This window comes from Comamonas halotolerans (genome assembly GCF_030162935.1).
GTDB classification, from domain to species: Bacteria; Pseudomonadota; Gammaproteobacteria; order Burkholderiales; family Burkholderiaceae_C; genus Comamonas; species Comamonas halotolerans.
In genome coordinates this window covers 281,079-334,620 of record NZ_JASAUZ010000023.1, presented here as the reverse complement: position 1 = coordinate 334,620, position 53,542 = coordinate 281,079, and the positions used below count along the sequence as shown (strand labels likewise).

Below are 53,542 nucleotides of genomic sequence, written 5' to 3'. Positions count from 1 at the left end.
CAAGACTTTGCGTGGACTGTCTTCATCGTCAGGCGTCTCGATCAGCTGCAGCTCGACGGTGGGCGAGAAATAGCCCATGGTGCCCAGCAGGCTACGGATGTTGCCATCTGCTGCGCCCAACAGGCGGCTGAGTTCGCTGCGACGCAGATCCGGCAATTGGCGGTAGCGTTGCAGTTCCATGTGCTGCTCAAGGAGCTCGCGCACGTCTTTGGGCGCTTGCACTTCAAGCGCGAAACTGGGTGGGCCACTTGCGGTATCACCATTTTTGTCTTTGGACAGCAGGCTGCATCCGCTGAGCAGCAAGGCAGAAGTCAACAAAAACGCCGACTGCAAGGCCGGCGTCTTTGCGAGTAGGGGCTTTAGCATGGATTTATTTTGACAGCAGCCTCATGGTTTCTTCCAAACCTTTCAAAGTGAGGGGATACATCCGGCCGCCCATGAGTTGCCGGATGATGTCGATGCTTTGACGGTATTCCCATACGCCTTGTGGTTCGGGGTTGATCCAGGCATGGTGCGGGAAGGCATTGGTAAGCCTTTGCAACCATTCCGCTCCAGGCTCGTCATTGTTGTATTCCACGCTGCCGCCAGGTTGCAAAATTTCGTAAGGGCTCATGGTTGCATCGCCCACAAAGATCAATTTGTAGTCTTTGTTGTATTTGCGAATGATGTCCCAGGTATCGAACTTTTCCGCAAAGCGGCGGCGGTTGTTCTTCCACATGAAGTCATAGACACAATTGTGAAAGTAATAAAACTCAAGATGCTTGAATTCACTCTTCACCGCTGAAAAAAGCTCTTCAACGCGCTGGATGTGGTCATCCATGGTGCCGCCCACATCCATAAGCAGCAGCACTTTCACGTTGTTGTGCCGCTCCGGGATCATTTTGATGTCCAGCCAGCCTGCATTGGCAGCAGTGCTGCGGATGGTGTCAGGCAGGTCCAGCTCCAGATTGCTGCCCTGGCGTGCAAACTTGCGCAGGCGCCGCAGCGCCACCTTGATGTTGCGGGTACCGAGTTCCTGGGTGTCGTCATAGTCCCGATAGGCACGCTGCTCCCAGACTTTGACTGCGCTGCGGTTTTTGCTTGGCCCTCCAATGCGCACCCCTTGCGGGTTGTAGCCGCCGTGGCCAAACGGGCTGGTACCTCCGGTGCCAATCCATTTGCTGCCGCCTTCGTGGCGGCCTTTTTGTTCTTCCAGGCGCTTTTTCAGCGTCTCCATCAACTCGTCCCAATCCATTTTCTCGATGGCAGCTTTCTGTTCGGGCGTCAGCTCCTTGTCCAGCAGTTTGCGCAGCCATTCTTCAGGCAGCTCTTTCTTGAAGTCAGCCACCATCTCCACGCCTTTGAAATAGGCGGCAAAGGCACGGTCAAACTTGTCATAGTGCTTTTCATCCTTGACGAGGGTGGTGCGGGCCAGAAAATAGAAATCGTCCAGGCTCCAGCCATCCTCGCTGCGAGGACCCACCACGCCCTCCTGCAGCGCTTGCAGCAGCATCAAATACTCTTTGACGGATACGGGCAATTTGGCAGCGCGCAATGTGTAAAAAAAATCAATCAACATGGTGCAAATCTAAGTAATGGCTGCCAGCGCAACAGTAGTCTGTGGCTTGTCTGCGCAGTTGCTCAAACGGTTGTTCAAGCACTTGCTGGTACTGCCTGCTGCAATTTAGTGAGCAGGCGCTCTTTGGCTGCAGGCCACTCTGCAGCCAGCATGCTGTATATGACGGTATCGCGCACAGAGCCATCCCAGCGTTGTGTGTGGTGGCGAATGATGCCGTCCTTGTGCGCGCCCAAGCGTTCAATGGCCTGCTGGCTGCGGGTGTTCAGAATATCCGTGCGCCAGCCTACGACAGCGCAGCGCAGGGTTTCAAATGCGTGTTGCATCAACAGCAGCTTGGCCGCGGTATTGACGTGACTGCGCTGTGCGCTGGCGGCATACCAGGTGTAGCCAATCTCTACACGCTGCGCTCCTGGCACGATGTCATGGTAACTGGACGTGCCCAATACCTTGCCATTGGCATCCATCACCACAAATGGACAGCGCGATCCCTGTGCTTGCATCTCCAGAGCTTTGTCGATGTACGCGGATGTTTCTTCGGGTTTGGGGACCCAGGTGACTCGCAGATTCCACAGCGCACCGTCGGCGGCAGCAGCTTGCAAGCCTGCTGTGTGCTCGGCACTCAAGGGAGCAAGATGCACGCCCCAGCCGTGGAGTTGGGTTGGAATGATGAATGGGCAGGCAGTGGTTTCAGGCATGGCAGCAAAGATTAGTCGAGATCGGCTTCTTCCAGTTTGCCTTTGGCTTGTTGGCGACCACGCCAGATGCGTGCCAGGTGTAGCCCTGCACCACCACCCAGGCCCACCATCAAGATGCCGATCATGCTGGAGCCGCTGTAGCCATCGGCAAAGATATCAATGCCAATAGCCTGTGCCAAGCCATAGCCAGCCAGAGCCCCCAGCATGAAACACACGGCATCTGAGACGCCCTCAAGTAGCATTTTTTGTGCAGAAGCCATGATTACTCTCCCCCAAGTGTTGATGGTCAAGCCTGCAAAGCTAAGGCAAGTGCTTGTTTTGCGCATTGGGGCAAGCCTGCAAGGCGGTGGTCATCATGGTGTCAGTGCATGCGTGGTGTTTTAGCGGTTGCGCTGATTCATGAACACCAGCTTTTCAAACAAGCTCATGTCCTGTTCATTCTTGAGCAGCGCGCCCACCAGCGGTGGAACGGATACCTTTTGGTCAGGCGACTGCAGCGCTTCCAGAGGAATGTCTTCAGCCACCAGCAATTTGAGCCAATCGATGAGCTCGCTGGTCGAGGGCTTTTTCTTGAGGCCGGGCAGATTGCGCACGTCATAGAAGGTTTTCAGTGCTGCGCTGAGCAAGTCGCCTTTGAGTGTGGGGAAGTGCACGGCCACGATCTGGCGCATGGTGTCCGCATCAGGAAACTTGATGTAGTGGAAAAAGCAGCGGCGCAGGAAAGCGTCGGGCAACTCTTTTTCATTGTTGGAGGTGATGAACACCAGCGGCCGGTGCTTGGCGTGTACCATTTCGCGGGTTTCGTAGCAGTAAAACTCCATGCGATCAATTTCTCGCAGCAAGTCGTTGGGAAACTCGATATCGGCTTTGTCGATTTCGTCAATCAGCAGGGCCACGGGGCGATCCGCTGTGAATGCCTGCCACAACACCCCTTTGACGATGTAGTTCTCGATGTTCTTGGTGCGCTCATCCCCCAGCTGGCTGTCGCGCAGGCGAGACACCGCGTCATATTCATACAAGCCTTGCTGTGCCTTGGTGGTGGATTTGATGTGCCACTGCAGCAGCGGCATGTCCAAAGCGGCGGCGACTTCCTCGGCCAGCATGGTTTTACCAGTGCCTGGCTCGCCTTTGACCAGCAAGGGGCGCTGCAATTTGATGGCGGCATTCACTGCCAGCATCAGGTCTTGGGTGGCAACGTAATTGTCGGAACCTTGGAATTTCATGGGCGTGATATCAGCGTAAACATTGATGTAAGTGCTTGACAACTGCTCTGATAATGAACTTTCAAAAACAGATCCCAGCTGAACTTTGCAAAGGATTTTGTGCACAAAATGATCAAAGCATGGACCTCGGTGTTTGCAATGTTTGTCGCTTGTGCGACGTCGTCCGCCTTTGCACAAACGTTGCAAGGTGATCTCAAGGCAGGGGAAGGTAAGGTGGCCATGTGTATTGGCTGCCATGGTATTTCTGGCTATCAGGCCAGTTTCCCGGAAGTGCACAAAGTGCCAATGATCTCTGGGCAGTCTGCCGCATATATCACCGCTGCGCTAGACGCATATCGAAAAGGGGATCGTCGTCACCCCACCATGCGGGCAGTGGCAGAGTCGCTGAGCGATCAGGATATTGCAGACTTGTCCGCTTATTACGACGCTCACAACCCTGCACGCAAGGAGTTGCAGCCCCATGATCCGCCAGCACAAGTTGCTGCGTTGATCGAGAAGGGCGCTTGCTTTAGCTGTCACGGACAAAACTTTGGCAAGCCGATTGATGCAAGCTACCCCAAAGTGGCAGGCCAGCATGCAGACTATTTGTTTGTGGCCCTGAAATCGTACAAAACCATTGAAAACGCCAAAATTGGTCGCAGCAACGGCATCATGGCGCCGATTGCGCAACAGTTCAGCAATCAGGAGTTGAGGCTGCTGGCCAACTACATCAGCAAACTGGATGGCGATTTAAAAACCATTCCGCAGGCGCATTTCCGTTAGGCTGTAAATGATTTAAAAATGGCCCGCATTCGCGGGCTATTTTTTGAGAACTTAATCGCGTGTGGCGCGGCGCTGTACAGCGGCTACATACTGGTTGCCATCAGGAGGGTGACCATTGCGTTGGCTGTCGGCCAGCATCTGACCAAGGCACTCCATCACCTCATGGTGCGCCTTGTGCAGGTCACCGCGGCGCTTGGCCAGCAGTTCCACGGCCTGGCGAATGCCTCGGGGCTGGTCGATGCTGCACTGCTCGCTGATTGACAGGTGCATGGACAGGTGCAAAAACGGGTTGGTGCGATCGGGCTCCAGATCGTAATTGCGCTTGATGGCTGCGTCGACATCATCCAGTTCGGCGAAGTACTCAGGGTGTTCTTCAATCCACAGGCTGGCCAGTGTCTCGATCGCCTCCATGGGGGCGTTCATTTTCATTTTGCTGCGAACGCTGCAAAAAAAGCGGCGCACGTCAGCTTGGGTGGGGTTGAAAAGCATGATGCCCGTCAGCGTAGCATGGCTGTGGCGGCATGGTCTTCATGTTGCCAATCATCCCGTGCAGGAGCAGGCGTAAGATCTGCGCCTTCGGGTGCAGTGCTCTTGGGTTGTGGCAAATGGATTTTCATACTTGGTTGGCGTTTTTCTCCGCGTGCGTGTTCATTGCCATCTCCCCGGGCTCTGGCGCAGTTCTCTCCATGAGTCATGGTCTGGCCTACGGTGTGCGCCAGACCTCGGCCACCATTGGAGGTTTGCAACTGGGTTTGCTGCTCATTCTTTTGATAGCTGGAGGAGGTGTAGGGGCTGTGTTGATTGCCTCGGATATGGCCTTCACTGCAGTGAAGGTGCTGGGAGCGCTCTACCTGATCTATCTGGGGTGGAGTCAGTGGTGCAGTGTGGGCAACGGCCTAGATGTGGGGTATTTGCAGGCATCCCCCATTCCCTGGCAGCAGCGTACATTGGCAGGCTTTTTGACGAATGCCACCAACCCCAAGGGCATCATTTTCATGGTGGCGGTGCTGCCGCAATTCTTGAGTCCGCACCGTCCATTGTGGTTGCAACTGTTGGTGATGTCTGTGACTTGCCTGGCGGTCGATACAGTGGTGATGCATGGCTATGCTGCCAGCGCCAGCGCGTTACGCCGCTGGATGCGCAGCCCCGAAGCCATGCGCTGGCAAAACCGCATCTTTGGTGGTTTGCTGATGTTGGTGGGTTTTGGGTTGTTTTTTGTACAGCGCACCAGCAACCAAGGGTAGTTCACAAGGTGCTGTAAAACGGTTGGCTTTGTCGGCTGTGGTGCTAGGTTTATCGCATGCCCTCAGGGGTAACCCTTGTCGCTCGGCGGACTGGTAATGCGCGACATGCTTTCTAAAGTGCAGGCATGAAAAAAACCTTTCATTCATATGCAGAACTGCGCGCATGCGCAGGCCAGGAGATTGCCGTGACGGACTGGATCACCGTCACGCAGGATCAAATCAATATGTTTGCGGATGCAACGGGGGATCATCAGTGGATCCATGTGGATCCAGTCAAGGCTGCCAAAGGCCCGTTTGGTGCGCCGATTGCGCATGGTTTTTTGTCGCTATCGCTGCTGCCTTTGTTTTTCAGTCAGGCTGTAAAGGTGGAAGGGGCCACCATGGGTGTCAATTACGGGCTTAACAAGGTGCGTTTTCCAGCGCCTGTGCCTGTGAACAGTCGGGTGCGCGCAAGAGTGGGGGTGCAGTCGGTGGAGCCTGTGGGTCCTGATGCGGTGCAGATCACCTGGCTGGTGACCGTGGAGTGTGAAGGTGGTGACAAGCCGGTTTGCGTGGCGGAGTCTCTGTCACGCAGCTATGGCGCACCCATGGGAATCTAAGCCTTCCTTCGGGTCTGGCCCATCCCGGTGCTGGCTGCGCAGGGTGTGGGCCATAGAGGTGGGGGCTTGCACTTGGCATGATGGAATTTGTGAGTGCCACGCACATATTTGCGTGAACTCACAATGCTTGTTTATTAGTCACCGCTAGGAAGCAGGCCTGCGTCGCGTGCGGCTTGCATTTGCGCAATGACGTCAGCGCGGTTGACAGTGGATTGGGTGCTGATTTCATCACGGCGCAGAACCACGGCGTCACCTTGCAAAGTTTGCCCAGCGGCGCGTGCTGCCTGGAAGTCAGCGATCACTTGTGCATGGGTCAAATTGCTGTCGCGGCTAAGCTCATCCGCGCGCAACTGTGTTTGGTCTCCTGCAAATGCAGCAGCAGCGGTAGCGGACAAGGCAATAGCAACACTCATGGTGCGAATGGCAAACATTTTTTTCCCTTTCAGTTATCTAAAAAACCAACGTCCTTAACGACGCATGGTTGATAGATCTCAGGAAAGGGACTTCGGTTCAGTGTTTATTGGTATATACCCTTGAGACACACTGTTGTCATAAATAGGACAGTGGCTGTATGGCGACTGTATGGTTTTTTCAAAAAACACTCAGTGGGCTGCTTGTCCAGATGGCGTCATAAAGCCGTTCTGTCGCCAGGCTTCAAATACAGTCACCGCGACAGCGTTGGAGAGATTCAGACTGCGCTGGCCCTCAAGCATTGGCAGGCGCAGGCGCTGGTCGTTGGGAAAGGACTCACGCAAATCGGCGGCCAGACCACGTGTTTCGCAACCAAAAACGAACCAGTCTCCAGCATGGAACTGCAGGCTGTGCGCTGGCTGGCTGCCATGTGTGGTCATGGCAAACATGCGGCTGCGGTCGGGCTGCATGGTGTCCAGAAAAGCTTGCCAGTTGGCGTGACGGCGTGTGCTGGTGTATTCGTGGTAGTCCAGTCCGGCACGGCGCATGAGGCGGTCTTCCATGGAAAAGCCCAGTGGTTCAATCAGGTGCAACTGGCAGCCGGTATTGGCAGCCAAACGAATGATGTTGCCTGTATTCGGTGGAATCTCAGGCTCAACTAATACGATATGAAACATGGCGGCGTATTGTCCGCTTTTGGGCTTGTCCCTGTCATAACTTACGGTGTACGTGCCATGCACAGTACGCTGACCTCACTGGCGCCTGCCTGGAGCAGACAGTGCGTGGCGACGGATAAGGTGGCGCCTGTCGTCATGACGTCGTCAATCAGCAGCAGTCTGCGGTCTGCAATCGCTGCGCGTTGGGAGGGTGGCACATCAAAGGCTTGGCGTAAGTTGCGCATGCGCTGCGTGCGCGTGAGATCACTCTGGGGTGGCGTGTGGCGTACACGCTGCAGTGCCTGTGGCAAATATTTGCTGGGCTGAAGCTTTTGTGCAAGTTGCGCTGCTGGGTTGTAGCCTCGCTCGCGCAAGCGTGGCCGGGATAAGGGAATCGCCAGTATGGCATCAGCTTGCATCAGCATTTGCTGCACTTTGGGATCTTTTTGCATCCATCGCGCAAAGTGCTGGGCCAAGGCAGCCTGCTGGCCAAACTTCCATTGCGTGATCAGATGGTTCCATGGGTAGCTGTAATCCACCCAGGCGTAGGCGTGCATCCAGACCGGGGCTTGACGCAAGCAAGCGCCGCAGCGTGGCTGCTCGGGACTCAAGCCTGGCAACGACAAAGCGCAGCCTGTGCAGCGCAAAGGCTGCATGTCAAAACGGTGACGGCAGTTGCTGCACAGAATATCAGCACAGGGCCAAGCGCGACAAACCATGCATTGGCTGGGCAGTCGGGGCATTGCCTTCATCCATGAAGAAATCCATATTGGCCAGCGCGGAAGCATGAAGTCAATATACTGCCGCAGCACCTGTCGTCGCCATGCCGTATGGCGGCAGGGTTGTTGAGTGATGCCTTTCATGTCCGAGAATCTTCCTCCCACCATTGATCCCATTGCTGCCGCTCGCTGGCAGCGCGCAGCACCCGCGCAGTCTCCCTGGCTGCATGAAGAGGTGGGGAGGCGCATGGAAGATCGCCTTCAGTGGATTTGCCGCACTCCCAAAAGCTGGTGTGACTGGCAGCCTGTGCGCGGCGGTATGCAAACCCATGCGCTGATTGCCCAGCGCTATCCTCAGGCACAGGCATATGTGGTGGAGACGGAGCCGCGCATGCAGGCTGTGGCCCAGCAGACATGGGGCAAGGCATGGTGGAGTCCATCTCGCTGGACTGGCAACATGACGTTCGTTGAAATTCCAGCGCCCGGCAGCATGGAAATGTTGTGGGCGAACATGTTGCTGCACCATCAGGCGCAGCCCCAGCAGATGCTCAAGGCTTGGCATGAGGCTTTGGCGGTGGATGGCTTTGTCATGTTTTCTTGCCTTGGGCCAGATACGGTCAAAGAGCTGCGTGATCTGTATGCGCGCATGGGCTGGCCTGCAGCGGGGCACAGCTATACCGATATGCACGATTGGGGGGATATGCTGGTTCAGGCTGGTTTTGCCGAGCCCGTGATGGACATGGAGACGATCACGCTGACCTTTGCGACCCCCGAGCGTTTGCTCCAGGAGTTGCGCGAACTGGGTTGCAATCTGCATCCCCAGCGTTTTGCTGGCTTGCGCGGCAAGGCATGGTTGAAGCAATTGCACGCAGCCATGAATGAGTATTTGCGTGTGGACAGCAGCGAAGGCCAGCTTGCCGTGACCTTTGAGCTGGTCTACGGACATGCCTTCAAACCAGCGCCGCGTGTGGCTGTGGAAAGCGAAAGCGCTGTCTCACTGGAGCAAATGCGTAGCATGCTCAAAAAAGGGCGGGAACAGGGTTTGCGATAGCTTCAAACCTGCTTTTGCTGCTTTGATTTAAGACAAAGCAAACTACAATTTTTTCGAACTACTGACAACGAGCACAGACCGATTGGCTAGGTTGTTGTGCAAAGCCAAAGGCCTTCGGGTCTTCAGAGGGAGACGAAATTGGTGTGTCGTTTTGCCTTGATGGCAGGCTTCAGCGCAAAACTTGCGCAGGCCTGCAACGTGCTGGTTTCTATGCGTCCGGTGTGTCTGCGCACATTCGGAACTCAATTCCATCAATTCAAATCAGCGCCACGTCCTACAGCACGTTGTAGTGGTGTCGCTGTTTCCTGCTTGAAATCCCTGTACGCATTTGTTCGCCCGTCTTGCAGACTGCAAGTGTGGCGGCCTGGTGCTGCGTGCCAGGTGCCTTGATTTCCTCGTTTTCTTTGCAAGACTTCGCGCTCTGCTGTCTAGCAGGCGCAACGGAATCCCGGAGGCTCAGACGCAAGTGAGAAGTATGAAAAGCAGCATCTTTCAACTGGTATCTCTGTGTACAGCGGCAACCGCATGGATGGCCAATGCAGCCCACGCCGTGCAGGATTTGCCTGGTGGCCCAGCCGTCAAACAGCTGAACTTGCATCCTCCGGTGACGCGTATTGCGCAGGAGCAGCATTTCTTGCACTGGATGATGCTGTCCATTTGTGTGGTGATTTTTGTAGGCGTGTTTGCGGTGATGTTCTATTCCATCTGGAAGCACCGCAAGTCCCAAGGCGCCAAGGCCGCGAACTTTCATGAGTCTGCAACAGTGGAAGTGATCTGGACGGTCATTCCTTTCATCATCGTGATCCTGATGGCTCTGCCTGCCACCAAAGTGCTGGTGGCGCAAAAAGATACGACCAATGCGGAGCTGACCATCAAGGTCACGGGCTACCAATGGAAGTGGGGCTACGACTATCTCAAAGGACCTGGTGAAGGTCTGAGCTTTTTGTCCACCATCGACAGCAGCCATCGGGCGATGTCAGACAGTGGGGATGTCAGCAACGCACCAAATGATTATTTGTTGCGCGTAGACAATCCACTGGTAGTGCCAGTTGGCAAGAAGGTGCGCATCATCACCACCGCCAATGATGTGATCCACAGTTTCATGGTGCCTGCCTTCGGCATCAAGCAGGATGCCATTCCTGGTTTTGTGCGTGATACCTGGTTCAGGGCCGAAAAGCCCGGAGACTTTTACGGCCAGTGTGCTGAGCTGTGTGGCAAAGAACATGCGTACATGCCCATTCACGTGAAGGTGCTGGATACGGGGGCTTACGCAGCCTGGGTGGAGGAGCAGCAAAAACTGGCAGCTGCCAAAAAGGACGATCCGACCAAGGAGTGGAAACTTGATGAATTGATTGCCCGGGGGGCGAAAGTCTATGCTGCAAACTGCGCCGCATGCCACCAGGCCAATGGCAAGGGCGCAGGAGCCATCAAGCCGCTGGATGGGAGTGCGCTGGTGCAAGGTTCGCTGGCGGAGCCCATGCATGTGGTGCTGGAAGGCCGTGCCAACGGCACCATGCCTTCGTGGAAACAGCTCAACGATGTGGAGCTGGCGGCAGTGCTCACCTATGTCAAGAACAGCTGGAGCAACAAAACAGGTCAGTTGATTCAGCCAGCGCAGTTCACCGAGGCGCGCAATGGCAAGTTTCCGGAAGGTGGAGCGCATGCTGCAGAAGCTGCGCCCGTAACAGCACCTGCAACTGCGCCTGAAGCAGTCCCTTCTGCGCAGACCGCTACGCCTGTTGTGGCCGAGGGGAGTTCGCCGGATGCGGCTGGTGGTGCCATGCCTTTCCAGATTTTCTTTGCCACCGGCCAAAGCGTTTTGGATGACAAAGCACAGGGCATAGCCCAGGAAGCTGCACAGTGGCTGCAGGCCCATGCGGATGTGAAGATTGCGCTATCGGGCTATGTGGATGCCACAGGCAGTGCCGATGTGAATGCAGAGATTGCCAAACAGAGGGCTCAGGCAGTGGCCAAAGCCTTGACGGATGCGGGCATTGCGCCGGAGCGCATTGAGCTGCGAAAGCCCCAGACCATTACCGACAGCAGCGGTGCAGATGAGCAAGCGCGCCGCGTAGATATTGTGGCCGCGCAGTGAGCGCATCGAACAGCAAGCGTTAGGGAGACACGCACATGAGCGCCATTTACCCACCTTCTCACGATACCGCGCAGTCTGGGCATCACGCCCACGAAGATCACCATCATGATCATCACCACGCCACGCCCACAGGCTGGCGGCGCTGGCTTTATGCCACCAACCACAAGGACATTGGCACGCTGTACCTGCTGTTCAGCTTCACCATGTTGATGATTGGTGGCGTGCTGGCACTGTTGATCCGGGCAGAGCTGTTCCAGCCCGGGCTGCAACTGGTGAATCCCGAGCTGTTCAATCAGCTCACCACCATGCACGGCCTGATCATGGTGTTTGGCGCCATCATGCCGGCATTTGTGGGCTTTGCGAACTGGATGCTGCCGCTGCAGATTGGGGCCTCGGATATGGCCTTTGCACGCATGAATAACTTCAGCTTCTGGCTGATGGTGCCAGCCGGGATCATGCTGGTGGCCTCGTTCTTCATGCCCGGTGGCGCGCCTGCGGCTGGCTGGACGCTGTATGCGCCATTGACGCTGCAGATGGGGCCATCCATGGACACCAGCATCTTCGCCATGCACATCATGGGTGCCAGCTCCATCATGGGCTCCATCAACATCATCGTCACGATTTTGAACATGCGCGCGCCCGGCATGACGCTGATGAAGATGCCGATGTTTGCCTGGACGTGGCTGATCACAGCCTATCTGCTGATAGCCGTGATGCCCGTGCTGGCAGGTGCCATCACCATGACGCTGACGGACCGCCACTTCGGCACCAGCTTTTTCAACCCTGCCGGCGGTGGTGATCCGGTGATGTACCAGCACATCTTCTGGTTCTTCGGTCACCCCGAGGTGTACATCATGATCTTGCCAGCGTTCGGCATCATCAGCCAGATCGTGCCTGCTTTCAGCCGCAAGAAGCTGTTTGGCTATGCCTCGATGGTGTATGCCACCAGCTCGATTGCGATCCTGAGCTTCATCGTCTGGGCGCACCACATGTTCACCACAGGCATGCCGGTGACTGGGCAGTTGTTCTTCATGTATTCCACGATGTTGATCTCGGTACCCACTGCGGTGAAGATCTTCAACTGGGTGGCCACCATGTGGCGCGGCTCCATGACCTTTGAGACGCCGATGCTGTTCTCCGTGGGCTTTATCTTTGTGTTCACCATGGGGGGCTTCACAGGGCTGATTCTGTCCATGGCCCCCATCGACATTCAACTCCAGGACACGTATTACGTGGTGGCGCACTTCCACTATGTGCTGGTGGCTGGTTCGCTGTTTTCCATGTTCGCGGCTTATTACTACTGGGCACCCAAATGGACTGGTGTGATGTATTCCGAAACGCGCGGGCGCATCCACTTCTGGGGATCGCTGATCTTTTTCAACATCACCTTCTTTCCGATGCACTTCCTGGGGCTGGCAGGTATGCCTCGCCGTTATGCGGATTACCCCATGCAGTTTGCCGACTTCAATGCGGTAGCTTCGATCGGCGCACTGGGCTTTGGCTTGATGCAGGTGTACTTCTTCCTGGCAGTGGTGCTGCCCGCCATGCGCGGCAAAGGCCCTGCGGCACCGCAAAAGCCTTGGGAGGCTGCGGAGGGTCTGGAGTGGGAAGTGCCCTCGCCAGCGCCGTTCCACACTTTCGAAACCCCTCCCAAACTGGATAGCACAGCCACCCGTGTGATTGGATAAACCATGATTCAAGCGAAACACAGCAACGCCACATCCGAGCACACACAAGCGTGGCATTTGCAACGCCAGCGCAATGTGCGCATGGCCGTGGTGCTGGCGTCCATTGCAGTCACGTTTTTCCTTGGTTTTGTTGGCAAGATGGCGCTGCTCGGTGGCTAAACAGCAGGTCTTGCCATGAGCGCTTACAAACGCCGAGCCAATCTTCAAATGGTCACCAAGTTACTGGTGATCACGGTGGGAATGTTTGCCTTCGGATACGCGCTCATCCCCATCTACAAGCATGTGTGCGAGGCACTGGGCATCAATATCCTCAGCATTTCGGAGCGACAGGTGCCAGGTAATGGCGTGGTGGGCAAACTGCCTGCGAACACCCAGGTGGATGCCAGCCGCACCATCACGGTGGAGTTCGATGCCAATGCGCGCGGGCCATGGGATTTCAAGCCGGAAAAAGTCTCCATGCAGGTACACCCTGGCGAGCTGGCAACGGTGATGTACGAGTTCCAGAACGTGCAGGACCGTGCCATGGCTGCGCAGGCCATCCCCAGCTATGCACCGCGCAATGCCGCTCCGCACTTCACCAAGCTGGAATGCTTTTGCTTCAACCAGTATGAGCTGCAGCCTGGCGAGAAAAAGGAATGGCCGGTGGCGTTTGTGATCGATCCCAAGCTGCCCAAGGATGTGACCACCATCACCTTGAGCTACACCTTCTTCGAAGTGGGTGGCCGCGTGCCTGCTGCGCCGGTAGCGTCCCAGCAAGTGACGCACAAGGAGGGAGAAGCGTCTTGAAGCAGCCTGCACCTCGGCCACCTTCACTCTGGCGCTCCATCCTTGCGATGGGCTGGGCATTGCTGGGGGTGCGCAAAGGCAGTGAATGGCGCAAGGACTCCGCGCAAATCCGACCATTGCAGATCGTAGCGGTCGGTGTTGTGGCTATTTTTGTGTTTGTGTTGCTGTTGATAGCAATCGTGAATTGGGTGGTTTAGCGCGCAGCGCTGAGCCAATACGCAATGGTTGAGATGCGTGATGACAGGAGCTGATATGGGTACACCGCAAACTGCAAGCACACCGTACTACTATGTTCCCGCGGAGTCTGGCTACCCTATCTGGGCGGCTGCCGGACTGTTCTTCGTGGTGCTGGGCGCCGGCATGTGGGTCAACGGCCATCAATGGGGCATGTGGAGTTTTGTTTTTGGATTGTCGTGGTGGCTGCTGGTGTTGTACCGCTGGTTCCGCACCGCAGCCATTGAAAGCGAGCGCGGGCTGCTCGGTCGCAAGATTGATCTGTCTTACCGCTGGAGCATGAGCTGGTTCATCTTTTCGGAGGTGATGTTCTTTGGCGCATTTTTCACTGCCCTGTGGTGGGGGCGGGCGCATTCGGTTCCGGAACTTGGAAGTCTGGAGAACTCCTTGCTCTGGCCCGGTTTCAGTGCTGTATGGCCGAGTGTGCAGCCGGGCGCAACAGCATCACCAGCGGGCACAGTAGAGGTTTTTCAGACCGTCGGGCCTTTTTGGTTGCCTACCATCAATACCGCATTGTTGCTGACATCGGGCGTCACGCTCACCATCGCTCACCATGCGCTGCGTTTGGGGCAACGGGCCAAAACTATTGGCTTTATGTGGGTGACAGTGCTGCTGGGCATTACCTTCCTGTGCGTGCAAGGCTATGAGTACTACCACCTGTATACGGACCTGAACCTTAAGATGTCATCGGGCATTTTTGGTTCCACTTTTTACATGCTCACGGGCTTTCACGGTTTCCACGTGTTTGTCGGCATGCTGATGCTGCTGTTCATCACCTTGCGTTTGCAAAGTGGCCATTTCACAGCACAGCGGCATTTCGGTTTTGAAGGTGCAGCCTGGTACTGGCACTTTGTGGACGTGGTGTGGCTGTTCCTCTATATCTTGGTCTACTGGATGTGAACGGTGGCGGCCAGTCCGCCATCCGCCGCATGGCAATGTCGCCCTGAGAGACTTGCTGAGAGTGGATGGCATTCAATCAGGGCGGGCAGCTAACCTTGGCCAGTACAGATTCCAATACCAAAAAGCGTATTGCAATTCACAGGGCTTCAATGCAGCAAGCTTGGTGCAGCAGGCTTGCCTGGCCATTTCATCGTGCGGAAGTCCATCCCGTTGGCTGTATGTACCCAAGTTTCCAGGCCAGCAACAGGCATACAAACAAGGTCACCGAAAGCAATACGCGTACGGTCAGTGCGCGTGCCATGTTGCGACTGCGCTGCGTGTCGTTGTGGTCGGAGCCTGGTTTGCGCAGCATGAAAACACCAGCGGCTGCCAAGCTTGCCAAAATGGCAAATCCCATGAGTACGATGACAATGTCCATGCTTGCCATTATGAGAGGCTGTGAATGACGCGCAAGAGGGGCAATCTGCGGTGGTGGATCGCCACGGTGATGGGTAGCGTGGGTGTGTGTTTGGGCGTAGCGCTAGGCTGCTGGCAGCTGGATCGTGCAGCGCAGAAAACCGAGCTATTTGAATCCATGCAAGCGCGATCAGCTGCACCGGTGTTGGATGCCGGGGCTGTGCGTGAGAGCCTGTCGCAAGGTGAGGACGTGTGGAGTGCCTTGCTGCATCGCTCCGTGCAGCTGCAAGGCCGCTGGCTGGCAGAGCACACCGTCTATTTGGACAACCGGCAGATGAATGGACGAACCGGTTTTTATGTCTTTACACCGCTGCAATTGTCCCAAGGCGACGTGGTGCTGGTGCAGCGCGGTTGGCTGGCACGCAATTTTCAAGACCGAATGGCTCTGCCTCCTCTGGAAACACCAAGTGGGCCGGTACAAGTGAGTGCACGGCTGGCAGGCGCACCTGGACGCGTGTATGCCTTGGGACGGGATATGGTTGAACAGAATGCCCAGCCAGACATTCGACAAAATCTGGATATGGTCGCTTTCAGCCAACAATCTGGCCTGACGCTGTGGCCTTTGACCGTGGTGCAAACCGATGCCGACAGCGAAGGCTTGTTGCGCAATTGGCCGCAGGTGAATAGCGGTGTTGCCACGCACCACGGTTATGCCTTTCAATGGTTTGCCATTGCAACCGTGCTGGCTGGCATGTTGCTGTGGTTTCAATTTCTAAAGCCCACCCGCAGAAAACAAGAACGCAATGCCACCTGAACCTACCGAATTGCATCCTCTTGGATTGACGGTGCACAACCCGCCCAGCATGCAAACCCTGTCGCAAGGTGTGCACTACAGCGGCCGCCAGCGCAAAGGGCGCTGGAAAATGCTGGCTGTGTTGGTAGTGTGTGCAGCCCCCGTGGTCGCATCCTATCTGACTTACTATGTGATTCGCCCAGAAGGGCGACGTAACTTTGGGGAACTGATTGAACCACAGCAGGCCATGCCTGAGGGCCTGATGGCAAGTACGCTGGATGGTCAGACTGTGCCGCTTTCCAGCCTCAAGGGGCAGTGGTTGCTGCTCAGTACGTCCTCCGCAGCGTGCAATGCGCAATGTGAAGAACACCTGTATTTGCAGCGCCAGCTGAGGGAAGGGCTCGGCCGTGAGAAAGATCGCTTGGACTGGGTATGGCTGATTCAGGATGGGCAGCAACCATCTCCAGCATTGAAAAATGCTTTGCAGACTGCGCAAGTGTTGCAGGTTGACGCGCAGCGTCTGAGTACCTGGCTGCAGCCTGCTGCAGACGCGCAACTCTCGGATCATTTGTATGTGATAGACCCGCAAGGCAACTGGATGATGCGCTTTCCCCCAGGCATGGACAAAGGCAGCGCATCGAAAGTCAAGCGTGATCTGGAGCGCCTGTTACGTGCTTCTGCTTCCTGGGATCAAGCGGGACGCTAAATCTTTCAGTCCGGAATTTATGGAGGTATTTGGCTTTGCGGTTATGGTTAGGGGATTGACGGAGTGAGATTGCCATGCACAGAAGACACGCTTTGCATACCTTGATGCTGGGTGCAACGACCATGACTGCAGCTTCCCTGTTGATGGGCTGCAAACCTCAAAAAATCAGCTTTGAAGGTGTAGACATCACGGGAGCCCTTTACGGAAAGGACTTTCCCCTGCCGGATGCGCAGGGCAAGCTGCGCTCGGTACACGAGTTTGCAGGCAAAGTGGTTGTGATCTTTTTTGGCTATACCCAGTGCCCTGATGTATGCCCTACCACCTTGCAAGAACTGGTGGAAGTGAAAACGCTGCTGGGCGCGCAGGGAGATCGTGTGCAGGGCGTGTTTGTATCGCTGGATCCCGAGCGCGATACCCCTGAAGTTCTGCAAGCTTACGCGCAAGCTTTTGACCCGGACATGGTGGCGCTGACCGGTACGCCCGAGCAAATTGCAGCTGTCGCCAAGGACTTCAAAGTGTTTTACAAAAAGGTTGAAGGCAAGCAGCCCGGCAGTTACACCCTGGACCACTCCGCAGGCATGTATGTCTACGACCCCAAAGGGCAGCTGCGCGTGTACCACCGCTATGGTCAGGGTGCGCAAGCACTGGCCAAGGATGCGAAGTCGCTGCTGGACGAGGCTGCTGCGGCATAACGTGCCATGCGCAGTGCATATACCTGAGGAGCAGCAGTGCCCCGGTATCTCCATTTCTGTTGAGATGATCTGATCTGATGTGCTCGGCGCGCAGGAAAGGCAGAAATAGAAAAGCCACCTATTACGGTGGCTTTTTGCTGTGCCAGTTTGGGTCTTACTGGTTGCTGATTTTCTGCTCTTTGATCAGGCGGCTCAGCTCCTGCGTATCTTTCTGAATGCGGTTGGACAAGCCTTGGGCAGAGGTGCCAACCATTTGCCAGCCTTGCTGGAAAAGTTTTTCGCGCACTTCGGGGGTGCGTGCAATTTCAACCAACATATTAGCCAACTTGGCTTGGATAGCCTCTGGCATGCCCATGGGGGCTGCAAAAGCATTCCACATTTGCAGGTCCAGATTGATGCCAAGTTCGGCCATGCTCGGCACATTGGGGGCCAATGGGCTGCGGCCATTGGAAGTCACGCCGATGAGGCGAATCTTGCCCGTTTGTGCCTGAGACAAGGCAAGGGCAGGGGGCAGCATGGCCATCTGCAATTGGCCGCTGCCCATCGCCATGGCTACCTGAGGGTAGCTGTTGTAGGGTATATGCACGGGGTTGATGCCGCTGCGCGCCTTCAGCAACTCGGTGCCCAGGTGGCCAATGGTGCCTATTCCGGGCGTGCCATAGCTCCACTTGTCACCTGCAGCCTTGGCGGCCGCAAAGAATGCCTTGCTGCCGGCATCCTTGGGAACACCGGCTTGCTCAATTGGGGCAGTCAGTACCAGAGGCGATACGCCCACCAGGGTCAGCGGAGCCAGATCCTTGAGCGGGTCGTAAGGCGCTGCAGGGTTGAGGATTTTGGCAATCGTCATATTGCCGTTGATCATCAAGCCAATGGTGTGATCATCCTTGGCTCGTGCCACTTCAGCTGCGCCAATGTTGCCACCAGCACCTGCTTTGTTTTCCACAATCACGGGCTGTCCCAGCAGCTTGGACAACGGCTCGGAAAAAGTGCGTGCAGTCAGATCTGGGGAGGAGCCTCCGGGAAAGCCCACCACGATGCGGACTGGCTTGGTGGGCCAGTTGGCCGCTGTCGAGGCGGCGAACACAGAAGTGGTAGCAGCTGTGGCAACCAAGGCTGTGGTGGCAGCCAACATCGTGCGACGGGCAATGGATGGGAGGTAAGTCATGATTTCTATGCAGAAAAACTGCGAGATTTTTTTATTAGCCGCAGGAAAAAAGAAAGCCCAGAAATTATCCGGGCTTGCTTGGACATAAATCTGGCATTTTTATACCAGACCATGCAGGAACGTTCTTATGCGAACTCAATCAACGCTTTTTTCATCTTTTTCATGGCTGCCACTTCAATCTGACGAATGCGCTCTGCGCTCACACCATATTCTGCGGCCAGCTCATGCAGCGTCATGCCACCAGATCCATCGTCGTTCACCTTGAGCCAGCGCTCTTCCACGATGCGGCGGCTACGCTCATCCAGCATCTCAAGGGCCTGGGCAATGCCATCGGTAGCCAAGACATCACGCTGCTGGCTTTCGATCATGCTGGTGGGCTCGTGCGAGGCATCCGACAGATAGGCGATGGGGCCAAAAGCGTGCTCACCGTCATCATTAGGGCTGGGGTCCAGCAACACATCACCACCGGACAAGCGCGTTTCCATCTCCATGACTTCTTCGGGCTTGACGTTGAGTTTGGCGGCCATGGCATCGATTTGCTGGGCGGTCAGCGTCTCGCGCAGAGCCAGTTCATCGTCCATCGCAGCATCGGCCTGCATGCCTTGCTTGAGTGAGCGCAGGTTGAAGAACAGTTTGCGCTGGGCCTTGGTGGTGGCCACTTTCACCATGCGCCAGTTCTTCAGAATGTATTCGTGAATCTCTGCCTTGATCCAGTGCATGGCGTAGCTGACCAGGCGCACATTCTGTGCCGGGTCAAAGCGTTTGACAGCCTTCATCAGACCCACATTGCCTTCCTGAATCAGGTCGCCGTGTGGCAGACCATAGCCCAAATACTGGCGCGAGATGGAAACCACCAGGCGCAGGTGAGACATGATCAAACGCCCAGCGGCGTCAAGATCGTTGTGTTCTTTGAGTTTGCGAGCGTAGTCCTGCTCTTCCTCCTGGGTGAGCATGGGCAGACGATTGACCGCTGTGATGTAAGCGTCCAAATTGCCAAGCGGCGGCACCAAGGCCCAAGGATTTGCGGGTGCCAAGGCCGAAGCAGCAAGGGTGCCGGTTTGGGTTGTCATTGCAATCATCCTTTCATCCAATGCTTCATATTAGCACTCTATGTGATGGAGTGCTAAAGCATAAGTTCCCTGAGTCTTTGTCAGGGGATGTAGATCGATAGCATCTTAGGCCGACTACACATCGGTCCCGGCCAGATACCATTACCTCAATGGCTCAGGGCAGTTTATCGTTCTTGTGCGACAAAACTTCAACTGCGGCTGTGCCACCAGCATGTTGCGCATGCTCCGGTGGCAAGAGACCTTACTGGACACCACTATGCACTATGGATTTTGCCTGGAGTGATCCATCCAGAAGCGGTTTTGATTGGCTGAACTGCTGAGCCAGTGCTGGCTACCAGGCTGCTGAAGGCAATTGCTCAAGGCATTGATGCTTGTGCTCTGGCAAGCCTGGCCAGTGCACAGTCTTTTCAGATATGGAGAAAAAAGAAAAATGGAAAGTAGTTGAATAATATATGGAATATTAATATTCCTCTTATTAATAAATTTCAAAACAAATTGTTTGTGAGTGTTTGCTTTCAATGGTTTGATATTCTTTGAGGCAGAGGGTTTCATCAATCTGTCTTGAAAATGAAATCATTACGAAATATTTGATTTCTACACTCAGATGTTCCTGGGGGAAACCCTTGATTCATATCTTGCATATGTTTTAAACGTTTGAGAGTTATTCAATGTTTCACACAAAAATCAAATCTTTAGCAGCCGCAGTACTTATGTCCTGTACGCTGGGCCAAGCCATGGCACAGAATGCTGTTTGCTACAACTGCCCGGTGGAGTGGGCGGATTGGGGTACACAGATTAAAAATATCAAGGCAGATATAGGTATAACTGTTCCGCCAGATAATAAAAACTCGGGTCAATCCTTGGCGCAGTTGGTGGCAGAGAAATCCAGTCCTGTTGCTGATTTCGCCTATTGGGGGGTGACATTTGCTATTCAGGCTCAAAAAGAAGGTGTGGTTACCGGTTATAAGCCAGCACATTGGGATGAAATCCCGGTAGACCTCAAGGCAGAGAATGGCGAATGGTTTGCCACGCACTCTGGTACCTTGGGCTTCATGGTCAATACCAAGGCGCTCAATGGAAAGCCTGTTCCACAGTCTTGGTCCGATTTGCTCAAGCCTGAATACAAGGGCTTGATTGCTTACTTGGATCCTACCTCGGCATTTGTTGGATATGTGGGGGCCGTGGCAGTGAATGAGGCTCTGGGTGGCAGTTTTGACAACTTTGATCCGGCCATCAACTTCTTCAAGCAGTTGAAGGCTAATCAGCCGATTGTTCCCAAGGTCACCTCGTATGCACGTTTGCTGTCTGGTGAGTTTGGCATTTTGCTGGACTATGACTTCAGCGCCTACCGTGCCAAATACAAAGACAAGGGTGATGTGGAGTTTGTGATTCCCAAGGAAGGCACTGTCGCCATGCCGTATGTAGTGAGTCTTGTGAAAAACAGCCCGAACCCGGACAACGGCAAAAAGGTGCTGGACTACATCATGTCTGACAAGGGGCAATCCATGTGGGCGGGTGCGTACTTGCGACCAGTGCGCAATGTGGATGTACCCAAAGAGATTGCAAGCCAATTCCTGCCTGCTACCGAGTACCAGCGTGTCAAAGCGGTGAACTACCAAAAGATGGCAGCGGTGCAGCAGGATTTCTCACGTCGCTACCAGCGCGAAGTGCGCTGACTGGATGTCTCTCAGGTTGTTGCATGACATCTTCTCGGTTTGTTTTGCTTGCCTGCAGTGCGCCGGCAGTGGCTTTCTTCGTCGCATTCTGGGTCATCCCTGCTGTGACGTTGTTGCTGCTGCCAGCACAGCAGGGCATGAGCACCTACTTCGTCTCTTTCACTGACCCGGTGTATCTGCAAGTGCTGTGGCACACGGTCTTGCTTTCATTGGTGGTGACGGCGGCGACCCTGGTCTTGGGTGCTTTGACGGGCGTGGCACTGGCACGTGCGCAATTCGTGGGCAAATCACTGCTCATGTCCCTGCTGACACTGCCGCTGTCTTTTGCGGGCGTGATTATTGGCTTTTACATCATCTTGATGGGTGGAAGACAAGGTATGCTGGCCTGGCTGAGTCAGCAGCTTGGCGCAGAGCCGGTGATATTTGCCTACGGCTTTTTGGGGCTGTTCTTGGGTTATCTGTACTTTTCCTTGCCACGCGCCATTGCCTCCTATACGGCTTCAGCGGAATCCATGGATGCGCACCTGGAAGAAGCGGCCAGATCTTTGGGGGCCTCGCGTTGGCAGGTGGTGCGCGATGTGTGGTGGCCCCAGTTGATGCCAACCACGATGGCCACAGGTGGCATTGTGTTTGCCACTGCGGTGGGAGCTTTTGGCACGGCGTTCACCTTGTCAAGCAATTTTGAGGTGCTGCCCATCACCATCTACAACGAATTCACCAACTACGCCAACTTTGCGCTGGCTGCATCGCTGTCCATCACTTTAGGTCTGGTGACGTGGGTGGTGCTTTGGGGCGCGCGCAAGCTGGCGGGCCCTGCAGCAGGAGGGGTGTGAGATGCGCGGACACCAAAAACTCTCTCTTTTGCAAATGCTGCTGATCGCATTGGTGGCATTGTTCATCGTGACTCCCATCGCTGTCTCGGTCTATGTCGGTTTGATGGGGGACTATGTACAGGGCATATCCAGTGGGTTGACCACCAAGTGGGTGCGAGAGGTGTGGCTGAACTATGGCAATACCGTCGTGAACTCAGTGGTTTTGGCCCTGCTGTGCGTGTTGCTGTGTTTGCTGCTGGGTGTGCCATGTGCATATGCGCTTGCACGCAGCCGCTCTGGATGGGCGCGTCAGTTTGAAGAGGTTCTGACGCTGCCGGTGGCGATTCCGGGTCTGGCCAGTGCGTTGGCGCTGATTCTGGCCTACGGCAGCATCACCGTCTTCCGCCAAAGCTATGGATTCATTCTGGTAGGGCACGTGGTTTTTACGCTGCCATTTCTGGTGCGGATTGTGGCTGCAGCGTTTCGTCGCAGTGAGCTGCTTGCCCTGGAAGAGGCCGCGCGTTCACTGGGAGCGTCCTTCATGCAACGGTTCTTGGGTGTGCTGGTGCCAGCTGTGCTGCCTTCCATCATTGCTGCTGCACTGATGGTATTCACGCTTTCTGTGGGTGAGTTCAATCTCACCTGGATGCTGCACACGCCGATGACGCGCACCTTGCCTGTGGGCTTGGCAGACACCTATGCCTCCATGCGTATCGAGATCGGTTCTGCCTACACCATCATCTTTCTATTGGTGATTCTGCCGGTGCTGTGGGGCTTTCAGATGGCCCAGAAAATGATTGAGAAACACTATGGCCAATAACAACAAGACCAGTATCGAAATTCGCAACTGTGCCAAAACCTATCCTGATGGCACCAAGGGGCTGCAAGCCACCAATTTGCACATCGAACCTGGGGAAGTGCTGGCGCTGCTTGGTCCGTCGGGCTGTGGCAAGACGACGTTGCTGCGCATTATTGCGGGGCTGGAAACGCCGGATGCCGGAAGCTATCTGGGCTTTGACACGCAAGAGGTGACACATTTGCCTATTGAGCGGCGCCAGGTGGGGATGATGTTTCAGCACTATGCGCTGTTTCCGCAAATGTCCGTCTACAGCAATATTGCTTACGGACTGAAAATTCGCAATGTTCCCGAGGCACAGCTGCGTGCCAAGGTCAATGATCTGATTGATCTGGTAAGGCTCAATGGGCTGGAAAAGCGTCGTCCCTCGGAACTCTCTGGCGGACAGCGGCAGCGTGTGGCACTGGCCCGTGCAGTGGCGTGCCAGCCACGTGTGCTGCTTCTGGATGAACCGCTGACCGCACTGGATGCCAAGCTCAAGGAGTCGCTGCGCGATGAGCTGGCGCAGATGCTGCGGCAGTTGCAGATCACCGCCGTGCACGTGACCCACGACCAGCAAGAAGCACTGGCCATTGCAGACCGCATGGCCATCATGCAGTCAGGGCGCATCCTGCAGGTGGGCGATGGCGAAACGCTGTATCGCACGCCACAGCATCCTTTTGTGGCCTCGTTTCTAGGCCGTGTCAATCATGTGCAGCGCACGCCCGAGCAAGCACGCGGCAACACGTTGCAGCTGGGTGATGTGGCGTGGACATGCCCGCCAGCGTGTCAGGGAGTTGACACGCTCTTGGTGCGACCAGAAGACATCGAAGTCTGTGCCCCCGGGGAGAACCAGGCTGCACTGGCCATGGTGCAGCGTCGTCTGTTCCTGGGAGATCGTGTGCAGCTGACGGTGCAGCTGGCTGCGCATGGCACACCGTGGCTGGTGGATGTTGCACGTGACCATCGTGCGCAAGTGGGTGATGCGATTGGTGTGTTCATCGCGCCGCATCGCTGGATGCCCTTGCATGTGTGATGCAGCCAATACCACCAATGGGCGCCAGCGCCCGGCCTGACCTGAAAGAAGTGACAGATATGCTCGTGCAACTGAGTGACTTGCACATCCGTGCTCCGGGTGTGCTGACCTACAAACGCATTGACACCTCGGTGTATACCCAACGCGCGGTCGACAAGGTGTTGTCCTTGCCCGCATTGCCAGCAGCCGCGGTCATGACTGGAGACCTCACCGACTTTGGTGGCGCAGCAGAATATGCCCATCTGGAGCAACTGCTGCAGCCTTTGATGGCGCAAATGCCCGTGTACTTGGTGATGGGCAACCACGATCAGGCGACGGCCTTACGCGCACAGTTTCCGCAGATGGCGCATCTGCATGCAGGGCCGGGTGACTTTGTGCAGTACGCCGTGTATGTGGGGGGCATGCGTCTGGTGGTCCTGGATACCACGGTGCCTGGCGAGCACTATGGCTGTCTGTGTGCATTGCGTTTGCAGTGGCTGGCTGATACCTTGGCGCAAGATGCGCAGACGCCGACCGTGATTGCCATGCACCACCCGCCATTTGAAACCATGTTCGGGCCCATGGATGCTTTTGGTCTGTTGCAAGGCCGTGAGGCTCTGGCTGAGATCGTGCGTGCTGCAGGTAATGTCCAGCGCATTGTTTGTGGTCATCTGCACCGCAGCATTCAATGCGGTTTTGCTGGCACTGTCGCCATGACGGCTCCCTCGGTTGCTCACCAGCTGCATTTTGAACTGGGCAAAGTGGCGCAATCAGCGTGGAACCTTGAGCCAGCTGCTTTCGTACTGCACGCGATGAACAGCCAGCAGCAAATCGTCAGCCACACCGTGACTACGGTGGAAAGTGCAGGGCCTTATCCGTTCTGGGATGCGCAGGGCAAGCTGATCGACTGATTTCCAGCAACTCTCAGCAATCATCAGCAGCCTGTGGTGAACGCTGCAACCTGGTTTTGATCGGCGATAGTCGCTGGTGCATTCTCGGGACTTCTTCAAGTACTGCATGGAAAGCCCTGAGCACCGCTTTGCGAGGGGCGCTTTGTTCTCAACCCAAGATTTTTGAAAGTAAAACGTGTCAATCGTGCCTTCCTCTGCCGCTGCCCATGGTGTGTTCACTTCCGGAGCGGGAACTGCGCTTCAAGCCCTGGTGTTTGATTTGGATGGAACCCTGGTGCACAGTGCTGCAGATTTGATGGAAGGCGTGCGGCGCACCTTTCGTGAGCAAGGGATTGGAGAGTTGCCGCAAAACTACGCGCCCAAAGTCCTGCATGGCACCATGGAAGGCATCATGCGTGCGGCCTGCAAAGATATGGGCTGGGTTGAACCTGCGCAGTGGAACGCAGCGCTGGCACGCTTTGTTTCTTTGTACGCGGCAATGCAAAGCCCAACGGCCCATCTCTATGACGGCGTGCGCAATGCCATTGACGCCCTCGCCCGTCAGGGCTTGAAGATGGGAGTCTGTACCAACTCCAGCGAGCGCAGCGCACGCCTGACCTTGACCAAGCTGGGCCTGTTTGAGCATATGGCTTTCATCTGCGGCGCCGACACCTTTGGCATCAGCAAGCCCTCGCCAGTGCCATTGCACGGCGTGTTGCATGCACTGGGCGTGGCCCCTGAGCACTGCCTTTATGTGGGCGATACGGAGACCGATGCCCAATGTGCTCAGGCTGCCAGCGTGCACTTTGCGTGGCACACAGCAGGCTATGGCGGTTTATCTGCTCAACACTATCCACGTGTGCTGGCCTTTGAGCATTGGGCGCAATTGCAAAAGTTCTCTGAGGCAGCGCTGGCCTGAAAACGGCAGCTATAGCCTTTTTACTACCCATGCAGGGGATGCTCAGGCTCTCTTGGCTGACTCTTGGGCTCGTGGTTGATAGACGCAGCGATACACCAGGTTGGTCAGCAATAAAACGGCGATCAACCGGGTGACCTGGAATGCCGTGACCACTGGCACGGACAGGGCAAATATCTTGGCAGTGATGGACATTTCCACGATACCTCCGGGCGCTGTGGCCAGTAGCAGTGAGGCAAAGTCCACATCCACCAACTGGCTCAGCACCCACGCAAAGCCTGCGCTGATGGCAATCAGACACAAGCTCAGTAAAGCAATGCTCAGTGCCCAAAAAGGTGCGCTTTTCAGGAACTGCCGGCTGAAGCGCACGCCCAGGCTGACACCAATGATGAGCTGCGCGGCTTGGCTGGCTCCAGGGGGCATGGCGGAGAGATTGCACTCCAGCACGGCCAGTATCACTGCGGCAAAGAAAGGGCCTAAAAACCAGGGGTTGGGAAATTTCAAACAATGCAGCACAGCCACACCAGAAGCGGTGATGGCAGCAAACAAGGCAAAGCCCTGTGGCTGGAAGACTTGCAGTGGCTGGGTGACCAGCGGGCTGGAGGCTGCTGCGCTGGAGGTATCCAGCAAGCTCACGGCCAGAGGAATGCACAAGGTCACAATCATCAGGCGCAAGCTGTGGCTGGCCGCGACCAAATCGGTGCGTGCCCGCTGTCGCTCCGACAGCAGTGTCATCTCCGAAGCAGCGCCGATAGCACCCGAAAAATAGGCTGTAGCCTGTAGTTGCTCGCGGTTGCTAAAACTTGTGCTGTTACGGTTGAAATAGGTGATGAACTGTGCACCGAATATCCCGAGCGCAATCGAAAACACGACTGCCAGCGCCACGCACCACCACAGCTGCGAGATGATGCCCAGAATCTCCGGGGTGAAGTACAGCCCCAATGCGGAGCCCATGGCCCATTGCGCGAGGTTGCGAACCATCACCACGCTGACCACGGGTACGTTCATGACCGAAAGAATGCCAATGCACAGCAACGGTCCTGTGAGCCAGGGCAGCGGGATGTGGAGGTGGCTGAAGGCTTGCGCAGCGAGAAAGGCAATCAACAAGGTGAAGACGTAGGCAAGCGCAAGGCGTAGCTGGGGCTGGGAGGCTGTCATTTCAGCTGGGGTTTTTCAAGAGTTCCAGTTGCCCTGCAATCCAGCTGCGGAAGATTTCCACCTTGCGGGAGTGGCGCTGTAGCTGTGGGCGCACCAGATAGTAGGAGAGGCCGGTCTTGACGGGCAGGTTGAAGGGCGCGACCAGCTTTTGCTTTTTCAGGTCATCGACCAGCAAGGTGGTCTGGCCAATGGCCACACCCAGGCTGTCTGCAGCGGCTTGCCACGTCAGGATGGAGCTGCTGAAGCGCATTTGCTCGGTAGGCTCGATCTCGGTCTCATAGCGGCACAGCTTGGCCCAGGTCCGCCAATCGTGGGGGCGGAAATGGGAGACCAGCAAGCGCACGCGCAACAAGGCCTGAGGGTAGCGCGCATCAGGCGCGTATTGTCTGAGGAAATCGGGGCTGCACACAGGTTCAATGACATCTTCAAACAGGAAGTCGCTGTCTTGCCTTGGCCAGGCTCCGTTGCCAATCTGGATGGCCAGATCAACGTTGTCGCGATCAAAGTCCACATACGAGACCGAATTGGTGATCTTGACTGTGATGTCAGGGTGTTTGCTGTTGAAATCGGACAGCCGTGGAATCAGCCATTTCGCCGCAAACGTGGTGTAGGTCTGGATGCGCAGTGTGCTGTCCGAGCCCGAGCGCATCAGGTCTTCAGTGGCTTTGCTGAGCAGGTCAAAGGCCGGATTGATGGCTTCTGCATAACGCTGGCCCGAGTGTGTCAGGCTGATGCCGTGACGCTCGCGCCGGAATAATTCCACCCCCAGATAAGTCTGCAAAACATTGAGCTGCTTGCTGACCGCAGACTGACTGATGTGAAGCTCTTGCGCCGCTTTGGTCAGGTTCTGGGTGCGAACTACCGCGTCAAAGACTTTCAGGGGGTTCAGCGGCGGAAGCTTTTTACTCATGACTGGATTCTAGAGAGCGCGTTGGTGGGGCTGGCGTACTCGCCAGCTTCCAGCGTCAGCAATGTGACAGCAGCCATCGTGTCAGCATGGTGTTGATTTCTTTGCTACGCGTTTGTGGAAGTGATGCATGCGTATTGGGCAGCACCATCCACTCGCGCTCCTCACGGTCCATGGCCAGTGTGATGGCTGCTTGATTGGAGCCAGCGAGGTCATCTGCTGTTCCCCAGATCATGAGCATGGGCTTGTGCAAATCCTTCAGTTGCTGGTGCAGCAATGCCGCTATTTGGTCAGGCTGTGGTGCTGCTGAATGCGGGCTACGGCCATGTCCCCCGTCACCCAGCAGCACCAGGCTAGACAATTGGGGCAGGGCTGGCACAAGCCAGCCTGCCACCAGGCAACCCCAGCCATGCGCCACCAGGCTGAAAGGGGTTTGGGCAAATAGGCCGTGCAAGTCTTTTTGAATGGACTGCGCCCAGTCTTTGGCACTTTGCTGCTGCGCGGCGGGTGCAGCGTGTTGCGCAGGAAGCTCGGCAACCAGCACTTGGCAGGAACGGGCAAGGTGCGCGATGCTCGCATGCCAGGCGCGCCAATCACATCCCCAGTCGTGCAGCAAAACCACGGGTGTGCCGTTGCCCCAGCTCAGCCAACGTATGTTGCTGGGCGTGGCCAACGTTGGCACGCTGGCTTGTGACAGCAACCATTGCTCTGCGGCATTGGCTGCTGTACGGACTTGGGCACGCGGTGTCGGCAAAGCGCACGCACTCACAGAGGCTGCATCACAAGGGCATCCACTGCCAGCACACCTTCACCTTCTGGCATCACCATCAATGGGTTCACCTCGGCTTCGACCACGTTCAGATCGCCCCGCACCGCCAGCTGTGACAGGCGCGAAATGGTGTGGGCCAGAGCGTCCAGGTCTCCCTTGGCTTTACCGCGCAGACCTGCGACGGTCTGCAGCATCTTGACTTCAGCAATCATCTCTTTGGCCGTTTCCACGCTTACGGGTGCCAGGCGAATGCTCCGGTCACGCATCACTTCAGCCCAGATGCCGCCAGCTGCCAACATGATGATGGGGCCCGCATCCGGGTCAATGCGGTAACCCACCAGCACTTCCGTCAAGCCCTTGCGCATGGGCTGCACAAGCACCTGATCACAAGGTACACCGGGGGCGCGCTCTTGCAGATTGCTGCGCAGGGTGGCGAATGCCGCAGCCAGTGCCTCCTGGTTCTGAATGCCCAGCACCACGCCACCGACTTCGGTCTTGTGGGGAATGTGCTCGGAGCATACTTTGGCCACGACAGGAAAGTCAAAAGGTAATGCGCCAGGTTGTTCGGTGCTCAGATCGAAGGTGGCTGCAGGTGCATGGGGCACTTGCAGCGTGTCGAGCAGCGCATAGGCCTGGGCTTCGCTCAAGGCACGTGTTGCGGTGGCAGGCTGCCCCTTGACGGTGGCAGGCTCGGCAATGGCGCGGCGCGCAAACACCGAGGCAATCGCGTCGGCGCAGCTTTCCGGTGTGCGGAAGCAGGGAATATTGGCCTGGGTGAGCTGGGCCAGGGCCTGAGGCGCATCTGGCACCAGCATGGTGACCAGTGGCTTGCTGTGGCCCGCGCTGTCCATGATGGGTTTGACTGCCAGGTCAGGGTTGAAGCGGGCCGAAGAGCCCACCACGGCAATCACCATGTCGAACTCCGGCGCGTTGAGCAATATGTCCAGCGCTTTCATCATGACTTCGTACTTGGTGCCTGCCAGGGTCAGGTCCAGCACACGGCCAGCGTTGCCAGGAATGTCTGCAGCCTGCAGTTTGGCAATGGTTTCAGCAGATGGCGTCTGCACGGTGATGCCGCGCACACCCAGCTGGTCAACCACCATGGCGGCGCCGCCACCTGTGGTGGTCACCACGGCCACGCGCTGCGGCGTCTTTTGCTGCGCTGGAATTTTTTGGGCCAGCGGGAAAATCTCGAACAAGGTTTCGAGCATTTCAACGCGTGCAATGCCCAGGTCTTTCAAGAAGGCATCGGCGATGTCATCCTCACCGGCCAAAGCGCCCGTGTGTGTGGCTGCCATTTCGGCTGCAGCGCTGGAGCGGCCCAGCTTGTAGGCAATCACGGGCTTGCCACGCTTGGCGGCTTCACGGGCAAAAGTTTGCAACTGGTCACCGTGGCGCAGGCTTTCCAGGAACAACACATATCCTTCAATCGCGGGGTCATCCAGGGTTGCCGCGCAGATCTCGCCCACGCTCAGGTCCACTTCGCTGCCCACGGATACCAGGCCTGCAAAGCCTACGCCACGGGCCTTGCCGCGTGAGACCAGTGCGCCGATCATGCTGCCGCTGTGCGAGGCAACGAACACCTTGCCTTTGGGTACATCTGGTTCGGCAAAAGCAGCATTGGCGGTGAGTACCAGACCATTGTTGGGGTTGACTACCCCCAGGCTGCTGGGACCCAGAATGCGAATACCGCTTTCCTTGGCAATGGCGCGCAACTGGTTTTCACGCTCCATACCTTCGTGGCCGGACTCAGAGAAACCACTGGCCAAAATGGTGACCAGCTTCACGCCCAGCTTGGCGCATTCCTGAACGGTAGGGACGACGGAGTCAGTGGGGGAAAGCACAAAGACATGCTCCGGCACTTCAGGCAGCGCAGACAGGCTGGGCCAGGCTTTTTCGCCTTGTACCTGATCGCGACGTGGGTTGATCGGATAAACCGTGCCCTGAAAACCCGAGCGGCGCAGAAAAAGCTGCGGGCGGCCACCGGTCTTTTTGGCATCGTCCGATGCTCCTACCAATGCAATGCTCTTGGGATACAAGAGTGCCTGGCACACGTCTGTGGAGGATGTCTTTGTGGTCAACATGTCTTACTTCTCTACATTGAATTTCTTGAACTGCTCGCCCCAGTGCGTCACTTCGGCAGCCAGCTCGGCTTTGAATTGCGCCGGAGTGTTGCCGATGAGAACGGCACCCTGAGGAATCAAGGTTCTCTTGAACTCTTCGCTTTGTGTGGCCTTGGCCATCACTGCAGCGAGTTTGTCCACGATGGCTTGCGGGGTACCAGCCGGTGCCAGCAAGGCATTCCATGAGTCGGAGACCATGTCTGGCAGACCGACTTCCTTGAAGGTAGGGACATCAGGAATGCCTGGCAGGCGCTCGGGACCCGCCACGGCCAGCGGACGCACCTTTCCTGCTTCCAGGTTCGGCATGGCACCTGTGGATGTCATGAAGGCAGAGTCAATCACACCAGCAATCAGGTCATTGAGTGCACCAGAGCCTCCGGAATAGGGCACGTGCAGCATCTGTATGCCTGCCAGCTGCTCCAGTCGCAGCGTGGCCATATGTTGTGTACCGCCAGCACCGGTGGTGCCATAGGTCAGCTCACCCGGCTTTTTCTTGGCCAGCGCCTGGAACTCCTTGAAGTTCTTGACAGGCAGCTTCGGGCTGACAGCAAACACGCCCGGCGCTGAAGAGACCTTGGAGATGGGAGTGAAGCTCTTGATCGGATCGAATTTCTGCTTGGGATAGATGTACTTGTTCATGGCCAGCGGGGCTGCTGCCAGGAGCAGGGTGTAGCCATCCGGCGCCGCTGCGGCGACCATTTCCGACGCAATATTGCTGGTCGCACCAGGGCGATTCTCAACAATGAATGCTCCTTTCAGTTCATCTTGCAAGGCTTTGGCCACCAGGCGTGCAACCACATCGGTGGGGCCACCGGCTTGAAATCCCACAATGATTTTTACCGGCTTGCTGGGGTAGTTGTCAGCCCAAACTCCACCGCTGGCCGCAGTCAGAGCAGCGGCTGCCAGCACGCTCAGATAGGCGCGTCGTTTCATTGATGTCTCCTTGTTAATTTTTTCTCGGTCGCAGATTTATGCTTTGGGTGCGCGTTGTGAGAAGCTGCGCTCAAACACGCCTTCTGCAATACGGTTCTTGAGCATTTCGATGGAGCCGCCAGCAATCATCCAGCCGCGCGTACGGCGTACGCAGTACTCCACCAATGCTTCCTGGCTGAAGCCCATGCCTCCCATGACCTGCATGGCTTCGTTGGAGACTTCCCAGCCTGCCAAGTTACAAGCCAGCTTGGCCATGGCCGTGCTTTGCGCGCTGGGCAGACCGTGTTCGCCTTCCAGGGCGGCTTTGTAGAGCAGCATCTGTGCCTGCTCCAGCTTCATCCACATGTCTGCAAACTTCCACTGCAGGCCCTGGAATTCGCACAGTTCACGGCCAAACTGCTTACGCACCAGCGCGTGCTCACGTGCCTGATTGAAGGCGTAACGGCCCAGGGCCAGCGCACGCGAGGCATTGCCCAGGCGCTCAACGTTGAAGCCCGAGATTTGTTTTTTGAAACCACCTTCACCCAGCAGCAAGTTGGCCTTGGGAATACGGCAGTTTTCGAAATACAGCTGAGACCATTGCTCGCTGTTCATGAAGCTGGAAGGCTGGCCAATGGTGAAACCGGGTGCGCCACGCTCCACCAGCACGGAGCCAATGCCGTTCACACCGGGGCCAAAGCGCACATAAATCAGGAACAGTTCTGCTTCAGGGCTATGGGTGGAGAACACCTTGCTGCCGTTGATGACGATTTCGTCGCCCTCGATCATGGCGGTGGTCTTCAACTCGGTCACTGCGGAACCAGCATCTGGTTCACTCATTCCCAAAGAAATGAGTTTTCTTCCCGCCAGCAAATCAGGCAGAAAACGCTGCTTCTGTTCTGCGGTGGCGTATTCCACAAAGGTGCGGATGGGGCCGAAGTTGCCAGCCTGCACCAGGTCTGCACTCTTGGGGCAGGCCAGGGCAACCTGTTGAATTGCCAGCACTGCGTGCATCAATGTGCCGCCTTGGCCACCGTCTTCCTCGGGGAATGCGATGCCCATCAGGCCTTGCTCGGAAATCATCTGGGCTGCATCCCAGGGGCAGTGGGGATGGTGGGCACGTGCCAGTGCGCCGGGAGCCAGCTTGTCTTGAGCAAAACGTGCCACGCTGTCGGCAAATGCTTGGTGTTCTTCGGAGAGACGGAAGTCCATGGGGTGTCCTGTGCAAGAAAAAAGCTTTGAATGCACAAATCATGGCTTTTTTGCGCTTCTATAGATGTTCCTGTTTTGCCTCTAGATATGAGTTTTTGTTCTTTCTCTGAAACTCTTGCTCTCACTGAGGTGCGCTCGCAACAGGCATCATTGAGGGCATAGAAATCCACAACCCAGGTTCCCTGCAAAGTCTTATGTATATCAGCGAGCAACTCGGTCAATTCGGTTCCGGCTTCCATTCGGTGGAGGTGAATGAAGAGGTCATCCATCACGCGAAACGCGCGATTGTGGATTGGTATGCAGCGCTGATTCCCGGCTATGTCATGGAACCGACGCCTCTGCTGGAAAAAGCGTATGTGGATGATCTTGATCGCGGCAGTGCACGTCTGGCCCTGGGCCGCAAGGCCACCATGCGCACTGCAGCCTTGATCAATGGTTCGGCCTCACATACGGCTGAGGTGGATGACATCTTCAAGGAGGCGATCTATCACCCCGGCGCACCCACGATTTCCGCAGCATTGGCAGTGGCGCAGCAAGAAGGTGCTGGCGGGCTGGAGCTGATCAAGGCAGTTATCGTGGGCTATGAAATCAGTACGCGCATCGGCAAGGTGCTGGGGCGCAGTCATTACAAGTTCTGGCACAACACTGGCACAGTGGGCACGTTTGGCGCAGCAGCGGCAGCGGCTTATCTGCTCAAGCTCAATGCCCTGCAATTCACCCATGCCCTGTGTACCGGGGCCACGTTCGCCGCGGGCCTGCAGCAGGCCTTCAAGATGGATTCCATGTCCAAGCCATTGCACTCCGGGCGTGCAGCGGAAGCAGGAGTAGCTGCAGCACAGATGGCACGCCAGGGCGTAACCGGATCGCTGGATGTTTTCGAGGGCAGCTTCGGCATGGGGGTGGCCATGAGCAATGCGCCTGAGTGGCAGCCTGTGATGGCAGACCTGGGTGAGAGATTCAACATCAACGCCATGACGTTCAAGAATCACGCCTGCTGCGGTCACACCTTTGCGCCTATTGATGGCGCTTTGCTCATTCAGCAGCGCGACCAGATTGCCTGGGAGGATATTGCGCGCATTGTGGTGCAGACTTACAGCCCGGCCCTGTCTGTGGCGGGCAACCCTGCGCCGCGCACTCCGGCAGAAGCGCGCTTTAGCATTCCTTTTGTGGTGAGCACAGCACTGCGCTACGGCAGCGTGCGCCTGGCGGCGTTTGACCCCGAGCGCCTGCAAGACCCAGACTTGCTGGCGCTGATGCGCTGCGTGGAACTGCAGGTACATCCGCAGCTGGATGCGCAATTTCCCGGGCAGCGTGCTGCACAGGTCACGCTCTACACCAAAGATGGGCGGGCGCACAGTTTCTTGCAGCCCACACGCAAGGGCGATCCCGACATGGCGCTCACTGATGCTGAGTTGCAGGACAAGTTTGATGAGCTGGTAATCCCTGTTCTGGGGAAGGAAAAGGCAGAGCGCATTGCCAAGCAGTTGTGGAATTTGCAGGCGTTAGACGCGGTCGATGCGCTGTAATTCCACTGCAATAAGCAACAACAAGAGCAAGGTAGAACAATGCGTGAAAAGAACTTGGTGCGTACCGAACGCGTGGATCAGGTCTTGGTGATCTGGATTGACAACCCGCCGATCAATGCTGGCTCAGGGAGTGCGCCAGGGCATGCTGGATGCCATAGTGCAGCTCAGCGATGACGCTTCGCTGCAGGCTGCAGTGCTGATGGGTGCAGGCAGCACCTTTGTTGCGGGCTCCGATCTGCGTGAATTTGGTCAGCCGCTGCAAGAGCCACAGCTGCCCGTGGTGATTGCAGCCATTGAAAACTGCGGCAAACCGGTGGTGGCAGCGCTACACGGTGCCGCTCTGGGTGGTGGGCTGGACCTGGCATTGGGTTGTGATGCCCGGGTGGCTGCGCCTGGGACGCGTCTGGGCTTGCCTGAAATCACGCTGGGCATGATTCCTGGCACAGACGGGTTTGTCGCTGGCCGACATGGACGTGATTGAACTGAATGAAGCCTTTGCCGCCCAAGGTCTGGCCGTGCTGCGCGACCTGGGTATTGCGGATGACGACGCCCGCGTGAACCAGTGGGGCGGCGCAATTGCGCTGGGCCACCCGCTGGGCGCCTCGGGCGCACGTCTGGCCACGACTGCAGTGAACCAGTTGCACACGCTGGGTGGCCGGTATGCGCTGTGCACTATGTGCATTGGCGTGGGCCAGGGCATTGCCGTGGTGCTGGAAAAGGTTTGAGAAGTTCGTTCGTACGAATTGACGCACTCGGGAATGAAACGGAGCGTTTTACGCGGCAAACAGTGATTGGCTTTGGGGGCGTTTCACATATTTTTAGGAACAGGTAAACCATGACAGGCACAACACATGGCCCATGCGTTCAGCGCGTGCTGCAGGCTTTACATGCGGCCAGGGTGCCGGGCTGGATGTTTCCGGCCCATTTCCTGGATATCTTCTTTGCTTCGCAAGTAAGTTCTGAAGGGGCTAGCGCACAGATGCAGATTGGCCCGCATTGTCTGAATGGCAGCGGCACAGTCAGCAAGGCCGCAGTGGCATTGCTGGCTGATGTCACGATGGCTGCTGCAGTGCGAGGCTATGCAGGGCGTAGTGTGCGTATTGCCACCATGAGCATGCGCCTGTCATTTGCAGCGCTACCAGCGCAAGGGGAGTTGAAGGCGTCCGCCAGCGTGCGAATGATGTCTGTAAATCTTGCATTGCCCACCGCTGCGGTCGCTGTGGAAATCTCCGATGCGCAGGGGCAGTTGTGTTGCAGCGGAGAAGCGACGTTTGCCGTGCTGGAAAACCGCAGTGGCGTTGCAGCGCATCCGTTGCCTACACGTAGCACGCTGACTGGCAGCCTGAGCCCGGAGGCGCTAACGGAGGATGAGCGGCAAATCTGGGAGCGGGCGCTGTCATGCGAGGCAGCATCGGCGGATGGACGTAGTTTTCTGGAACAGTTCTGGTCGCTGCTACCAGCCGCTGATGAACATGTACGCACTGCTTGTGGTGTGTCTTGGCCTGTGGCTGTCAGTGGCTATAACAGCAACCGGGTAGGGCATCTGCAAGGTGGTGTGCTGATGGGTCTGATGTCCAGTGCGTGCGCTTCTGCGGCGCCGCAAGGGATGGAGTTGGTGGATATCTCGGTGCAGTATCAAGCGCCTGTGCAGGCAGATGTGGTGCAACTCAAGGCATCGCCTGCACGGATCGGGCGCAATGCAGCATTTGTCAATGCTGATATGGAAAGTGCTGATGGGCGCATTTTGGCGTCTGCACAAGGCAATCTGGTGCAGAAACGCTGATTTGCCTGGGCCGCACCAAGGCGCATTGCAACCACATTATTGAGGCATTTGTGGGCCTGACCCAGGTTTGTCATCTATCTTGCAAGAGGTCAGCTAAAGATAATGTCCATCTATGACGGATTCAAAGCACGATGACCGCACCATCTACCAAGCCGCATGCCACTGTGGCAGCGTCCGTTTTAGGCTGAGCCTGACGGACGGCTTGCGTACAGCGCGCCGATGCAATTGCTCTTACTGCAGCATGCGCGGAGCTGTGGCTGTTTCAGCCAATTTGAAGGACATTGAAATCCTTCAGGGCAAGGATGCTCTGACGCTGTACCAGTTCAACACTGGTGAAGCCAGACATTATTTCTGTGCAAAGTGTGGCAACTACACATTTCATCAGCGAAGGTCTTCACCCAGCCAATACGGGGTCAATGTCGCTTGCATTGAGGGAATAAGTCCTTTTGATTTTGACGTTGTGCCGGTCAATGAAGGGCGCATCCATCCCAAGGATTGCTTCGGTGGTGGTGCCGTAGTTGCAGGATGGATGCGATATGAAGCCAATCCCGAAGCTGGGGAAGGTTGACGCAAATCGCGACAGATCATTTAACGGTGGGGGGGCCTGGCTCCACCAATCGAATCGTATTGATTGGATGCTTCGCCGCGTGCGGCTGTCCTGTCATGAGAGCAGAGATTGCTGAAAAGAAGCACGTGCTGCAGGTGACAGAGCAGGAAAGAGCAGCGCTTATAAGATGGCTGGTTTCTTGCAGAGTCTGATTGTGAACCCTCCATCCAAGCCCGTGGCCTTTTTGTGTTTGGCGCTGAGCATGGCGCTGGTAGGCAGCTATGTGGCGCTTTCCAAGCCGCTTGCTGTGCTGTTTCCGGTGTTGTTGCTGGCTTGGCTGCGCTTTGGGATTGGAGTGATTGCCATGTTGCGCTGGCTGCGCAAGTCGCCGCAAGAGCCCGCAATGAACGCGCGCACCAAGCGTTTGTTATTTCTGGAGTCGTTTTTCGGTAATTTTTTGTTCACCCTGTGCATGGTCACGGGCGTGAGTTTGACCAGCGCGGTTACTGCGGGAGTCACCATGTCGGCCATTCCTGTGGCGGTGGCGGTACTCAGTTGGGTCGTCTTGCGTGAGCAAATAGCGCCGCGCACATGGGCTGCTGTGGCATTGGCAGTGGCAGGCATCGCTTTGTATGCTGCTGCCAAACCGCAGGACGCGGCAAATATGCAGCCTTATGCTGTTTGGGGACAGCTGTTGTTGTTGGCCGCAGTGCTGTGTGAAGCCGCATATGCGGTGATCGGTAAACAGCTCACAGCCACGCTGTCACCTAAACGCATCAGCGCCATCATCAATCTTTGGGGATTTGTACTGTCCACTCCGCTGGGCTTGTACTGGGTGTGGCATTTCGATTTTGCGCAGGTCAGTTTCTCCATGTGGAGCTTGCTGGTGTTTTACGCGCTGGCGGCTTGTGTATGGACGGTTTGGTTGTGGATGACAGGCTTGCGTTCCGTGCCTGCAGCGCAGGCGGGTATCTTCACGGTGATGCTGCCTATCAGTGCGGCTGTTGTGGGCATGGTGGCGCTGGGGGAGCAGATCAGCACTGTGCAACTGCTGGCGCTTGGGATTGCCTTGCTGGGAGTCGTGGTGGCAACCTGGCCTGTCAAACGCAGGTAAAGCGGCACAATGGCAGCCATGAATTATCCGCACTCCCTGTCCTTACTCACCGTTGTGACCACCACCGTTGGCAGTGCTGTCGACGCTGAGCGTTTGGCGCAGGGGAGTGTGCAAGCCCGAGTGGCTGCCTGCGCGCAGGTGGAGGCGATCACTTCGCACTATGTCTGGGATGGTGCGCTGGAGCACAGCCCTGAATGGCGGGTGGTGTTTAAGACATTGCCCAGCGTTGTGGAGCACTTGTGGGACTGGTTGAAAACAGTGCATCCTTATGAGGTGCCTCAGTTGCTACAGCGTACCGAGCATGCCAACGCTGCCTATGCTGCCTGGGTGGCTGCGCAGGTGGATGCCAGCGTCTGATTGGACAAAGGCTGCAGCATGGTTTGCAGCGTTTGGTGGTTTGGTGATTGGTTCATCGGCATGAAAAAGCCCCGCACTTGAACAGCGGGGCTTTTTGAAAGGAACACGCTTTTAAGCCAACAAGGCCTGTGCAAATTCCTTGGCGTTGAAGGTTTCCAGGTCTTCCACCTTTTCACCTACTCCGATGAAATAGACAGGAATAGGGCGTTCTTGCGCAATCGCAGCCAGTACGCCACCCTTGGCCGTGCCGTCGAGCTTGGTGACAATCAGACCAGTCAAACCCAGGGCTTCATCAAAGGCCTTGACCTGGTTGAGTGCGTTTTGCCCGGTGTTGCCGTCAATCACAAGCAGCACTTCATGCGGGGCTGAGCCATCTGCCTTGCTGACCACGCGCTTGATCTTCTTGAGTTCTTCCATCAGGTGCAGCTGCGTGGGCAATCGGCCTGCGGTGTCGACCAAGACCACATCCTTCTTGCGAGCCTTGCCTGCGCTGACGGCATCAAAGCTCACGGCAGCCGGGTCGCCGCCTGCCTGGCTGATGATTTCCACGGTGTTACGAGTAGCCCATACGCCCAGTTGCTCACGTGCTGCAGCACGGAAAGTGTCGGCCGCAGCCAGAAGTACGGACTGGTCGCTGTCTGCCAGATGCTTGGTCAGCTTGCCAATGGAGGTGGTTTTGCCGGCGCCATTCACGCCAGCCACCATGATGACTGTAGGCGTGTGCTCACCAATGACAAGCGGCTTTTCCAATGGTCGCAGCAAGTCAGCCAGTGACTCGGCCAGCAAGGCTTTGACGGCTGCAGGCTCAGTTGTTTTGCTTTCCTTGATGCGTTGCTTGAGGTCTTCGAGCAGATGCATGGTAGCCTTGACGCCGGTGTCGGCCATCAACAGCGCATCTTCCAGCTCTTCGTACAAGGCATCATCAATTTTGGTGCCAGTGAAGACAGTGGTGATGCTGTTGCCTGTTTTGCGCAGGCCTGCTTTGAGGCGGTCCATCCATCCCGTGCGTGCTCCAGCTGCTTCCGGTTTTGCCTGTGGTTCAGGAGCTTGCTCAAATACTTCGGGCTCTGGTGAGGCATTGGCAGGAACTTCTTCCTTATCTCCCATTCCGAAAGTATTACGCAGCCAACCTCCGACAGAGGTGGTTCTGGCAACGGGTACAGAAGTCTCCTCTTCCACAGGGGAAGAGAGTTCGGGTGCGACAGTCTCGGACTGCTCAAGGGCAGGAGTTGCGTCGGCTTGTGGGGCTTTTTTCTTGAAAAAACTGAACATTGGCGGGTTCTTAGAATCCTGCATTCTATGAAACGAACTTTATCCCTTCTAGCGCTGCTGGCCAGCCTGAGTGCGACAGCCGAGAATTTGCCTGTTACTGGCACGTTATCGTCCTCTCTGTCTGAGTGGGCCAGCAGTTCGACTGTCAAGCCTGCAACAGCGGTTCAGCAGTTCACATTGAGCAATGGTATGGAGCTGATCGTACAGCCTGATCGACGAGCGCCCACAGCGGTGCATATGCTCTGGGTGAAGGTGGGGGCCATGGATGAAGTCGATGGCACCACGGGTGTGGCCCACGCGCTGGAACACATGATGTTCAAGGGCTCCAGAAAACTGGCGCCTGGTGAGTTTTCTCGTCGTGTTGCTGCTTTGGGCGGGCAGGAAAATGCCTTCACCAATCGCGATTACACGGGCTATTACCAGCAGATACCGGCAGAGCGACTGAGGGATGTGATGGCGCTGGAGGCCGACCGTTTTGCAAACAACCAGTGGCCGGACGAAGAGTTCAAGAAAGAGATTGAGGTTATCAAGGAAGAGCGACGCATGCGCACAGAAGACAATCCGCGTGCCATGCTCTTCGAGCAGTTGTCGGCCTCGGTGTTTCAGTCGAATCCCTATCGTCGGCCGGTGGTGGGTTGGATGAGCGATCTGGATGCGATGACCGCAGACGATGTGCGAAACTTCCACCAGCAGTGGTATGTGCCGGGCAATGCCGCCATCGTGATTGCAGGGGATGTGGATGTTGCCAAGGTCAGGGAATGGGCTGAGGAAACCTACGGTCAGATTCCTGCACGCGCATCGGCAGTCAGCAAGCCTCGCGAAGAGCCCCGGCAGTTGGGTATCCGCCGCATTGAGGTCAAACAACCTGCCGAACAGGCCTATGTGGCCTTGGCTTTCCGGGCGCCTTCCATACGCAATGTGGAAAACCTCAATGCCGAGGACAAAGATGCACTGGCCTTGCTGATGCTGTCTTCTGTGCTGGACGGCTATGACGGAGCGCGTCTGGAACGTGCCCTGGTGCAAGGCAAAAACCGTGTGGCCGATAGTGCAAGCAGTTCGGCAGGGATCATGGGGCGAGGTCCTTCGTTGTTCATTCTGTCTGGTGTGCCAGCCAAGGGGAAAACGGCAGCGCAGTTGGAGCAAGCCTTGCGTGCACAAATCCAGCGTGTTGCCAAAGAGGGCGTCCAAGCGTCGGAGCTGGAGCGCGTGAAGACACAGTGGGTGGCCTCGCAAATCTACGAGCGTGATTCTGTCATGGGGCAAGCTCAGAGCTTGGGTAATTACTGGGTCATGGGTATGCCGACCAATGCCGATGACTTGCTCGTCAAAGAGCTGATGAAGATCACTGCAGCTGACGTGCAGCGCGTAGCCAAACGGTATTTTGGTGATGACCAGCTCACGGTGGGTGTCTTGGTGCCCCAGCCACGAGCTGCTGGTCAAGCACTTCGTCCTGCCACAGCGGTGGGTGATAACCAGACACTCCAGCACTGAAAGTTTGATGATGAAGACAAAAACCATTGCGGCCAGCGCTTGGCTGGTGTGTACGTTTGCTGGTTTTGGCGTCAGTGCCGCATGGGCGATTCTGCCCATTCAGCACTGGCAACAAGCTTCGGGAGCCAAGGTCTGGCTGGTGGAAAGCCCCAGCATTCCGATGGTGGACATTCAGGTTTCTTTTGATGCAGGAGCCCGCCGTGAAGATCCTGCGAAAGCTGGTGTGGCCACAGCATTGAGCTTGATGAACGCCAAGGGCATCAAAGCGGACGGCAAGCTACCCGCCATGAATGAAAACGCCTTGGGCGAGGCATGGGCAGATCTGGGTGCTGGTTTTGATGCGAGCGCAGGAAAAGACAGTTTCAGCTTTTCGTTGCGCAGCCTGACCGTGCCCGATTTGCTGCAGCGCTCGGTGGAACTGGCGTCGCGCCAAATGGCTCATCCCAGCGTGCCTGCTGCTGTGTGGCAACGTGAGCGCGCCCGCTGGAGCGCAGCGATCGCTGAGTCCAACACCCGTCCAGGCACCGTGGCAGCTCGGGCATATACCGATGCGGTTTACAGCGGTCACCCCTACGGCGTGCGCACCACAGAACAAACGCTGGCACGTATCAACGTGAAAGACATCCAGGACTGGCAGCAGCGCATGTTTCAGGCATGTCGTGCCAAGGTGAGCGTGGTGGGTGCGGTGGACAAAGCCAGGGCCGATGAACTGGTCGCAGAGCTGCTTTCACGTCTGCCCAAGGATGATGGCAAGGGTTGTCAGCCATTGCCAGCCGTGCCGGAGGTGCCAGCTCTGGAGGCGGCACGGGACATTCGAATTCCATTCCAGTCGGCGCAGGCGCAAGTTCTGATTGGTCAGCCTGGCATCAAGCGTAACGACCCAGACTTCATGGCTTTGCTGGTGGGTAACCACATCCTGGGTGGTGGTGGTCTGGTTTCGCGCCTGATGGAAGAAGTGCGTGAAAAGCGTGGACTGACTTACGGCATATCGAGTGACTTTGCCCCCGGGTTGCATGCAGGGGCCTTCACCATCAGCTTGCAGACTCGCCCCGACCAGGCCGAGCAAGCTCGTCAGGTGGTTCAAGAGACGCTGGCCATGTTTGTCGCTGAAGGCCCTACGGAAAAAGAGTTGCGCGATGCCAAGGACAATCTGATTGGTAGCTTTGCGCTGCGCATCGACAGCAACCGCAAGCTGTTGGCCAATGTGGCCAATATTGCTTGGAACGACCTGCCTTTGGATTACCTGGATCACTGGACGGCCAAGGTGGAGGCGTTGACGGTGGAGGATGTGCGCAGCGCCATGCAACGTGCGATCCAGCCGGTTCGCATGGTGACCGTGGTGTTAGGGGAAAAGAAATAAATGGGTCGCAACAGTTATCGCAATATTGAAGAAGCACTGGCGCTTGAAGCTCGTCTGAAAAAGCGCGAGGCCTTCAAACAGGCTGAAGCAGAGGCATTGGCCGTGGCAGCAGGCAAAAAGCCCGGCAGCAAAGCGCAAAAGCCAGCCAAGGCGACAGGTGGTGGTGCCGGTGAAGTCCGCATCATCGGTGGTCAATGGCGGCGCACCCGTTTGGCGGTGGCGCAGAGACCGGGCTTGCGTCCCACACCTGACCGTGTGCGCGAGACCCTGTTCAACTGGCTGGGACAGGACTTGGCTGGCTGGCGCTGTATTGACGTGTTTGCAGGCACGGGTGCTTTGGGCCTGGAAGCAGCTTCACGCGGTGCCGTGCAGGTACGCTTGGTGGAGCAAGATGCCGGTCTGGCCCAGCAGCTGGAGCGACTGACGCAGCAACTCAAGGCAGAAGGCGTGCATGTGCAGCGTGGCGATGGTATTGCTGCGTTGACGCAGAGTTCACCGGGCTACTGGCATGCCGTATTCATCGACCCTCCATTTGGAGTGGATGCCTTGTTTGCACCAGCGGTAAAGGCTGCAGCACAAGTGCTGGCAGATGATGGCTTTATCTATCTGGAAGCGCCAGAGCCCTGGACGGACGAAGTACTGGCCGAATATGGTCTGCAGCAGCACCGCTATTTGAAGGCGGGCGCAGTGCATGCGCACTTGCTCAAGAAGATCACAGCCTGATTGCATTTTCACAATACGTAGCTTCTGGTGGCAGCGCTTTTTGCTCCAGGAGCTTTTTTTTTGCCTGAAACACAGCTGGGCATAATGCGATCCAGTTTGAGAACCATATGGAGATTGCCATGGCTGAACACGTGGTTGCCGTTTACCCCGGCACATTTGACCCCATTACGCTGGGGCACGAAGACATGATTCGACGGGCAAGCCAGCTGTTTGGCACGGTGGTCGTAGGTGTGGCGATGGCACACCACAAGAAGACCATGTTCACTTTGGATGAGCGCATGGCAATGACCCGAGCGGTGTTCAGTGATGTACCCAATGTGCGTGTGGAAAGCTTTGATGGCCTTGTGCGTGATTTTGTGAAGCAGCAAGGCGGCAAGGTGATGGTGCGGGGGCTGCGCTCGGGCACCGATTTCGATTACGAGTTCCAGTTGGCCGGTATGAACAAGCACTTGCTGCCTGAAGCGGAAACCGTATTTTTGACACCCAGTGCAGAGACCATGTTTATCAGCAGCACCCTGGTGCGCGAGATTGCTACGCTGGGCGGGGATGAGGTGCGCAAGTTTGTCTCTCCCACGGTGTTGCAGCAATTGCTGCTCAAGCTGAAAAAGACTGGCTAAGCTGAACGTTCTGCCTGCTGGCGGTGTGCGCTCACCACTTGGTGAACAAAGGTGAGTTTGGCGATCGCTCCCGTGGAGAGGGCAAAGGGGTAGGCATCGTTTTGACCCAGGCTGCGGTTGAGGCTGTTGAGCATCAGCGTCAGAGGGACGCACTGCTGCAGGATGTGATCGAACGGAGCCTGCGTATTGCTGAACGGATCATCCATGGGCGGCCAGCTCGCCAAATGTCCAGGCAAGCGGAGCTGGACGTGATAGCTGGCCGCGGTCTCCAGCAGATCCATCATGTGCAGATAATGCGCCCAGGTTTCGGCCCAGTCTTCCCAGGGGTGGGCTGCAGCATAGGCACTGACATGGTGCTTTTGCCAGTCCAATGGCCCGGCAGGGCCGCGTGCGTAATGCGCTTGCAGCGCTTGGGCATAGTCCTGGCGCTCATCCCCAAATAGCGAGCGAAATGGCTCCAGCCATGGGGTGTCGCGCACCAGGGTATCCCAGAAAAAATGTCCTGATTCATGGCGCAGATGCCCCAGCAGCGTGCGATATGGCTCGGACATGGCCAGTCTGCGGCGTGCGCGCTCATCATCATCGGCCTCTGCCACATTCAATGTAATGGTGCCACTGAGGTGCCCTGTGAAAATGGGCTGTCCGGGTAAGTCCTCCAGAAAATCAAATGTGGGCGCGGCAAAACCCTGAATCGAGGTGAGATGCAGGCATGACAGCGTGTAAAACAGGTAACGCTTGGCGTTTTCCACTTTGCTCGCGCGCAGCACATTTTGAGGATTGGCGAAGTTAGGCAGCCAGCGAGTCTGACGGCAGGAGACGCAATATGGCTGTGAACCATCGGCGTCAGTGGTGAAATTGCAGGCAGCGCCTTCACTGCTTCGGTTGCGGCACATGCGCAGATGGGCGATCTCTTGGCGCAGCGCTGGTGAGCGTGGTTCCCACAGGTCAGGCAAGCTCGGGGAAGGTTCGAGCGCGGCCATACGCATGCGTTCCGGGACAAACGCCAGGGTTGAACCACAATGCACACAGGTGGTGTTTTCAAAAAAAACCAGATGTCCGCAGTGGTCACAAGTAAAAGCGCGCATGCGTCTAGCTTAGCGAGGAATAGAGATAAATAAAAATGCCGACCCAAATGAGGTCGGCATTTTTACGTAAGTTTGCTGGGCAAAGCCCGCAAACCTATGAGTCCTGATTAGGGACGAACCACGATGCTGTTGCGTACAGACGTTACGCCCTTGACGTCGCGTGCAATGCTTTCAGCGCGGTCTTTTTCCGCCTGGCTCTTGGCAAAGCCCGACAGTTGCACCACGCCCTTCATGGTTTCCACGCTGATGGATGTGGCGGCCACCGTTTTGTCTTCTGCAAACTTGGCTTTCACAGCCGTGGTGATGCCGGCGTCATCTACATAGGAGCCAACGGATTGCTGATTGCGAGCGACAGAACAGCCAGCTGCGCCGATAACGGTGGCGCCGATCAGGGTAGCGAAAGCGATAGCACGTGTAGTTTTCTTCATATATGCCTTTCAGCGTTGGTTAAGAAATAGGTGCGAGGTGTTGAAATTTGGTCTGCGCACCTGGATTTGCAATGTCAAAGTGTTAGCGGCGACGGCCCATGAGGAAGGCGGCAGCAACTGCAGCTCCTGCAGCAGCAGCCATCAAAATTGATTTGCCCGGTTGCTCAACGACATAGCGTGTGGTGCTCTCAGCTGCTTGCTGGAACTGCTTGCGTGCGCGATCCGTACTTTCTGCACAAAAATGAATACTCTTGTTGCAGAACTCCTGGGCACGTGCAGTCAGGTTATCGATTGCGGGGCTGAGTTCGTTCTCGACAGCACGCAACCCGTCTTGCGCCTTGTCAAAAGCATTGCTGGCGGCTTCTCGCGTCGTTTTGATAGCCTCTTTCGCGGAGTTTTCAGCGTCATGCGCGAATTCTTTAGCGCTGGCCTTTGCAGTTTCTGCAGCGTCTTTCACGGCTTCTTTGGTTGCATCTGCAGCTTCAGCAAATGTCTTTTTGGGGTCTTCGGTGTTACTCATAACAATCTTTCTCAATGCGTAGCTTTGTCCGGCGTCAAGGGCGGCATGGCGCCCTCAGATCAACCTTTCTTTTTGAGCAGGCTCATTACGAAAGTAACGACAGCCATGATGACAAATACAAAGAACAGAATCTTCGCAATGCCCACTGCACCTGAGGCAATGCCGCCAAAACCAAAAACAGCAGCAATCAAGGCAATGATGAGAAATACAACGGCGTAATGCAGCATGGTTCGTCTCCTCGGGTGTAAGCGGATGGAGCGCCGCAAGCAGCGCATTCATTGAACCTTCAATGTAAGCATCCCGATGCGGCCGTTGTGACAGCACCGATTGCGCATGAGTGTCAGTCTGAGGGGTTTCTGCGGTGTGCGCACAGGACTACACAGCAAACAATAAGTTTCAAAGAATGGAAGCCATAAAAAAAGCCACCGGCTGGTGGCTTTCTGAGTGGCAAGGCACTTAGGCTGGTTGTAACGCTTCTGCGTTGCTTCCGGTCGGAATGACGGCAGAAATAATGGTGCCTTCACCAATCGCGGAATTGATGGTCAGGCGTCCGCCTGCAGCCTCCACGCGGTGGCGCATGCCTGCCAGACCGTGAGAGTTGGGGCGGATGGCGGACAGATCAAAGCCTTCTCCATTGTCTTGAATCTGCACGGCGACATAGGTCGGGTAGTTGTGCACCGTCACCTGGATATGGCTTGCTTTGGCGTATTTGCCGATATTGGTCAGTGACTCTTGCACCAGTCGGTAGATGGTGAGCTCGGTGGCATCTGGAAGTTCCACGGCTTCAAAATTGGACTCAATCTCCACGCCACTGCGCTGCGCAAATTCATTGGTCAAAATTTCCAGCGATGTTGACAAGCCCAAATTGGCCAATGAGGACGGTCTCAGGTCTTCCACGATGCGACGCTTCAGAGCAATACCGCTGTTGAGCGTTTCCGTCAGGTGCTTGACGCGGTCTGCGACTTCCGGGTTGGACATTTCAATTTTTGACTTCAAACGCGCCACATCCAGTTTGGCTGCTGTGAGCAGGGCGCCGAGTTCGTCGTGCAGCTCGCGTGCCAGGTGACCTCGTTCATCTTCCCGCACCTGCTGCAAATGGTTGGCAAGCTCTGTCAGTGTGGCTGTACGTTCACGTACCAGTTGCTCCAAACGCGTGCGCTCTTCCGAGAGTAGGGCTTGTTCACGCTTGTGGAGTCGTTCAACCATTTTGTGTTGACGCAAATACAGATAAAAGGCGAGAACACCAATCAAGGTAATGGTGGACACACCCAGACGCGCCCAAAACAGCGACGATTGCACCGCAGCCTGATAGTGCTGGGCTTCACGCATGACGGACTCGTCGAGCTGGTTGGACAGCGTGCGGATGGTGTTCATGTCGCTATTGCCCATGTCGGTGAACATGACAAATTTCAGCGCATCCGAGTTGCCTTCGCGAAATAGCTTCAGGCTCAAATCCATCTCGGCAGTTTTTCGCCCAATGCTGCGGCCAAGAGCCAGGAATATGTCGGTTTTAGCGCTGTCGTGCTCAATATTGACGCGAATGTTTTCCAGCGAGCGGGAAATATCCTTGTTGGCCTCCTGGTAGGGCTCCAGATATTTGTTGTCGTTGGTCAGCAGATAACCGCGCAATCCTGTCTCTGCGTTCAACATGTCCTTCATCAGCGAGCTGATTGAGGTACGAGTGTCGTATGAGCGCGTCAAATTTGTCAGTAATTGGCTTGTTTGTTTGTAGCCATATTCGCTGACCCCAATCATGAGACTAGCCGCAAGTATTGCTAAGGGCAAACTAAACGCCATACGGCGTAACCTAGTCCAGTTCACATTGAATCCTCCAATTGGTTGGCAGTTTGTGCCAGATGGCGAACATAAAATCAAGTTGCATTGAGACAGGGTTACCGCTGTGTCCTGCAAGCATTCGTATTGCGAAACTAGGATCGTATAGGGATATATTCCCTCCAAAGGAAAGAGGCTTAGATGATCAAAGTTGGAATCGTGGATGACCACGCCATCGTGCGTTCGGGGTTACGTCAGTACTTGTCTGAACATGTGGACTTGCGCGTGGCGGGTGAGGCTAGCAATGGCCGTGAAGCCATCGATTTGGTGAGACAGCAGGACATTGATGTGCTGGTCATGGATTTATCTATGCCCGGTCAAAGTGGTTTGGATGCGCTGGCCATGTTGCGCGCCAAGGCACCAGAAATGGGAATTTTGATTTTGAGTGGCTATCCGGAGGAGCACTACGCAATCAATTTGATTCGGCAAGGGGCCAGTGGATATCTGAATAAGGAATGCGAACCCAAGGAAATCGCAGAGGCAATTCGCACAATTGCTTTGGGACGTCGCTATTTGACGCCCACGGTCGCTGACTTGCTTGCCCAGCAACTCAACCGCAAGGACGATGCTCCACCGCATGAACAGCTCTCAGAGCGCGAATTCCAGGTTTTTTTGAAGCTGGCCAAGGGCGAGACAGCAGGAGATATTGCCAAGTCGCTGTCGCTGAGTGTCAAAACCGTGAGTACCTATCGCACGCGCTTGATGGAAAAAATGGCTTTGTCCTCGAACAGTGATCTGACCTATTACGCATTGAAGAACAAGCTGATCGATTGATCTAACCAGCCATAAAAAAAGCTGAGCATGGCTCAGCTTTTTTTATGGTTCTCTCAACTGCTTCCATATCAGCTCATTTCCATGCAGAAGTCGAGCAAGTTATCAATCTCATTGGACTTGTCAAATACGGCGTCAACCCCCAGCTCTGTACAACGCTGACGGACGTCCAGAGTTGCATAGTTGCTCAGCACGATGACACGCTGTCCAGGTTTACGGTTTTGGCAAGCAGCCACAACGCCCAAGCCGCTACCTTGGCGCAGGAAAAGGTCAACAATGGCCAGATCCCAATCATTGTGGGGTGCGGTCAGCCACGCCGTGCCTTCAGCTTCAGTTTCGGCGAAGCCAACGGGCTTTACTTCGGAGAGTTCGAGCAAAGTCTCAATTAGATTTTCGCGGATCGTGGCGTTGTCTTCCACGAAAAAAGTCTTGAGAGTCACGATTCAAAGACATCTAAGAGGTGGGTTTTCGTCGGGCTAGGAAAAGTCATTGTGCATCGCACACTCTGGCTGAAGCGTAGTACATGTCCTACTTCTTGCTGCAGCACACAGTGCAATCTGGATTTCGGCTGGCACGCATGCGTGTCCATTCCATACTTCTCCCATCTAACATCAAAAGCTTGCCAACAAGAGAGTCTCCCACGTCAGCAATGAGTTTTAAAGCCTCAGCGGCTTGCATGGCTCCAATAACACCGACTAACGGCGCAAAAACACCCATGGTGGAACACTGCACTTCCTCGAAAGACTCATCCGGGGAAAACAAGCAGGCATAGCAGGGGGAACTTTCTTTGCGTGGGTCAAACACGGTGATCTGTCCATCAAAACGGATGATGGCACCAGCTACCAAAGGCACGCTGTGTTTGACACAAGCTGCATTCACAGTTTGCCGCGTTTGGTAGTTGTCGCAGCAGTCCAATACCACAGTGGCTTGTGAGACAAGTTCGTCTAGCAGCTCCGTATCCGCATGTTGTTGCACGCAGCGCACCTGGACATCCGGGTTGATGGCATGCATCGCCTGTGCAGCGGATTGAACCTTGGCTTGGCCGACGCGTGCTGTGGTGTGGGCGATCTGGCGCTGCAAATTGGTGAGGTCAACGCTGTCATCATCCACCAATGTGATCTTGCCCACCCCGGAGGCAGAGAGGTACAAGGCCGCAGGTGAGCCGAGCCCTCCTGCTCCGATGATGAGTGCATGCGCATCCAGCATGGCTTGCTGGCCCTCAATGCCGACTTCGTCGAGCAGGATATGGCGTGAGTAGCGTAGGAGTTGATCGTCGTTCATGATGACTCCATTAAAAAAGCCGGGGACAAGCCCCCGGCTGTTTAAAAAAGATAGCGTTGGTGTGCGAGCTGTCTGCCTGCCAAGGGCAGTTTATTCGCAGCAAGTTATCTTTGTTCTTCGTCCTTGTCTTTGTCGCTGTCCTTGCTTTCGGCAGGACGCTCTGTCAGGGTCTTGCTGACTTTGACCGGTTGTCCCTTGAGCTGGTTCAAGGCTTGCTGCAGCTGGAAGTCCTTGTCCGAGCCAAACTCGGGCAGGCGCCGCTCAGAAACAGGCTTCTTAGAATCTTCTTCCAGGCGCTTTCGGGCTTCTTCGCGCAGTTTCTCACGTGCGGCCACGGCGTCTGCTTCGGCCGCAGGATCACCATTGCCGATGTGCTTTTCCAAATCAGATTCGCGCATGCGCAAAGCCGCATAGACATCACCCTCTGCGGTTTCGTCGACCATGACATCAGGCACGATGCCCTTGGCCTGAATGGATTTGCCGCTAGGTGTGTAGTACAGCGCAGTGGTCAGTTTCAAGCCGGTATCAGGGCCCAGGGGGCGGACGGTCTGCACGGATCCCTTGCCAAAAGACTGGCTGCCCATGATGGTCGCTCGCTTGTGATCTTGCAGGGCACCAGCCACAATTTCGCTGGCTGAAGCCGAACCTTCGTTGACCAGGACTACCAGCGGAACCTTTTTCAAGGCTTCAGGCAGACGCTTGAGAGGATCTCCGGTGCCACGACGTGCGTAGAACTCGGGGGCAGCCTTAAAGACGGCCTTGCTTTCTTCCAGTTGGCCGTCGGTGCTGACGACAGTAACGCCTTCGGGCAGGAATGCCGCAGAAATCGCTACAGCAGCGTCCAGCAATCCACCGGGATCGTTACGCAGATCCAGTACCAGACCCTTGATGTTCGGTTCTTCCTTGTAGATCTCTTCCACCTTGCGAACAAAGTCATCCACAGTGCGTTCTTGGAATTGGCTCAGTCGAACCCAGGCGTAACCAGGCTCAATAACCTTGCCCTTGACGGACTGTGTCTTGATCTCTTCGCGGGTAATCGTGACTGTGAAGCTACGGCTTTCATCCTTGCGCAGGATGGTCAGCTCCACCTTGGTCTTGGGCTCACCGCGCATGCGTTTGACGGCCTCATTGAGGGAAAGGCCTTTGACTGCAGTGGTGTCAATCTTGGTGATCAGATCACCACTCTTGAGTCCAGCTTTGTCTGCAGGAGAGCCTTCAATAGGCGAGACGATCTTGATCAGACCGTCTTCTTGTGTGATTTCAATGCCTACACCCACAAAGCGGCCCGAAGTGCCTTCTCGGAATTCCTTGAAGCTCTTCTTGTCGAAGTATTGCGAATGCGGGTCAAGGCTGGAGACCATGCCGGAGATGGCATCGGTGATCAGCTTCTTGTCATCCACAACCTCGACGTAATCCGTCTTGATGATGCCGAACACAGCCGACAGTTGCTGGATTTCCTCCAAGGGAAGAGGCGAAATGCCGCCGCGCGCAACCGTTTGCAATGACACGGTGGTCAATGCACCCGCTACAACGCCCAACGATACCCAGCCAGCAATTTTGAGTTTTTGGCTCATAGAGACTTTAGTTTTAGATCGATCTGCGTCGACAAATATACACGGCGCTGCCTTGCAGGTGGTGGGGCGCAGGCCCAACCACCCGAAGGCAGGTAGGGTGTTACACAATCATGCCTTGCCTTGGGCGGCCACAGCAGCGGCAGCCTTGGCAGCAGCTTCGGCGTCGCCCAGGTAGTAGCTACGGATGGGCTTGAGGTTTTCATCCAGCTCGTACACCAGAGGGATGCCGTTAGGGATGTTGACACCAACGATAGCGTCGTCTGCAATATTGTCCAAATACTTGACCAATGCGCGGATGGAGTTGCCGTGCGCAGACACAACCACACGCTTGCCAGCCTTGATTTCGGGAGCCAGTGTCTCAGTCCAGAAGGGCACCACGCGAGCGACGGTGTCCTTCAGGCATTCAGTCAGCGGGACTTGTTCGGGCTGCAGGTTGGCGTAGCGACGGTCGCTGCGTTCGCTGCGAGGATCGGTCGCTTCCAGGGCCGGTGGCGGCACATCATAGCTGCGGCGCCATTGAAGCACTTGGGCATCGCCGTATTGTTTGGCCATATCGGCCTTGTTCAGTCCTTGCAAGCCACCATAGTGGCGCTCGTTGAGGCGCCAGTCTTTGTGTACAGGCAGCCATGTGCATTTCATCTCATCCAGGGCATACCACAGGGTGTTGATTGCACGTTGCAATACCGAGGTGTAGGCGACATCAAACTCGTAACCTTCGGCTTTAAGCAGCTGGCCTGCCTGCTTGGCCTGGGCGATGCCGGTAGGGGTCAGGTCCACATCGGTCCAGCCGGTAAAACGGTTTTCGAGATTCCAGGTGGACTCACCGTGGCGGATCAGTACGAGCTTGTACATGGTTTCTTTCTGCGCAAAAAACACAAACGGATAAAGGCGTAGCCTTCTATTCTAGGGCGCAGGCTGGCGCTGTACAGGGTATGTTGTCTGGGGAGATCGGTCTACCACTAAAATCACAGGCTTTGCCAACCCAAGGACTGACGTGACTTTCATTGTTGAAAACTGGTATTTGATTTTGCTGGCAGTAGTCTCTGGTGGTCTGCTGTTGGTGCCTGCTCTCAAAGGGGCGGGCGCCGGTTCGCTGTTGCCCAATGACGCTGTGGTGAAGATCAACCGCGAAAAAGCGGTCATCGTGGACGTGCGTGAGCCAGAAGAATATGTGAAGGGCCACATCACCAATGCCAAGAATATTCCGCTGTCACAGCTTGATGAGCGTCTGTCGCAGGCGGTGAAGAACAAAGCTTTGCCTGTGATTCTGGTGTGCGAGAAAGGTCATCGCGCTGTGCGAGCTCAGGCGCAAGCCAAGAAGCTCGGCTATGACAATGCCCAAGCTTTGGCTGGTGGCATGAAGGCTTGGCGAGATACGGGGTTGCCTGTAACTAAGGCCTAAGCCTGCTGGACTTTTACAACTGCCCTACTATTGAGGAGCCATTCGGCTCCTTTTTTGTGCCCGGTTTTCCCCTGGGCACTTTGGGCAGCCCCCCTGTTTAATAAAGACTCTGAAGGATTCCTGTAATGCAAGCCGTGAAGATGTACACCACCGCTGTCTGCCCCTACTGCGTGCGCGCCAAGCAAGTGCTCAAGTCCAAGGGGGTGGAGCACATTGAAGAAATCCGCATTGATACGGATCCTGCTGCACGTGCGCACATGATGGAGGTTACCGGGCGCCGCACGGTACCTCAGATTTTTGTGGGTGAGACCCATGTAGGTGGGTGCGATGACTTGATCGCATTGGATGCAAAGGGCGAGCTGCTGCCTCTGCTCAACGCCTAATATTTCAATGTAGGCCGTGTGCCTGCATAATGGTCGTCTTAAGTGCCCGCTGCTGCAGCCACTGTACAGCGGGCCTTTTCATGAACGCTGCTTTGCGTAAGAAAGACTGACACCATGTCCGAACAAGCCACTCCCGTTTTCCAGATTCAACGTGTCTATCTGAAAGACCTGTCGCTGGAGCAACCCAATTCCCCTGCCATCTTGCTGCAGCAAGAGCAGCCCAATGTTGATATCCAACTGGGCGTAGAAGCCACACCCGTGGCTGAAGGTCTGTTTGAAGTGGCAGTGACCGCCACGGTGCAAACCAAGATCGAAGACAAGACCTTGTTCTTGGTGGAAGCCAAGCAGGCCGGCATTTTTGAAATCCGCAACATTCCTGAAGATCAAATGGGTGGTGTGATTGGTGTGGCATGTCCCCAGATCATCTACCCTTATCTGCGCGGCAACGTGGCAGACGTTGTGACCCGTGCTGGTTTCCCTCCTGTGCACTTGGCGGAAATCAACTTCCAGGCCATGTATGAACAGCAAACAGCAGCTGCGGCTGCCCAAGCCGAAGGCACGGTGCAGTAAGCAAACGCTCAGGCAAGTGCTTGGGCATGCTACAAAAGAGGCCCTTTATGTGGGCCTTTTTTTATGGTTTTTCAGCCTTGATGGCTGAATCAAGAAGCGCCAGAAGCTATGAATTTGATTGTGATTGGTGCCGGAGCCTGGGGCACGGCATTGGCCATTGCAGCGGCACGTCATACAGCGGGCCATCGTGTCACCCTGTGGGCGCGCAACGCACAGCAGGCACAAGAGATGCAGGCG

Annotated in this window: 63 protein-coding genes and 1 pseudogene (2 of these 64 only partly in view); 36 read left to right on the top strand and 28 right to left on the bottom strand. The window is 56.0% G+C overall.

What is annotated here, in order from left to right:
- The 4 genes from QEP11_RS12175 to QEP11_RS12160 form a co-directional block, all read right to left on the bottom strand.
- Window positions 1-366, bottom strand: partial view of an autotransporter assembly complex protein TamA gene (locus QEP11_RS12175; RefSeq protein WP_284336909.1) — the 5' portion only. Its footprint begins 1,494 nt before the window's first position; only the first 366 of its 1,860 coding nucleotides appear in the window; it begins with the start codon at window positions 364-366; its stop codon lies beyond the left edge, outside the window.
- Between the two features lie 4 nt (window positions 367-370).
- On the bottom strand, window positions 371-1,558 hold the full coding sequence (locus QEP11_RS12170) for a vWA domain-containing protein (protein WP_284336908.1): 1,188 nt from the start codon (window positions 1,556-1,558) through the stop codon (window positions 371-373).
- A gap of 74 nt (window positions 1,559-1,632) precedes the next feature.
- Window positions 1,633-2,253, bottom strand: coding sequence for a GNAT family N-acetyltransferase (locus QEP11_RS12165; protein WP_284336907.1), 621 nt, complete (start codon window positions 2,251-2,253; stop codon window positions 1,633-1,635).
- A gap of 11 nt (window positions 2,254-2,264) precedes the next feature.
- Window positions 2,265-2,513 (bottom strand): hypothetical protein, encoded by a 249-nt coding sequence (locus tag QEP11_RS12160; RefSeq protein ID WP_284336906.1) that lies wholly within the window; start codon window positions 2,511-2,513, stop codon window positions 2,265-2,267.
- Here QEP11_RS12160 and QEP11_RS12155 point away from each other — a divergent pair.
- Complete coding sequence (locus QEP11_RS12155; protein WP_284336905.1) at window positions 2,512-2,637, top strand: hypothetical protein; 126 nt, start codon at window positions 2,512-2,514, stop codon at window positions 2,635-2,637. The two genes, QEP11_RS12160 and QEP11_RS12155, sit on opposite strands and share 2 nt — an antisense overlap.
- Here QEP11_RS12155 and QEP11_RS12150 read toward each other — a convergent pair.
- Window positions 2,634-3,476, bottom strand: coding sequence for an AAA family ATPase (locus QEP11_RS12150; protein WP_284336904.1), 843 nt, complete (start codon window positions 3,474-3,476; stop codon window positions 2,634-2,636). The two genes, QEP11_RS12155 and QEP11_RS12150, sit on opposite strands and share 4 nt — an antisense overlap.
- A gap of 108 nt (window positions 3,477-3,584) precedes the next feature.
- Between QEP11_RS12150 and QEP11_RS12145 the strand changes: the two genes are divergently transcribed.
- Complete coding sequence (locus tag QEP11_RS12145) at window positions 3,585-4,238, top strand: c-type cytochrome (RefSeq protein ID WP_284336903.1); 654 nt, start codon at window positions 3,585-3,587, stop codon at window positions 4,236-4,238.
- A 51-nt stretch (window positions 4,239-4,289) separates the two neighbouring features.
- Here the strand turns inward: QEP11_RS12145 and QEP11_RS12140 are convergent, their stop codons facing one another.
- Window positions 4,290-4,727: a DUF1841 family protein gene (locus tag QEP11_RS12140; protein WP_284336902.1), complete on the bottom strand. Its 438-nt coding sequence runs from the start codon at window positions 4,725-4,727 to the stop codon at window positions 4,290-4,292.
- A 116-nt stretch (window positions 4,728-4,843) separates the two neighbouring features.
- Between QEP11_RS12140 and QEP11_RS12135 the strand changes: the two genes are divergently transcribed.
- Both QEP11_RS12135 and QEP11_RS12130 read left to right on the top strand, forming a co-directional pair.
- On the top strand, window positions 4,844-5,482 hold the full coding sequence (locus QEP11_RS12135) for a LysE family translocator (protein ID WP_284336901.1): 639 nt from the start codon (window positions 4,844-4,846) through the stop codon (window positions 5,480-5,482).
- Window positions 5,483-5,607: 125 nt separating this feature from the next.
- Window positions 5,608-6,081: a MaoC family dehydratase gene (locus QEP11_RS12130; protein ID WP_284336900.1), complete on the top strand. Its 474-nt coding sequence runs from the start codon at window positions 5,608-5,610 to the stop codon at window positions 6,079-6,081.
- A gap of 134 nt (window positions 6,082-6,215) precedes the next feature.
- On the opposite strand, the gene QEP11_RS12125 is transcribed toward QEP11_RS12130, so the two are convergent.
- The 3 genes from QEP11_RS12125 to QEP11_RS12115 form a co-directional block, all read right to left on the bottom strand.
- Window positions 6,216-6,512, bottom strand: coding sequence for a hypothetical protein (locus QEP11_RS12125; RefSeq protein ID WP_284336899.1), 297 nt, complete (start codon window positions 6,510-6,512; stop codon window positions 6,216-6,218).
- A 171-nt stretch (window positions 6,513-6,683) separates the two neighbouring features.
- Complete coding sequence (gene trmL, locus QEP11_RS12120) at window positions 6,684-7,169, bottom strand: tRNA (uridine(34)/cytosine(34)/5-carboxymethylaminomethyluridine(34)-2'-O)-methyltransferase TrmL (protein ID WP_284336898.1); 486 nt, start codon at window positions 7,167-7,169, stop codon at window positions 6,684-6,686.
- Between the two features lie 41 nt (window positions 7,170-7,210).
- Complete coding sequence (locus tag QEP11_RS12115) at window positions 7,211-7,804, bottom strand: ComF family protein (protein WP_284336897.1); 594 nt, start codon at window positions 7,802-7,804, stop codon at window positions 7,211-7,213.
- A 205-nt stretch (window positions 7,805-8,009) separates the two neighbouring features.
- Between QEP11_RS12115 and QEP11_RS12110 the strand changes: the two genes are divergently transcribed.
- From QEP11_RS12110 to QEP11_RS12080, 7 genes are all read left to right on the top strand, one after another.
- On the top strand, window positions 8,010-8,918 hold the full coding sequence (locus QEP11_RS12110) for a class I SAM-dependent methyltransferase (protein ID WP_284336896.1): 909 nt from the start codon (window positions 8,010-8,012) through the stop codon (window positions 8,916-8,918).
- A 475-nt stretch (window positions 8,919-9,393) separates the two neighbouring features.
- Window positions 9,394-11,013: a cytochrome c oxidase subunit II gene (gene coxB / locus QEP11_RS12105; protein WP_284336895.1), complete on the top strand. Its 1,620-nt coding sequence runs from the start codon at window positions 9,394-9,396 to the stop codon at window positions 11,011-11,013.
- A gap of 35 nt (window positions 11,014-11,048) precedes the next feature.
- The gene (gene ctaD, locus QEP11_RS12100; protein WP_284336894.1) at window positions 11,049-12,701 is read left to right on the top strand and encodes a cytochrome c oxidase subunit I; all 1,653 of its coding nucleotides are present in this window, start codon (window positions 11,049-11,051) and stop codon (window positions 12,699-12,701) included.
- 3 nt (window positions 12,702-12,704) lie between these two features.
- Window positions 12,705-12,860: a cytochrome oxidase small assembly protein gene (locus QEP11_RS12095; protein ID WP_413788722.1), complete on the top strand. Its 156-nt coding sequence runs from the start codon at window positions 12,705-12,707 to the stop codon at window positions 12,858-12,860.
- Window positions 12,861-12,875: 15 nt separating this feature from the next.
- Window positions 12,876-13,487: a cytochrome c oxidase assembly protein gene (locus QEP11_RS12090; protein WP_284336893.1), complete on the top strand. Its 612-nt coding sequence runs from the start codon at window positions 12,876-12,878 to the stop codon at window positions 13,485-13,487.
- Window positions 13,484-13,684: a DUF2970 domain-containing protein gene (locus tag QEP11_RS12085; RefSeq protein WP_284336892.1), complete on the top strand. Its 201-nt coding sequence runs from the start codon at window positions 13,484-13,486 to the stop codon at window positions 13,682-13,684. Before QEP11_RS12090 ends, QEP11_RS12085 begins: the two co-directional genes overlap by 4 nt.
- A gap of 55 nt (window positions 13,685-13,739) precedes the next feature.
- The gene (locus QEP11_RS12080) at window positions 13,740-14,621 is read left to right on the top strand and encodes a cytochrome c oxidase subunit 3 (RefSeq protein WP_284336891.1); all 882 of its coding nucleotides are present in this window, start codon (window positions 13,740-13,742) and stop codon (window positions 14,619-14,621) included.
- Between the two features lie 187 nt (window positions 14,622-14,808).
- Here the strand turns inward: QEP11_RS12080 and QEP11_RS12075 are convergent, their stop codons facing one another.
- Window positions 14,809-15,039, bottom strand: coding sequence for a DUF2909 domain-containing protein (locus QEP11_RS12075; RefSeq protein WP_284336890.1), 231 nt, complete (start codon window positions 15,037-15,039; stop codon window positions 14,809-14,811).
- Between the two features lie 24 nt (window positions 15,040-15,063).
- On the opposite strand from QEP11_RS12075, the gene QEP11_RS12070 reads away from it, so the two are divergent.
- The 3 genes from QEP11_RS12070 to QEP11_RS12060 all read left to right on the top strand — a co-directional run bounded on the left by QEP11_RS12070 (window position 15,064) and on the right by QEP11_RS12060 (window position 17,208).
- Window positions 15,064-15,831, top strand: a complete 768-nt coding sequence (locus QEP11_RS12070) for an SURF1 family protein (protein WP_284336889.1) — start codon at window positions 15,064-15,066, stop codon at window positions 15,829-15,831.
- Window positions 15,821-16,516, top strand: a complete 696-nt coding sequence (locus tag QEP11_RS12065; protein ID WP_284336888.1) for a hypothetical protein — start codon at window positions 15,821-15,823, stop codon at window positions 16,514-16,516. Before QEP11_RS12070 ends, QEP11_RS12065 begins: the two co-directional genes overlap by 11 nt.
- Before the next feature lie 74 nt (window positions 16,517-16,590).
- Window positions 16,591-17,208, top strand: coding sequence for an SCO family protein (locus QEP11_RS12060; RefSeq protein ID WP_284336887.1), 618 nt, complete (start codon window positions 16,591-16,593; stop codon window positions 17,206-17,208).
- A gap of 154 nt (window positions 17,209-17,362) precedes the next feature.
- Here the strand turns inward: QEP11_RS12060 and QEP11_RS12055 are convergent, their stop codons facing one another.
- A complete protein-coding gene (locus tag QEP11_RS12055; protein WP_284336886.1) occupies window positions 17,363-18,373 on the bottom strand; it encodes a Bug family tripartite tricarboxylate transporter substrate binding protein in 1,011 nt (336 codons plus the stop codon).
- Window positions 18,374-18,498: 125 nt separating this feature from the next.
- Window positions 18,499-19,443, bottom strand: a complete 945-nt coding sequence (gene rpoH, locus QEP11_RS12050) for an RNA polymerase sigma factor RpoH (RefSeq protein WP_284336885.1) — start codon at window positions 19,441-19,443, stop codon at window positions 18,499-18,501.
- Window positions 19,444-20,111: 668 nt separating this feature from the next.
- Here rpoH and QEP11_RS12045 point away from each other — a divergent pair.
- From QEP11_RS12045 to QEP11_RS12020, 6 genes are all read left to right on the top strand, one after another.
- A complete protein-coding gene (locus QEP11_RS12045; RefSeq protein WP_413788721.1) occupies window positions 20,112-21,119 on the top strand; it encodes an ABC transporter substrate-binding protein in 1,008 nt (335 codons plus the stop codon).
- 23 nt (window positions 21,120-21,142) lie between these two features.
- Entirely contained in the window at window positions 21,143-21,952 is an 810-nt protein-coding gene (locus QEP11_RS12040) for an ABC transporter permease (RefSeq protein WP_284336883.1), read from the top strand.
- 1 nt (window position 21,953) lies between these two features.
- The gene (locus tag QEP11_RS12035) at window positions 21,954-22,751 is read left to right on the top strand and encodes an ABC transporter permease (RefSeq protein ID WP_284336882.1); all 798 of its coding nucleotides are present in this window, start codon (window positions 21,954-21,956) and stop codon (window positions 22,749-22,751) included.
- Entirely contained in the window at window positions 22,741-23,802 is a 1,062-nt protein-coding gene (locus QEP11_RS12030) for an ABC transporter ATP-binding protein (protein ID WP_284336881.1), read from the top strand. The genes QEP11_RS12035 and QEP11_RS12030 overlap by 11 nt, the downstream gene beginning before the upstream one ends.
- 59 nt (window positions 23,803-23,861) lie before the next feature.
- The gene (locus QEP11_RS12025; RefSeq protein ID WP_284336880.1) at window positions 23,862-24,692 is read left to right on the top strand and encodes a phosphodiesterase; all 831 of its coding nucleotides are present in this window, start codon (window positions 23,862-23,864) and stop codon (window positions 24,690-24,692) included.
- Window positions 24,693-24,876: 184 nt separating this feature from the next.
- A complete protein-coding gene (locus QEP11_RS12020; protein WP_284336879.1) occupies window positions 24,877-25,590 on the top strand; it encodes an HAD family hydrolase in 714 nt (237 codons plus the stop codon).
- 42 nt (window positions 25,591-25,632) lie between these two features.
- On the opposite strand, the gene QEP11_RS12015 is transcribed toward QEP11_RS12020, so the two are convergent.
- From QEP11_RS12015 to QEP11_RS11990, 6 genes are read right to left on the bottom strand one after another with little or no spacing between them, the layout of a single operon-like run.
- Window positions 25,633-26,745 carry an AbrB family transcriptional regulator gene (locus tag QEP11_RS12015; protein WP_284336878.1) on the bottom strand — a complete coding sequence of 371 codons (1,113 nt, stop codon included), beginning with the start codon at window positions 26,743-26,745 and terminating at the stop codon, window positions 25,633-25,635.
- Window position 26,746: 1 nt separating this feature from the next.
- A complete protein-coding gene (locus QEP11_RS12010; protein WP_284336877.1) occupies window positions 26,747-27,655 on the bottom strand; it encodes a LysR substrate-binding domain-containing protein in 909 nt (302 codons plus the stop codon).
- A gap of 55 nt (window positions 27,656-27,710) precedes the next feature.
- Entirely contained in the window at window positions 27,711-28,421 is a 711-nt protein-coding gene (locus QEP11_RS12005) for an alpha/beta fold hydrolase (protein WP_284336876.1), read from the bottom strand.
- Window positions 28,418-30,505, bottom strand: a complete 2,088-nt coding sequence (locus QEP11_RS12000) for an acetate--CoA ligase family protein (protein ID WP_284336875.1) — start codon at window positions 30,503-30,505, stop codon at window positions 28,418-28,420. Before QEP11_RS12000 ends, QEP11_RS12005 begins: the two co-directional genes overlap by 4 nt.
- 3 nt (window positions 30,506-30,508) lie before the next feature.
- Entirely contained in the window at window positions 30,509-31,477 is a 969-nt protein-coding gene (locus QEP11_RS11995) for a Bug family tripartite tricarboxylate transporter substrate binding protein (RefSeq protein WP_284336874.1), read from the bottom strand.
- Window positions 31,478-31,513: 36 nt separating this feature from the next.
- On the bottom strand, window positions 31,514-32,668 hold the full coding sequence (locus tag QEP11_RS11990; RefSeq protein WP_284336873.1) for an acyl-CoA dehydrogenase family protein: 1,155 nt from the start codon (window positions 32,666-32,668) through the stop codon (window positions 31,514-31,516).
- A gap of 194 nt (window positions 32,669-32,862) precedes the next feature.
- Between QEP11_RS11990 and QEP11_RS11985 the strand changes: the two genes are divergently transcribed.
- From QEP11_RS11985 to cutA, 7 genes and pseudogenes are all read left to right on the top strand, one after another.
- Window positions 32,863-34,194 (top strand): MmgE/PrpD family protein, encoded by a 1,332-nt coding sequence (locus tag QEP11_RS11985; RefSeq protein WP_284336872.1) that lies wholly within the window; start codon window positions 32,863-32,865, stop codon window positions 34,192-34,194.
- A gap of 115 nt (window positions 34,195-34,309) precedes the next feature.
- Window positions 34,310-34,675 (top strand): enoyl-CoA hydratase/isomerase family protein, encoded by a 366-nt coding sequence (locus QEP11_RS11980; RefSeq protein WP_349816774.1) that lies wholly within the window; start codon window positions 34,310-34,312, stop codon window positions 34,673-34,675.
- Window positions 34,632-34,919: pseudogene (locus QEP11_RS11975) on the top strand (3-oxoadipyl-CoA thiolase); the annotation flags it as partial. The gene QEP11_RS11980 and the pseudogene QEP11_RS11975, both read left to right, overlap by 44 nt.
- Window positions 34,920-35,029: 110 nt before the next feature.
- A complete protein-coding gene (locus tag QEP11_RS11970; RefSeq protein WP_284336871.1) occupies window positions 35,030-35,977 on the top strand; it encodes a PaaI family thioesterase in 948 nt (315 codons plus the stop codon).
- Between the two features lie 112 nt (window positions 35,978-36,089).
- Window positions 36,090-36,545 (top strand): GFA family protein, encoded by a 456-nt coding sequence (locus tag QEP11_RS11965; RefSeq protein WP_284336870.1) that lies wholly within the window; start codon window positions 36,090-36,092, stop codon window positions 36,543-36,545.
- Between the two features lie 166 nt (window positions 36,546-36,711).
- Window positions 36,712-37,638 (top strand): DMT family transporter, encoded by a 927-nt coding sequence (locus tag QEP11_RS11960; RefSeq protein WP_284336869.1) that lies wholly within the window; start codon window positions 36,712-36,714, stop codon window positions 37,636-37,638.
- 9 nt (window positions 37,639-37,647) lie between these two features.
- On the top strand, window positions 37,648-37,995 hold the full coding sequence (gene cutA, locus QEP11_RS11955) for a divalent-cation tolerance protein CutA (RefSeq protein ID WP_284336868.1): 348 nt from the start codon (window positions 37,648-37,650) through the stop codon (window positions 37,993-37,995).
- A gap of 111 nt (window positions 37,996-38,106) precedes the next feature.
- Here the strand turns inward: cutA and ftsY are convergent, their stop codons facing one another.
- Entirely contained in the window at window positions 38,107-39,267 is a 1,161-nt protein-coding gene (ftsY, locus tag QEP11_RS11950; protein ID WP_284336867.1) for a signal recognition particle-docking protein FtsY, read from the bottom strand.
- A gap of 27 nt (window positions 39,268-39,294) precedes the next feature.
- Between ftsY and QEP11_RS11945 the strand changes: the two genes are divergently transcribed.
- The 4 genes from QEP11_RS11945 (at window position 39,295) to coaD (ending at window position 43,458) form a co-directional block, all read left to right on the top strand.
- Entirely contained in the window at window positions 39,295-40,758 is a 1,464-nt protein-coding gene (locus QEP11_RS11945; protein ID WP_284336866.1) for a M16 family metallopeptidase, read from the top strand.
- A gap of 7 nt (window positions 40,759-40,765) precedes the next feature.
- Window positions 40,766-42,118 (top strand): M16 family metallopeptidase, encoded by a 1,353-nt coding sequence (locus QEP11_RS11940; protein ID WP_284336865.1) that lies wholly within the window; start codon window positions 40,766-40,768, stop codon window positions 42,116-42,118.
- On the top strand, window positions 42,119-42,841 hold the full coding sequence (gene rsmD / locus QEP11_RS11935) for a 16S rRNA (guanine(966)-N(2))-methyltransferase RsmD (protein WP_284336864.1): 723 nt from the start codon (window positions 42,119-42,121) through the stop codon (window positions 42,839-42,841).
- Window positions 42,842-42,960: 119 nt separating this feature from the next.
- Complete coding sequence (gene coaD / locus QEP11_RS11930; protein WP_284336863.1) at window positions 42,961-43,458, top strand: pantetheine-phosphate adenylyltransferase; 498 nt, start codon at window positions 42,961-42,963, stop codon at window positions 43,456-43,458.
- Here the strand turns inward: coaD and QEP11_RS11925 are convergent.
- From QEP11_RS11925 to QEP11_RS11905, 5 genes are all read right to left on the bottom strand, one after another.
- Complete coding sequence (locus QEP11_RS11925; RefSeq protein ID WP_284336862.1) at window positions 43,455-44,543, bottom strand: zinc-binding metallopeptidase family protein; 1,089 nt, start codon at window positions 44,541-44,543, stop codon at window positions 43,455-43,457. The genes coaD and QEP11_RS11925 overlap by 4 nt on opposite strands.
- Before the next feature lie 107 nt (window positions 44,544-44,650).
- Window positions 44,651-44,971 (bottom strand): BON domain-containing protein, encoded by a 321-nt coding sequence (locus tag QEP11_RS11920; protein ID WP_284336861.1) that lies wholly within the window; start codon window positions 44,969-44,971, stop codon window positions 44,651-44,653.
- Window positions 44,972-45,053: 82 nt separating this feature from the next.
- Window positions 45,054-45,491, bottom strand: a complete 438-nt coding sequence (locus tag QEP11_RS11915) for a hypothetical protein (protein WP_284336860.1) — start codon at window positions 45,489-45,491, stop codon at window positions 45,054-45,056.
- A gap of 59 nt (window positions 45,492-45,550) precedes the next feature.
- Window positions 45,551-45,718 carry a DUF1328 domain-containing protein gene (locus tag QEP11_RS11910; protein WP_284336859.1) on the bottom strand — a complete coding sequence of 56 codons (168 nt, stop codon included), beginning with the start codon at window positions 45,716-45,718 and terminating at the stop codon, window positions 45,551-45,553.
- A 229-nt stretch (window positions 45,719-45,947) separates the two neighbouring features.
- Complete coding sequence (locus tag QEP11_RS11905) at window positions 45,948-47,312, bottom strand: CHASE3 domain-containing protein (protein ID WP_284336858.1); 1,365 nt, start codon at window positions 47,310-47,312, stop codon at window positions 45,948-45,950.
- Window positions 47,313-47,465: 153 nt separating this feature from the next.
- On the opposite strand from QEP11_RS11905, the gene QEP11_RS11900 reads away from it, so the two are divergent.
- Entirely contained in the window at window positions 47,466-48,098 is a 633-nt protein-coding gene (locus tag QEP11_RS11900; protein WP_284336857.1) for a response regulator, read from the top strand.
- 68 nt (window positions 48,099-48,166) lie between these two features.
- Here the strand turns inward: QEP11_RS11900 and QEP11_RS11895 are convergent, their stop codons facing one another.
- The 4 genes from QEP11_RS11895 to gpmA form a co-directional block, all read right to left on the bottom strand.
- Window positions 48,167-48,535 (bottom strand): response regulator, encoded by a 369-nt coding sequence (locus QEP11_RS11895; RefSeq protein ID WP_284336856.1) that lies wholly within the window; start codon window positions 48,533-48,535, stop codon window positions 48,167-48,169.
- Window positions 48,536-48,623: 88 nt separating this feature from the next.
- Complete coding sequence (locus tag QEP11_RS11890; protein WP_284336855.1) at window positions 48,624-49,376, bottom strand: HesA/MoeB/ThiF family protein; 753 nt, start codon at window positions 49,374-49,376, stop codon at window positions 48,624-48,626.
- 104 nt (window positions 49,377-49,480) lie between these two features.
- Window positions 49,481-50,950 carry a S41 family peptidase gene (locus tag QEP11_RS11885; protein WP_284336854.1) on the bottom strand — a complete coding sequence of 490 codons (1,470 nt, stop codon included), beginning with the start codon at window positions 50,948-50,950 and terminating at the stop codon, window positions 49,481-49,483.
- Between the two features lie 108 nt (window positions 50,951-51,058).
- Entirely contained in the window at window positions 51,059-51,802 is a 744-nt protein-coding gene (gene gpmA, locus QEP11_RS11880) for a 2,3-diphosphoglycerate-dependent phosphoglycerate mutase (RefSeq protein ID WP_284336853.1), read from the bottom strand.
- Window positions 51,803-51,944: 142 nt separating this feature from the next.
- On the opposite strand from gpmA, the gene QEP11_RS11875 reads away from it, so the two are divergent.
- From QEP11_RS11875 to QEP11_RS11860, 4 genes are all read left to right on the top strand, one after another.
- Window positions 51,945-52,352, top strand: a complete 408-nt coding sequence (locus QEP11_RS11875; RefSeq protein ID WP_284336852.1) for a rhodanese-like domain-containing protein — start codon at window positions 51,945-51,947, stop codon at window positions 52,350-52,352.
- Window positions 52,353-52,477: 125 nt separating this feature from the next.
- A complete protein-coding gene (gene grxC, locus QEP11_RS11870; protein ID WP_284336851.1) occupies window positions 52,478-52,735 on the top strand; it encodes a glutaredoxin 3 in 258 nt (85 codons plus the stop codon).
- Window positions 52,736-52,849: 114 nt separating this feature from the next.
- Window positions 52,850-53,305, top strand: a complete 456-nt coding sequence (gene secB / locus QEP11_RS11865; RefSeq protein WP_284336850.1) for a protein-export chaperone SecB — start codon at window positions 52,850-52,852, stop codon at window positions 53,303-53,305.
- Between the two features lie 108 nt (window positions 53,306-53,413).
- On the top strand, window positions 53,414-53,542 hold the start of the coding sequence (locus tag QEP11_RS11860; RefSeq protein WP_284336849.1) for an NAD(P)H-dependent glycerol-3-phosphate dehydrogenase. The gene runs 888 nt beyond the window's last position; only the first 129 of its 1,017 coding nucleotides appear in the window; the start codon lies at window positions 53,414-53,416; the stop codon falls past the right edge of the window.

Excerpts from the sequence above, each read along its gene's own strand:
- QEP11_RS12170 (WP_284336908.1), bottom strand. The coding sequence starts at position 1,558 with ATGTTGATTGATTTTTTTTACACATTGCGCGCTGCCAAATTGCCCGTA.
- QEP11_RS12165 (WP_284336907.1), bottom strand. The coding sequence starts at position 2,253 with ATGCCTGAAACCACTGCCTGCCCATTCATCATTCCAACCCAACTCCAC.
- QEP11_RS12155 (WP_284336905.1), top strand. The coding sequence starts at position 2,512 with ATGATTACTCTCCCCCAAGTGTTGATGGTCAAGCCTGCAAAGCTAAGG.
- QEP11_RS12160 (WP_284336906.1), bottom strand. The coding sequence starts at position 2,513 with ATGGCTTCTGCACAAAAAATGCTACTTGAGGGCGTCTCAGATGCCGTG.
- QEP11_RS12150 (WP_284336904.1), bottom strand. The coding sequence starts at position 3,476 with ATGAAATTCCAAGGTTCCGACAATTACGTTGCCACCCAAGACCTGATG.
- QEP11_RS12145 (WP_284336903.1), top strand. The coding sequence starts at position 3,585 with ATGATCAAAGCATGGACCTCGGTGTTTGCAATGTTTGTCGCTTGTGCG.
- QEP11_RS12140 (WP_284336902.1), bottom strand. The coding sequence starts at position 4,727 with ATGCTTTTCAACCCCACCCAAGCTGACGTGCGCCGCTTTTTTTGCAGC.
- QEP11_RS12135 (WP_284336901.1), top strand. The coding sequence starts at position 4,844 with ATGGATTTTCATACTTGGTTGGCGTTTTTCTCCGCGTGCGTGTTCATT.
- QEP11_RS12130 (WP_284336900.1), top strand. The coding sequence starts at position 5,608 with ATGAAAAAAACCTTTCATTCATATGCAGAACTGCGCGCATGCGCAGGC.
- QEP11_RS12125 (WP_284336899.1), bottom strand. The coding sequence starts at position 6,512 with ATGTTTGCCATTCGCACCATGAGTGTTGCTATTGCCTTGTCCGCTACC.
- trmL (WP_284336898.1), bottom strand. The coding sequence starts at position 7,169 with ATGTTTCATATCGTATTAGTTGAGCCTGAGATTCCACCGAATACAGGC.
- QEP11_RS12115 (WP_284336897.1), bottom strand. The coding sequence starts at position 7,804 with ATGCAGCCTTTGCGCTGCACAGGCTGCGCTTTGTCGTTGCCAGGCTTG.
- QEP11_RS12110 (WP_284336896.1), top strand. The coding sequence starts at position 8,010 with ATGTCCGAGAATCTTCCTCCCACCATTGATCCCATTGCTGCCGCTCGC.
- coxB (WP_284336895.1), top strand. The coding sequence starts at position 9,394 with ATGAAAAGCAGCATCTTTCAACTGGTATCTCTGTGTACAGCGGCAACC.
- ctaD (WP_284336894.1), top strand. The coding sequence starts at position 11,049 with ATGAGCGCCATTTACCCACCTTCTCACGATACCGCGCAGTCTGGGCAT.
- QEP11_RS12095 (WP_413788722.1), top strand. The coding sequence starts at position 12,705 with ATGATTCAAGCGAAACACAGCAACGCCACATCCGAGCACACACAAGCG.
- QEP11_RS12090 (WP_284336893.1), top strand. The coding sequence starts at position 12,876 with ATGAGCGCTTACAAACGCCGAGCCAATCTTCAAATGGTCACCAAGTTA.
- QEP11_RS12080 (WP_284336891.1), top strand. The coding sequence starts at position 13,740 with ATGGGTACACCGCAAACTGCAAGCACACCGTACTACTATGTTCCCGCG.
- QEP11_RS12075 (WP_284336890.1), bottom strand. The coding sequence starts at position 15,039 with ATGGACATTGTCATCGTACTCATGGGATTTGCCATTTTGGCAAGCTTG.
- QEP11_RS12070 (WP_284336889.1), top strand. The coding sequence starts at position 15,064 with ATGACGCGCAAGAGGGGCAATCTGCGGTGGTGGATCGCCACGGTGATG.
- QEP11_RS12065 (WP_284336888.1), top strand. The coding sequence starts at position 15,821 with ATGCCACCTGAACCTACCGAATTGCATCCTCTTGGATTGACGGTGCAC.
- QEP11_RS12060 (WP_284336887.1), top strand. The coding sequence starts at position 16,591 with ATGCACAGAAGACACGCTTTGCATACCTTGATGCTGGGTGCAACGACC.
- QEP11_RS12055 (WP_284336886.1), bottom strand. The coding sequence starts at position 18,373 with ATGACTTACCTCCCATCCATTGCCCGTCGCACGATGTTGGCTGCCACC.
- rpoH (WP_284336885.1), bottom strand. The coding sequence starts at position 19,443 with ATGACAACCCAAACCGGCACCCTTGCTGCTTCGGCCTTGGCACCCGCA.
- QEP11_RS12045 (WP_413788721.1), top strand. The coding sequence starts at position 20,112 with ATGTTTCACACAAAAATCAAATCTTTAGCAGCCGCAGTACTTATGTCC.
- QEP11_RS12040 (WP_284336883.1), top strand. The coding sequence starts at position 21,143 with ATGACATCTTCTCGGTTTGTTTTGCTTGCCTGCAGTGCGCCGGCAGTG.
- QEP11_RS12035 (WP_284336882.1), top strand. The coding sequence starts at position 21,954 with ATGCGCGGACACCAAAAACTCTCTCTTTTGCAAATGCTGCTGATCGCA.
- QEP11_RS12030 (WP_284336881.1), top strand. The coding sequence starts at position 22,741 with ATGGCCAATAACAACAAGACCAGTATCGAAATTCGCAACTGTGCCAAA.
- QEP11_RS12025 (WP_284336880.1), top strand. The coding sequence starts at position 23,862 with ATGCTCGTGCAACTGAGTGACTTGCACATCCGTGCTCCGGGTGTGCTG.
- QEP11_RS12015 (WP_284336878.1), bottom strand. The coding sequence starts at position 26,745 with ATGACAGCCTCCCAGCCCCAGCTACGCCTTGCGCTTGCCTACGTCTTC.
- QEP11_RS12010 (WP_284336877.1), bottom strand. The coding sequence starts at position 27,655 with ATGAGTAAAAAGCTTCCGCCGCTGAACCCCCTGAAAGTCTTTGACGCG.
- QEP11_RS12000 (WP_284336875.1), bottom strand. The coding sequence starts at position 30,505 with ATGTTGACCACAAAGACATCCTCCACAGACGTGTGCCAGGCACTCTTG.
- QEP11_RS11995 (WP_284336874.1), bottom strand. The coding sequence starts at position 31,477 with ATGAAACGACGCGCCTATCTGAGCGTGCTGGCAGCCGCTGCTCTGACT.
- QEP11_RS11990 (WP_284336873.1), bottom strand. The coding sequence starts at position 32,668 with ATGGACTTCCGTCTCTCCGAAGAACACCAAGCATTTGCCGACAGCGTG.
- QEP11_RS11985 (WP_284336872.1), top strand. The coding sequence starts at position 32,863 with ATGTATATCAGCGAGCAACTCGGTCAATTCGGTTCCGGCTTCCATTCG.
- QEP11_RS11980 (WP_349816774.1), top strand. The coding sequence starts at position 34,310 with ATGCTGGCTCAGGGAGTGCGCCAGGGCATGCTGGATGCCATAGTGCAG.
- QEP11_RS11970 (WP_284336871.1), top strand. The coding sequence starts at position 35,030 with ATGACAGGCACAACACATGGCCCATGCGTTCAGCGCGTGCTGCAGGCT.
- QEP11_RS11965 (WP_284336870.1), top strand. The coding sequence starts at position 36,090 with ATGACGGATTCAAAGCACGATGACCGCACCATCTACCAAGCCGCATGC.
- QEP11_RS11960 (WP_284336869.1), top strand. The coding sequence starts at position 36,712 with ATGGCTGGTTTCTTGCAGAGTCTGATTGTGAACCCTCCATCCAAGCCC.
- cutA (WP_284336868.1), top strand. The coding sequence starts at position 37,648 with ATGGCAGCCATGAATTATCCGCACTCCCTGTCCTTACTCACCGTTGTG.
- ftsY (WP_284336867.1), bottom strand. The coding sequence starts at position 39,267 with ATGTTCAGTTTTTTCAAGAAAAAAGCCCCACAAGCCGACGCAACTCCT.
- QEP11_RS11945 (WP_284336866.1), top strand. The coding sequence starts at position 39,295 with ATGAAACGAACTTTATCCCTTCTAGCGCTGCTGGCCAGCCTGAGTGCG.
- QEP11_RS11940 (WP_284336865.1), top strand. The coding sequence starts at position 40,766 with ATGATGAAGACAAAAACCATTGCGGCCAGCGCTTGGCTGGTGTGTACG.
- rsmD (WP_284336864.1), top strand. The coding sequence starts at position 42,119 with ATGGGTCGCAACAGTTATCGCAATATTGAAGAAGCACTGGCGCTTGAA.
- coaD (WP_284336863.1), top strand. The coding sequence starts at position 42,961 with ATGGCTGAACACGTGGTTGCCGTTTACCCCGGCACATTTGACCCCATT.
- QEP11_RS11925 (WP_284336862.1), bottom strand. The coding sequence starts at position 44,543 with ATGCGCGCTTTTACTTGTGACCACTGCGGACATCTGGTTTTTTTTGAA.
- QEP11_RS11920 (WP_284336861.1), bottom strand. The coding sequence starts at position 44,971 with ATGAAGAAAACTACACGTGCTATCGCTTTCGCTACCCTGATCGGCGCC.
- QEP11_RS11915 (WP_284336860.1), bottom strand. The coding sequence starts at position 45,491 with ATGAGTAACACCGAAGACCCCAAAAAGACATTTGCTGAAGCTGCAGAT.
- QEP11_RS11910 (WP_284336859.1), bottom strand. The coding sequence starts at position 45,718 with ATGCTGCATTACGCCGTTGTATTTCTCATCATTGCCTTGATTGCTGCT.
- QEP11_RS11900 (WP_284336857.1), top strand. The coding sequence starts at position 47,466 with ATGATCAAAGTTGGAATCGTGGATGACCACGCCATCGTGCGTTCGGGG.
- QEP11_RS11890 (WP_284336855.1), bottom strand. The coding sequence starts at position 49,376 with ATGAACGACGATCAACTCCTACGCTACTCACGCCATATCCTGCTCGAC.
- QEP11_RS11885 (WP_284336854.1), bottom strand. The coding sequence starts at position 50,950 with ATGAGCCAAAAACTCAAAATTGCTGGCTGGGTATCGTTGGGCGTTGTA.
- gpmA (WP_284336853.1), bottom strand. The coding sequence starts at position 51,802 with ATGTACAAGCTCGTACTGATCCGCCACGGTGAGTCCACCTGGAATCTC.
- grxC (WP_284336851.1), top strand. The coding sequence starts at position 52,478 with ATGCAAGCCGTGAAGATGTACACCACCGCTGTCTGCCCCTACTGCGTG.
- secB (WP_284336850.1), top strand. The coding sequence starts at position 52,850 with ATGTCCGAACAAGCCACTCCCGTTTTCCAGATTCAACGTGTCTATCTG.